Annotated in this window: 45 protein-coding genes (1 of these 45 cut by a window edge); 22 read left to right on the forward strand and 23 right to left on the reverse strand. The window is 72.8% G+C overall.

Going from position 1 to position 49,847, the window contains the following annotated elements:
• Window positions 1-1,104, forward strand: the 3' portion of a protein-coding gene (locus ACFQ11_RS10555; RefSeq protein ID WP_378297829.1) for an enolase C-terminal domain-like protein. Its footprint begins 129 nt before the window's first position; the window shows 1,104 of its 1,233 coding nt (coding positions 130-1,233); its start codon lies off the left edge, out of view; its stop codon occupies window positions 1,102-1,104.
• Window positions 1,105-1,129: 25 nt separating this feature from the next.
• Entirely contained in the window at window positions 1,130-1,612 is a 483-nt protein-coding gene (locus ACFQ11_RS10560) for a GNAT family N-acetyltransferase (protein ID WP_378297830.1), read from the forward strand.
• Window positions 1,613-1,831: 219 nt separating this feature from the next.
• Here ACFQ11_RS10560 and sodN read toward each other — a convergent pair whose 3' ends face one another.
• The gene (gene sodN, locus ACFQ11_RS10565) at window positions 1,832-2,233 is read right to left on the reverse strand and encodes a superoxide dismutase, Ni (RefSeq protein WP_378297831.1); all 402 of its coding nucleotides are present in this window, start codon (window positions 2,231-2,233) and stop codon (window positions 1,832-1,834) included.
• A gap of 196 nt (window positions 2,234-2,429) precedes the next feature.
• On the opposite strand from sodN, the gene ACFQ11_RS10570 reads away from it, so the two are divergent.
• A complete protein-coding gene (locus tag ACFQ11_RS10570) occupies window positions 2,430-2,867 on the forward strand; it encodes a S24 family peptidase (RefSeq protein WP_378297832.1) in 438 nt (145 codons plus the stop codon).
• Here ACFQ11_RS10570 and ACFQ11_RS10575 read toward each other — a convergent pair.
• Together ACFQ11_RS10575 and ACFQ11_RS10580 are read right to left on the reverse strand one after the other, a co-directional pair.
• The gene (locus ACFQ11_RS10575; RefSeq protein WP_378297833.1) at window positions 2,768-3,331 is read right to left on the reverse strand and encodes a CGNR zinc finger domain-containing protein; all 564 of its coding nucleotides are present in this window, start codon (window positions 3,329-3,331) and stop codon (window positions 2,768-2,770) included. The two genes, ACFQ11_RS10570 and ACFQ11_RS10575, sit on opposite strands and share 100 nt — an antisense overlap.
• A gap of 132 nt (window positions 3,332-3,463) precedes the next feature.
• Complete coding sequence (locus ACFQ11_RS10580; RefSeq protein WP_378297834.1) at window positions 3,464-4,570, reverse strand: NAD(P)-dependent malic enzyme; 1,107 nt, start codon at window positions 4,568-4,570, stop codon at window positions 3,464-3,466.
• 448 nt (window positions 4,571-5,018) lie between these two features.
• Here ACFQ11_RS10580 and ACFQ11_RS10585 point away from each other — a divergent pair, with 448 nt between their 5' ends.
• The 4 genes from ACFQ11_RS10585 (at window position 5,019) to ACFQ11_RS10600 (ending at window position 8,760) form a co-directional block, all read left to right on the forward strand.
• Window positions 5,019-5,930, forward strand: coding sequence for an ABC transporter substrate-binding protein (locus ACFQ11_RS10585; protein WP_378297835.1), 912 nt, complete (start codon window positions 5,019-5,021; stop codon window positions 5,928-5,930).
• A 4-nt stretch (window positions 5,931-5,934) separates the two neighbouring features.
• Window positions 5,935-6,846 (forward strand): amino acid ABC transporter permease, encoded by a 912-nt coding sequence (locus ACFQ11_RS10590; RefSeq protein WP_378297836.1) that lies wholly within the window; start codon window positions 5,935-5,937, stop codon window positions 6,844-6,846.
• Window positions 6,847-6,916: 70 nt separating this feature from the next.
• Window positions 6,917-7,669 carry an amino acid ABC transporter ATP-binding protein gene (locus tag ACFQ11_RS10595; RefSeq protein ID WP_378297874.1) on the forward strand — a complete coding sequence of 251 codons (753 nt, stop codon included), beginning with the start codon at window positions 6,917-6,919 and terminating at the stop codon, window positions 7,667-7,669.
• A gap of 122 nt (window positions 7,670-7,791) precedes the next feature.
• Window positions 7,792-8,760, forward strand: coding sequence for a zinc-binding dehydrogenase (locus ACFQ11_RS10600; RefSeq protein WP_378297837.1), 969 nt, complete (start codon window positions 7,792-7,794; stop codon window positions 8,758-8,760).
• Between the two features lie 24 nt (window positions 8,761-8,784).
• Here the strand turns inward: ACFQ11_RS10600 and ACFQ11_RS10605 are convergent, their stop codons facing one another.
• The 7 genes from ACFQ11_RS10605 to ACFQ11_RS10635 all read right to left on the reverse strand — a co-directional run bounded on the left by ACFQ11_RS10605 (window position 8,785) and on the right by ACFQ11_RS10635 (window position 17,837).
• The gene (locus ACFQ11_RS10605) at window positions 8,785-9,576 is read right to left on the reverse strand and encodes a PadR family transcriptional regulator (RefSeq protein ID WP_378297838.1); all 792 of its coding nucleotides are present in this window, start codon (window positions 9,574-9,576) and stop codon (window positions 8,785-8,787) included.
• A 1-nt stretch (window position 9,577) separates the two neighbouring features.
• A complete protein-coding gene (locus tag ACFQ11_RS10610; protein WP_378297839.1) occupies window positions 9,578-10,405 on the reverse strand; it encodes a DUF4097 family beta strand repeat-containing protein in 828 nt (275 codons plus the stop codon).
• A 263-nt stretch (window positions 10,406-10,668) separates the two neighbouring features.
• A complete protein-coding gene (locus ACFQ11_RS10615) occupies window positions 10,669-10,848 on the reverse strand; it encodes a DUF6104 family protein (RefSeq protein ID WP_378297840.1) in 180 nt (59 codons plus the stop codon).
• Window positions 10,849-10,922: 74 nt separating this feature from the next.
• Window positions 10,923-14,606, reverse strand: coding sequence for a multifunctional oxoglutarate decarboxylase/oxoglutarate dehydrogenase thiamine pyrophosphate-binding subunit/dihydrolipoyllysine-residue succinyltransferase subunit (locus ACFQ11_RS10620; protein ID WP_378297841.1), 3,684 nt, complete (start codon window positions 14,604-14,606; stop codon window positions 10,923-10,925).
• 509 nt (window positions 14,607-15,115) lie between these two features.
• Entirely contained in the window at window positions 15,116-15,787 is a 672-nt protein-coding gene (locus ACFQ11_RS10625) for an AIM24 family protein (protein ID WP_378297842.1), read from the reverse strand.
• Between the two features lie 80 nt (window positions 15,788-15,867).
• Window positions 15,868-16,758, reverse strand: coding sequence for a glutathione S-transferase family protein (locus ACFQ11_RS10630; protein ID WP_378297843.1), 891 nt, complete (start codon window positions 16,756-16,758; stop codon window positions 15,868-15,870).
• 38 nt (window positions 16,759-16,796) lie between these two features.
• Complete coding sequence (locus tag ACFQ11_RS10635) at window positions 16,797-17,837, reverse strand: NAD(P)H-dependent amine dehydrogenase family protein (protein WP_378297844.1); 1,041 nt, start codon at window positions 17,835-17,837, stop codon at window positions 16,797-16,799.
• A 247-nt stretch (window positions 17,838-18,084) separates the two neighbouring features.
• On the opposite strand from ACFQ11_RS10635, the gene ACFQ11_RS10640 reads away from it, so the two are divergent.
• Together ACFQ11_RS10640 and ACFQ11_RS10645 are read left to right on the forward strand one after the other, a co-directional pair.
• Window positions 18,085-18,987: an SDR family oxidoreductase gene (locus ACFQ11_RS10640; protein WP_378297845.1), complete on the forward strand. Its 903-nt coding sequence runs from the start codon at window positions 18,085-18,087 to the stop codon at window positions 18,985-18,987.
• A gap of 4 nt (window positions 18,988-18,991) precedes the next feature.
• Complete coding sequence (locus ACFQ11_RS10645) at window positions 18,992-19,795, forward strand: enoyl-CoA hydratase/isomerase family protein (RefSeq protein ID WP_378297846.1); 804 nt, start codon at window positions 18,992-18,994, stop codon at window positions 19,793-19,795.
• 87 nt (window positions 19,796-19,882) lie between these two features.
• On the opposite strand, the gene ACFQ11_RS10650 is transcribed toward ACFQ11_RS10645, so the two are convergent.
• Window positions 19,883-20,722 carry a sirohydrochlorin chelatase gene (locus tag ACFQ11_RS10650; protein ID WP_378297847.1) on the reverse strand — a complete coding sequence of 280 codons (840 nt, stop codon included), beginning with the start codon at window positions 20,720-20,722 and terminating at the stop codon, window positions 19,883-19,885.
• Between the two features lie 318 nt (window positions 20,723-21,040).
• Here ACFQ11_RS10650 and ACFQ11_RS10655 point away from each other — a divergent pair, with 318 nt between their 5' ends.
• The 10 genes from ACFQ11_RS10655 to ACFQ11_RS10700 all read left to right on the forward strand — a co-directional run bounded on the left by ACFQ11_RS10655 (window position 21,041) and on the right by ACFQ11_RS10700 (window position 32,824).
• Window positions 21,041-23,566, forward strand: coding sequence for a sensor histidine kinase (locus ACFQ11_RS10655; protein WP_378297848.1), 2,526 nt, complete (start codon window positions 21,041-21,043; stop codon window positions 23,564-23,566).
• A complete protein-coding gene (locus ACFQ11_RS10660; protein WP_378297849.1) occupies window positions 23,563-24,000 on the forward strand; it encodes a roadblock/LC7 domain-containing protein in 438 nt (145 codons plus the stop codon). Before ACFQ11_RS10655 ends, ACFQ11_RS10660 begins: the two co-directional genes overlap by 4 nt.
• Before the next feature lies 1 nt (window position 24,001).
• The gene (locus ACFQ11_RS10665) at window positions 24,002-24,409 is read left to right on the forward strand and encodes a DUF742 domain-containing protein (RefSeq protein ID WP_378297850.1); all 408 of its coding nucleotides are present in this window, start codon (window positions 24,002-24,004) and stop codon (window positions 24,407-24,409) included.
• Complete coding sequence (locus ACFQ11_RS10670) at window positions 24,390-24,995, forward strand: GTP-binding protein (RefSeq protein ID WP_378297851.1); 606 nt, start codon at window positions 24,390-24,392, stop codon at window positions 24,993-24,995. Before ACFQ11_RS10665 ends, ACFQ11_RS10670 begins: the two co-directional genes overlap by 20 nt.
• A 707-nt stretch (window positions 24,996-25,702) precedes the next feature.
• Entirely contained in the window at window positions 25,703-26,887 is a 1,185-nt protein-coding gene (locus ACFQ11_RS10675) for an ROK family transcriptional regulator (RefSeq protein WP_378297852.1), read from the forward strand.
• Window positions 26,888-26,895: 8 nt separating this feature from the next.
• Window positions 26,896-28,404 (forward strand): sugar ABC transporter ATP-binding protein, encoded by a 1,509-nt coding sequence (locus ACFQ11_RS10680; RefSeq protein WP_378297853.1) that lies wholly within the window; start codon window positions 26,896-26,898, stop codon window positions 28,402-28,404.
• Window positions 28,401-29,441 carry an ABC transporter permease gene (locus tag ACFQ11_RS10685; protein ID WP_378297854.1) on the forward strand — a complete coding sequence of 347 codons (1,041 nt, stop codon included), beginning with the start codon at window positions 28,401-28,403 and terminating at the stop codon, window positions 29,439-29,441. Before ACFQ11_RS10680 ends, ACFQ11_RS10685 begins: the two co-directional genes overlap by 4 nt.
• Before the next feature lie 51 nt (window positions 29,442-29,492).
• A complete protein-coding gene (locus tag ACFQ11_RS10690; RefSeq protein WP_378297855.1) occupies window positions 29,493-30,560 on the forward strand; it encodes an ABC transporter substrate-binding protein in 1,068 nt (355 codons plus the stop codon).
• 100 nt (window positions 30,561-30,660) lie between these two features.
• A complete protein-coding gene (locus tag ACFQ11_RS10695; RefSeq protein ID WP_378297856.1) occupies window positions 30,661-31,803 on the forward strand; it encodes a Gfo/Idh/MocA family protein in 1,143 nt (380 codons plus the stop codon).
• 1 nt (window position 31,804) lies between these two features.
• Entirely contained in the window at window positions 31,805-32,824 is a 1,020-nt protein-coding gene (locus ACFQ11_RS10700; protein WP_378297857.1) for a sugar phosphate isomerase/epimerase family protein, read from the forward strand.
• A gap of 64 nt (window positions 32,825-32,888) precedes the next feature.
• On the opposite strand, the gene ACFQ11_RS10705 is transcribed toward ACFQ11_RS10700, so the two are convergent.
• From ACFQ11_RS10705 to ACFQ11_RS10715, 3 genes are read right to left on the reverse strand one after another with little or no spacing between them, the layout of a single operon-like run.
• Window positions 32,889-33,578 (reverse strand): cupin domain-containing protein, encoded by a 690-nt coding sequence (locus ACFQ11_RS10705; protein ID WP_378297858.1) that lies wholly within the window; start codon window positions 33,576-33,578, stop codon window positions 32,889-32,891.
• A 3-nt stretch (window positions 33,579-33,581) separates the two neighbouring features.
• Window positions 33,582-34,529, reverse strand: a complete 948-nt coding sequence (locus ACFQ11_RS10710; protein WP_378297859.1) for an NADP-dependent oxidoreductase — start codon at window positions 34,527-34,529, stop codon at window positions 33,582-33,584.
• 27 nt (window positions 34,530-34,556) lie between these two features.
• A complete protein-coding gene (locus ACFQ11_RS10715; RefSeq protein WP_378297860.1) occupies window positions 34,557-35,156 on the reverse strand; it encodes a Uma2 family endonuclease in 600 nt (199 codons plus the stop codon).
• Window positions 35,157-35,288: 132 nt separating this feature from the next.
• Between ACFQ11_RS10715 and ACFQ11_RS10720 the strand changes: the two genes are divergently transcribed.
• On the forward strand, window positions 35,289-35,834 hold the full coding sequence (locus ACFQ11_RS10720) for a DUF1707 SHOCT-like domain-containing protein (RefSeq protein ID WP_378297861.1): 546 nt from the start codon (window positions 35,289-35,291) through the stop codon (window positions 35,832-35,834).
• A 736-nt stretch (window positions 35,835-36,570) separates the two neighbouring features.
• A complete protein-coding gene (locus tag ACFQ11_RS10725) occupies window positions 36,571-39,156 on the forward strand; it encodes a beta propeller repeat protein (protein WP_378297862.1) in 2,586 nt (861 codons plus the stop codon).
• A 169-nt stretch (window positions 39,157-39,325) separates the two neighbouring features.
• Here the strand turns inward: ACFQ11_RS10725 and ACFQ11_RS10730 are convergent, their stop codons facing one another.
• From ACFQ11_RS10730 to ACFQ11_RS10740, 3 genes are all read right to left on the reverse strand, one after another.
• Complete coding sequence (locus ACFQ11_RS10730) at window positions 39,326-39,514, reverse strand: hypothetical protein (RefSeq protein ID WP_378297863.1); 189 nt, start codon at window positions 39,512-39,514, stop codon at window positions 39,326-39,328.
• A 115-nt stretch (window positions 39,515-39,629) separates the two neighbouring features.
• Complete coding sequence (locus ACFQ11_RS10735) at window positions 39,630-41,615, reverse strand: endonuclease/exonuclease/phosphatase (RefSeq protein WP_378297864.1); 1,986 nt, start codon at window positions 41,613-41,615, stop codon at window positions 39,630-39,632.
• A 94-nt stretch (window positions 41,616-41,709) separates the two neighbouring features.
• Window positions 41,710-41,901, reverse strand: a complete 192-nt coding sequence (locus tag ACFQ11_RS10740; protein ID WP_378297865.1) for a ferredoxin — start codon at window positions 41,899-41,901, stop codon at window positions 41,710-41,712.
• Between the two features lie 225 nt (window positions 41,902-42,126).
• Between ACFQ11_RS10740 and ACFQ11_RS10745 the strand changes: the two genes are divergently transcribed.
• Window positions 42,127-42,825, forward strand: coding sequence for a class I SAM-dependent methyltransferase (locus tag ACFQ11_RS10745; RefSeq protein WP_378297866.1), 699 nt, complete (start codon window positions 42,127-42,129; stop codon window positions 42,823-42,825).
• 48 nt (window positions 42,826-42,873) lie between these two features.
• Here ACFQ11_RS10745 and ACFQ11_RS10750 read toward each other — a convergent pair whose 3' ends face one another.
• The 6 genes from ACFQ11_RS10750 to ACFQ11_RS10775 all read right to left on the reverse strand — a co-directional run.
• Window positions 42,874-43,995, reverse strand: a complete 1,122-nt coding sequence (locus ACFQ11_RS10750; protein WP_378297867.1) for a prenyltransferase — start codon at window positions 43,993-43,995, stop codon at window positions 42,874-42,876.
• Window positions 43,985-44,746, reverse strand: coding sequence for a class I SAM-dependent methyltransferase (locus ACFQ11_RS10755; RefSeq protein ID WP_378297875.1), 762 nt, complete (start codon window positions 44,744-44,746; stop codon window positions 43,985-43,987). The genes ACFQ11_RS10750 and ACFQ11_RS10755 overlap by 11 nt, the downstream gene beginning before the upstream one ends.
• Before the next feature lie 71 nt (window positions 44,747-44,817).
• Window positions 44,818-46,095 carry a glycosyltransferase family 4 protein gene (locus ACFQ11_RS10760; protein WP_378297868.1) on the reverse strand — a complete coding sequence of 426 codons (1,278 nt, stop codon included), beginning with the start codon at window positions 46,093-46,095 and terminating at the stop codon, window positions 44,818-44,820.
• Between the two features lie 28 nt (window positions 46,096-46,123).
• Window positions 46,124-47,359: a cytochrome P450 gene (locus ACFQ11_RS10765; protein ID WP_378297869.1), complete on the reverse strand. Its 1,236-nt coding sequence runs from the start codon at window positions 47,357-47,359 to the stop codon at window positions 46,124-46,126.
• 39 nt (window positions 47,360-47,398) lie between these two features.
• Window positions 47,399-48,655: a cytochrome P450 gene (locus ACFQ11_RS10770; RefSeq protein ID WP_378297870.1), complete on the reverse strand. Its 1,257-nt coding sequence runs from the start codon at window positions 48,653-48,655 to the stop codon at window positions 47,399-47,401.
• Between the two features lie 237 nt (window positions 48,656-48,892).
• A partial coding sequence (locus ACFQ11_RS10775; protein WP_378297871.1) for a hypothetical protein occupies window positions 48,893-49,847 on the reverse strand: 955 nt, incomplete at its 5' end.

Genomic DNA, 49,847 nt, shown 5'->3' on the forward strand with positions numbered 1-49,847 from the left:
GTCGGGCTCGGCGAGATGGGCGGCGGCGGGGAGAGCGCCGAACTCGCGTTCCGGGCGCTCGCCCCGCACCTGCTCGGGCACGACCCGTTCGAACTCGAAGCGCTCCGCTTCAAGATCGCCAATCCGACCGCCGGGCTCTACAACAACCGCACCCAGCTCCTCGCCGCGATCGAGTTCGCCTGCCTCGACCTCGTCGGCAAGCACCTCGGCGTCCCCGTGCACGACCTTCTCGGCGGCCGCATCCGCGACGCCGTCCAGTTCGCCTCGTACCTCTTCTTCCGGTACCCGGCCGGGGACGTGCCCGAGGTGCGCACGCCCGACCAGCTCGTGGAGCACGCCCGCGCGCTCAAGCACGAGCACGGCTTCACGGTCCACAAGCTCAAGGGCGGCGTCTTCCCGCCCGCCCACGAGCTGGAGTGTTACCGGTCGCTCGCCGAGGCCCTGCCGGGCGACCGCTTCCGGTACGACCCCAACTCCGTCCTCAGCCTCGACGAGGGCCTCCGCTTCGGCCGCGCCATCGAGGACCTCCCCAACGACTACCTCGAGGACCCGGTCCTCGGCCTCGAAGGACTCCGCCTCGTCCGCGAGCGCGTCCGCATCCCCCTCGCCACCAACACCGTCGTGGTCGACTTCGCGCAGCTCGCCGCGAACGTGCTGCGCCGCGCCGCCGACGTCGTCCTCCTCGACACCACCTTCTGGGGCGGCATCCGCGCCTGCGTGAAGGCCGCCGCCGTCTGCGAGACCTTCCAGCTCGGCGTCGCCGTCCACTCGTCCGGTGAACTCGGCGTCCAGCTCGCCACGATGCTGCACCTCGGCGCCGTCCTGCCCAACCTCACCTACGCCGCCGACGCCCACTACCACCACCTCGCCGACGACGTGATCAAGGGCGGCCCGTTCCGCTACGAGGACGGCCGCATCCGCGTCCCGTCCGGCCCCGGACTCGGCGTCGAACTCGACCGCGACAAGCTCGCCGAGTACGCCGAGCTCTACCGGGAGCTCGGCGGCTACCCCTACGACCGCGATCCCGGCCGCCCCGGCTGGTACCCGATCGTCCCGAACGACCGCTGGGCGGACCCGTCCCGTCCCCTCGCCCCCATCGCCTGACCTGCGGGCGGGTAGCCTGACCGCCGTGATCCGACCTGCGACGACCGACGACGTCCCCGACATCCTGCGGCTGGTCCGCGACCTCGCCGAGTACGAGCGCGCCCTCCACGAGGTGAAGGCCACCGAGGAGCAACTGCGCGAACGGCTCTTCGGCGACGAGCCCAAGGTGTTCGCGAACGTCGCCGAGCACGACGGGCGGGTCGTCGGGTTCGCGCTGTGGTTCCTCACCTTCTCCACGTGGAACGGCACGCACGGCATCTACCTCGAGGACCTGTACGTCGAACCGGACGTCCGCGGCCGCGGCTACGGCAGGCTCCTGCTCACGGAGCTGGCCCGCATCGCCGACGAGCGCGGCTACGAGCGCGTCGAGTGGTCCGTCCTCAACTGGAACGAACCGGCCATCGGCTTCTACGAGGCCCTCGGCGCGCGCCCTCAGGACGAGTGGACCGTCTACCGCCTGACCGGCGAGGCCCTTGCTCATTGCGCCGCCCTCGGCGTCAGGCCCTAGAGGGCCTTCCTTCAACGGGCGCCGCGTGCGATTGCTGCATCGCTCCGACTCGCCCAGGGGCTCGCTGCGCGATCAGGTTCTCGCTCCGCTCGAAACCTGGCTTCGCCGCAATCGCAGTGGTGCCCGTTCGTTCTGGCTGGGGCGGGCGCCGCTTGATCCCCGGTACGGCGCAGGCCCGGCCCCCCGTCGGGGGCCGGGCCGTGCCGGAGGAGCGGGGGCTCAGCCCTGCTTGGTCTCCCAGAAGATCTTGTCGATCTCCGCGATGTGGGACAGCAGCTCCTCGGCCACCTTGACGTCCATGGTGGCCTTGGTGCCGCCGCCACCGCCGGCCAGCTTCGTGGCCTTGTTGAACAGCTCGTGGAGCTGCGGGTACTTCTCGAAGTGCGGCGGCTTGAAGTAGTCCGTCCACAGCACCCAGAGGTGCTCCTTGACCAGCTCGGAGCGCTGCTCCTTGATCAGGATCGCCCGAGTGCGGAACTCCGGGTCCTCGTTGGCGGCGTACTTCTCGCAGATCGCCTTGACCGACTCGGCCTCGATCCGGGCCTGCGCCGGGTCGTAGACGCCACACGGCAGGTCGCAGTGCGCGGAGACCGTCGTCTGCGGGCGCAGAAACTTGAACACCTGCGATTCCCTTCCCTCGTTGCGGATCATGCTCAGGTCACCGACATTACCGTTGTGCTCCCGGCCGTGTGCGGCCAGGGACTCGGTATTTCGGCCTAAGACCCGGGCCGGTGGGCGGCCCGGAACCCTTCCTGGACGGGGATGTGACCGCTCGCCGTCCGGATATGCGCGTGGGCGGCGGAAGGTGAGGAGGAGCATGCGGATCTGGGGGCCCCTGCTGCTGGGCGGGGCGGCGCTGGCGGCCGGCTGGGCGCGGCGGCGGCTGCGGACGGCCGCGGTCGAGGGCGAGTCGATGCTGCCGGGGCTGCGGCCGGGGGACTGGCTCGTCGTCCGGACCGGCGCGCCCGCGGCGGGGGACGTCGTGGTGGCGCGGCACCCCGGGCGGCCGGACCTGCTGATCGTCAAGCGGGCGGTGCGGAGGGGGCCGGACGGCTGGTGGCTGGAGAGCGACAACCAGCGGGCGCCCGGACGGCGCGACAGCTGGGACTTCGGCGCCGTCCCGGACGGGCTCGTCCTCGGGCGGGCCGTCGCGCGCTACTGGCCCCCGTCGCGGTGGGGGACGGTCACGCGGGGCGGGCCCGACCGCGGCGCGGCGGACGCGCGGGCGCGCGCGGCGCAGCGGACCGAGCAGTAGCGGCGGTCGGCGCCGGGGGAGCGGACGTAGAAGGCGCGTCCGCACGGGCGGGACCGGCACAGGCCGAGGCGGGCGACGCCGTGCGCGTCGATCTCGGCGGCGAGGCCCATCGCGGCGCGGGCGGCGTACCGGTCGGGGACCGAGCCGTGCTCGTTGCAGTGCAGGTGCCAGGTCCCGTCGTCGTGCCGGACGATCTGGGGATGGATCGGCTGGCGGATCAGCAGCGTGTTGAGCCGTCGCACCGCGTCGTCGGTGCCGCCGTCCGCGGCGGCCTCGAAGATCGCGCGGAGCAGGCCGCGCAGTTCGCGCATCGCGTCGAGGTCGCGGCGCGCGACGCGTCCGGTGAAGTGCGGCCGGTCCGCCAGCAGGGCCCGCAGGGCATCGAGGTCGTGCAGCTCGTCGATGTGCGGGCGCCGCGTGTTCACGAGATCGACCGCCAGGTCCGCGTACGAGGCGAGATCCACAGTCGCTCCTGACGGCGTCGTCCGAATGCGGGGCGAGTGGCGAAGAACATTCCCTCGTGGCGGAAATTACACCTTTCGTGCGGGAGATGCGGCGGCCCGTGCTCCGCGGGAGCACGGGCCGTCCGGGAAGACTCAGACGCGGTTGACGCCCTCCTTGCGGGCCTGGGCGGCGACGGCGGCGGTGACCGCGGGCGCGACCCGGTCGTCGAACGGGCCGGGGATGACGTAGTCGGCGGTGAGGTCGTCGCCGACGATGTCGGCCAGCGCGTTCGCGGCGGCCAGCTTCATGCCCTCGGTGATGGAGTGGGCGCGGACGTCCAGGGCGCCGCGGAAGATGCCCGGGAACGCCAGCACGTTGTTGATCTGGTTCGGGAAGTCGCTGCGGCCGGTGGCGACGACCTTGGCGTGCCGGCGCGCGACGTCGGGGTGCACCTCGGGGGTCGGGTTGGACAGCGCGAACACGATGGCGTTGTCGGACATCGTGGCGACGCACGACTCGTGGACGGTGCTGCCGGACAGGCCGATGAACACGTCGGCGCCGTTGAGCGCCTCCTCGGTCGAGCCCTTGAGCCCGGTCCGGTTGGTGATCGCGGCGATCCGCTCCTTGATCGGGTTGAGCCCGTCGCGGCCCTCGTAGATGAGGCCCTTGCTGTCGGACAGGGCGATGTCGCCGATGCCGGCCTCGATGAGGATCTGCGAGACGGCGATGCCGGACGCGCCCGCGCCGGCCACGACGGCGCGCAGTTCCGAGAGGGGCTTGCCGACGAAGCGGGCCGCGTTGGTGAGCGCGGCGAGCGCGACGATCGCGGTGCCGTGCTGGTCGTCGTGGAAGACGGGGATGTCGAGGGCGTCGCGGAGCCGCTCCTCGATCTCGAAGCAGCGGGGAGCGCTGATGTCCTCGAGGTTGATGCCGCCGAAGCTCGGCGCCATCCGGATCACCGTGTCGACGATCTCGTCGACGCCCGTGCAGCTCAGCGCGATCGGCACCGAGTCGACGTCGGCGAACTCCTTGAACAGCAGCGACTTGCCCTCCATGACGGGCATGGAGGCGGCCGGGCCGATGTCGCCGAGGCCGAGGACGGCGGTGCCGTCGGTGACGACGGCGACGACCTTGGACGTCCACGTGTACTCGTACGCCAGCTCGGGACGGTCGGCGATGGCGGTGCAGACGCGCGCGACGCCGGGCGTGTAGGCGAGCGAGAGGTCTTCCTTGTTGCGCACCGGGATGGTCGAGCGCATTTCGAGCTTTCCGCCCCGGTGCAGCGGAAATGCCGGATCGTCGTCCAGTGTGCGCGGTTCGGTGGGAATGGGCTGAGCAGCCACAGCGACCCCTGTCTGTGAAAGTTGATCTGCTTTCGAGCGATGCCGCCGCGGTGGTGTGGTCTGGTGGCCGTCACCATGGTGGTCATCTCGCGACGTACGGGGGTCACCCGTTGTCCGATTGTGCCACACGGCCCGCCGCAGGTCCGGGGGCCGGGGCGGTGGCGACCGTCACGTGGGGAGAGCGAATCGTCGCCGTACGGTTACACCACGTGGCGATCATGGGCACGACCGAGACGGGACCGGAGCTGCCTCGTTGTCCGATTGTGTCGCACCCTTAACCGGGACCATGCCCGTTATACGCCAAAATGTGCTCCTGACCTCCGGATCCTCGCGGATCCGCAGACTTCTACTGGAGGGGGAACCCGTGATCACCGGTTCTCTGCGCCGTCGCGCCGTCGCGGCAGGCGCACTCGTCCTGACGGGGGCCCTCGCCCTCTCCGCGTGCGGCTCCGAGGACGACGGCGGCGGCGGTTCGGAGGCCGCGTCCGATGTGGCCGCCGACTCCAAGCTCGCCGGCATGGTCCCCGAGGGGATCAAGAGCGACGGCAAGATCATGATCGGCTCGGACGCGTCGTACCCGCCCAACGAGTCGGTGGACCCGGCCTCGCAGGAGATCGTCGGCTGGGACGTCGAGCTGTTCAAGGCCGTCGCCGCCAAGCTCGGCCTGAAGACCGAGTTCCAGAACGCGGGCTTCGACACGATCATCCCGGGCGTGCAGTCCGGCAAGTACGAGATCGGCGTCTCCTCCTTCACCGACACGAAGGAGCGCGAGCAGGCCGTCGACTTCGTCACGTACTACTCGGCGGGCACCGCGTGGGCCGCGCTGAAGGGCAACCCCAAGCAGGTCGACCCGGACGACGCGTGCGGCAAGAGCGTCGGCGTCCAGCAGGGCACGGTCCAGGTCGAGGACCTGGAGGCCCGCAGCAAGGAGTGCACCGACGCGGGCAAGCCGGCCATCAAGAGCGTCGTCCGCAAGCAGCAGACCGAGGTCAACAACGACCTGGTGGCGGGCAAGGTCGACGCGATGGCCGCCGACTCGCCGATCGTCGGCTACGCCGTCAAGCAGACCGGCGACAAGCTCGAGATCATCGGCGAGGCGTACGACACGGCCCCCTACGGCTACGCCCTCAACAAGCAGAGCGGCCAGTTCAAGGAGGCCGTGCAGGGCGCGCTGAAGGCCCTGATGGCCGACGGCACCTACAAGAAGATCCTGGAGGAGTACGGGGTCGAGAGCGGCGCGATCACCGAACCGGCGATCAACGCGGCGCAGAGCTGATCGCATGACGATCGGCGACGACGTGGAGAAGGGACGGCCCGACCCGATCAAGGCCGTCCCGGTCCGGCACCCCGGCCGCTGGGTCGGCGCGGCCGTCGTGCTGGTGCTGGTCGCGATGTTCGTCCACTTCCTGCTGACCAGCAAGGCCCTGGAGTGGTCGGAGCAGTGGGAGTACCTGTTCTCCGAACCGGTGCTGGAGGGCGTCCGCAACACGGTCTGGCTGACGCTCGCCGCGATGGTCGGCGGGACGGCGATCGGCATCGTGCTCGCCCTGATGCGGCTGTCGTCCAACCCGCTGCTCAGCGGCGCGGCCTGGGTCTACCTGTGGTTCTTCCGCGGCACCCCGCTCTACACCCAGTTGCTGATCTGGGGAGCGATCGGGACGCTGTTCCCCACGGTGGGGATCGGCGTCCCGTTCGGCCCCGAGTTCAAGACCTGGGAGACGCAGGCGCTGATCAACGCCGCCAGCGCCGCGGCGCTCGGGCTGATCCTCAACGAGGCCGGCTACATGGCCGAGATCGTCCGCGCCGGGATCCTGTCGGTGGACGAGGGGCAGCAGGAGGCCGCGAGCGCGCTCGGCATGTCGCGGGCGCAGACGATGCGCCGGATCGTGCTGCCGCAGGCGATGCGGGTGATCGTGCCGCCGACCGGCAACGAGTCGATCTCGATGCTGAAGAACACGTCGCTCGTCGCCGCCGTCCCGTACGCGGAACTGACGTTCACCGCGCAGACGATCTACGCGACCACGTACAAGATCATCCCGATGCTGGTGATGGCCTGCCTGTGGTACCTGCTGATCTCCTCGGTCATGATGATCGGCCAGCACTACCTGGAGCGGCACTACAGCAAGGGCACCAGCAAGGGCGAGACGGCCCGGACCGGGCTGCGGCTGCGCGGCGGCGGTGGCGGCCAGTGACCGGCGGGACGAGCGAGGTGAGGAATCCGTGAGCGACGCCCTCGGTAAGGGCCCCGCGTCCGGCGGCCCGATGGTGCGCGCCGAGCAGGTGCACAAGTCGTTCGGCCGCACGGAGGTCCTCAAGGGGATCGACCTGGAGGTCAAGCCGGGCGAGGTGATGTGCGTCATCGGCCCGTCCGGGTCCGGCAAGTCCACCTTCCTGCGCTGCATCAACCACCTCGAGAAGATCAACGCGGGCCGCCTGTACGTGAACGGGCACCTGGTCGGGTACCGGGAGAAGGGCGGCAAGCTGTACGAGCTGCGCGACAAGGAGGTCGCCGCGCAGCGCCGCGAGATCGGCATGGTCTTCCAGCGGTTCAACCTGTTCCCGCACATGACGGCGCTCGAGAACGTCATGGAGGCGCCTCTCCGGGTGAAGCGGCAGCCGAAGGGGGAGGTCCGCGAGCGGGCCACCGCGCTGCTGAACCGGGTCGGGCTCGGCGACAAGGCGAACAGCTACCCGGCGCAGCTGTCCGGCGGGCAGCAGCAGCGGGTGGCGATCGCGCGGGCGCTGGCCATGGAGCCCGCGCTGATGCTGTTCGACGAGCCCACGTCGGCGCTCGACCCCGAACTCGTCGGCGAGGTCCTCGAGGTGATGAAGCAGCTCGCCCTGGACGGCATGACGATGATCGTCGTCACGCACGAGATGGGGTTCGCCCGCGAGGTCGGCGACTCGCTCGTCTTCATGGACGAGGGCGTCGTCGTCGAGAAGGGCTCGCCCCGCGAGGTGCTGGCGAACCCGCGGCACCCGCGCACCCAGGACTTCCTGTCCAAGGTCCTCTGACGGCAGGTCCTCTGACGGCAGGTGCTCTGACGGCGGGGTGCTGCGGCGGAGGCCCCCGGACGGCCCGTCCCCGCGCGGGGGCGGGCCGTCCGGTGTTCCGGCCGGGCCGTTAGTGTGCGTTCATGTTCGCTGTCACCGCCACGAAGATCGACGCAGACGACCCGCTGTCCGGCCTGACGCTGGGGGAGCGCCCCGAACCCGAGGCGCCGGACGGCTGGACGACCGTCACCGTGAAGGCCGCCGCCCTCAACCACCACGACCTGTGGTCGCTCAGGGGCGTCGGGCTGCCCGCCGACCGGCTCCCGATGATCCTCGGCTGCGACGCGTCCGGCGTCGACGAGGACGGCAACGAGGTCATCGTCCACTCGGTGATCGGCGACCCGGACCGGGGCGGCGGCGACGAGACCCTCGACCCGAAGCGGTCCCTGCTCTCCGAGGCGCACCCCGGCACCTTCGCCGAGAAGGTCGCGGTGCCGCGCCGCAACCTCGTCCCCAAGCCCGCCGAGCTGTCGTTCGAGGAGGCCGCCTGCCTCCCCACCGCGTGGCTCACCGCGTACCGGATGCTGTTCGGCAAGGCCGGGCTCGAACCCGGCGGGAGCGTCCTGGTGCAGGGCGCGGGCGGCGGCGTCGCCTCGGCGGCGATCGCGCTGGCGTCCGCCGCCGGGTTCCGCGTCTACGCGACCAGCCGCAGCGAGGACAAGCGCCGCCGCGCGCTGGAGCTGGGCGCGGACGCGGCGCTGGAGACCGGCGCGCGGCTGCCCGAGCGGGTCGACGCGGTGATCGAGACGGTCGGGCAGGCCACCTGGTCGCACTCGCTGAAGTCGCTGCGGCCCGGCGGCCGCGTGGTGGTGTCCGGCGCGACGAGCGGGCAGGTGCCCCCGGCCGAGCTGAACCGGGTGTTCTTCCTGCAGCTCCAGGTGATCGGCTCCACGATGGGCACCCGCGGGCAGCTCGAACGGCTCGCGCGGTTCCTCGTCAAGACGGGCGTCCGCCCGGCCGTCGACCGGGTGATCCCGCTTCGCGACGCCCGCGACGGGTTCGCCGCGATGGCCGCGGGCGACCTCTTCGGCAAGATCGTCTTCACGCCCTGACGGGCCCGCGGGAGGCCGGGCGAGTCACGGCCTCCCGTCGCCGTCCCGGCCGTCCGGTCCGCCGGGGCCGCCGCCGAACACGTCCCGCCGCAGCCGCTCGCGCGTCTCGTCCAGCACGGCGCGGGCGGCGGCGAGGGCGTCGTCGTCGAGCCGCGCGTCCCCGGCGGCCGCGCGGACGTCCTCGACGAACCTCCGCAGGTGCCGCTCGAGCTTGAGGCGGGCGACGTCCTCCCTGGTGCCGGTCGCCGTCTTCCAGGCGTCCTCCCAGGTCTGCCGCCACTCCTCCTTCCACGCCTGCGTCTGGTCGCGCCAGAAGTCCTTCTGCCGCCGCCACTCGTCCTTCTGCCGCTCGGTGGTCTCCCGCCACGCGTCCTTCTGCCGCCCGGACGTCTCGCGCCACGCGTCCTTCGACGTCGTGCGGCCCTGGTCGCGCATCGTCTTCGCGGCCTGGCTGAGCTCCTCGCGCAGCGTCCGGACGGTCTGCCGCACGTCCTGCTGGACCCCGCGGGCGAACTCCTGCGCCGACGCGGAGATCTCCTCCTCCAGGTCGGCGAGCTCGTCCATCCGGTGCTCCAGCTCCTCGCGGCCCTTGTCGGTCAGCGAGTACACCTTCTTGCCCTTGATCACCTCGTGGGTGACCAGGCCCTCCGACTCCAGCCGGGCGAGCCGCGGGTAGATCGTGCCGGGGGACGGGGAGTAGACGCCGAGGAAGCGGTCCTGCAGCAGCCGGATCATCTCGTAGCCGTGCCGCGGGCTCTCCTGCAGCAGCTTCAGCAGGTAGAGGCGGAGGCGGCCGTGGCCGAAAACGGGGCTCAACTCACTTCTCCATTCCGGGGGCGTCGATCCCCGGCGCGTCGTCCTCGGCGCGCCCGAGGAGCGTGACGGCGCCGGACACGGTGTTCACCGCGAGCCGCCCGGAGCCGTCGCCGATCTTGCCGTTGACGCTGCGCGAGACCGTCCGGTCCTGATGCTCCAGCTCGGGGAACGACGTCTCGATGCGCCCGGCGGCCGAGTTCAGCGAGATCTGGGCGCCCGTGGACTCGGGGATCCGCAGCGCCACCTCCCCGGACACGCTGTTGACCTCGATGCGGCACTCGCCGGGCAGGTCCACGTCCGCGGCGATGCGCCCGCCGACCGTCCGCGCGGAGAGGCGCTCGATCGACGCGCCGGCCAGCGAGAGGTCCCCGGACACGGACGTGAACGAGACCGTGCCGTCCAGCCCCTGCGCCTCGATCGCCCCCGACACGGTGTTCGCGTCGATCGCGCCCGCGACCCCGTCGAGGGTCACGTCGCCCGACGCGCTCTTGATGGACGTCCGGACCGTCATCCCCGTGACGACCGCGTCCGCCGACACGAGGTTCAGGCTCACCGGGCAGTCGTGCGGGACGGTCACGGTGATCGTCGCCCGCGCCCGCTGGGTGCGCAGCCAGGTCAGTACGCCCTCCCACAGCTTCTCGTGGCTGACCGTGAGCATCCCGGCCTCGTGCGACACCGCCAGCGGCGGCCCGTCCACGTCACCGATGATGATCGCCGGCCGTTCGTCGGAGGCGAGCACCGAGACGCTCCCCGCGATCAGCGTCGCCCGCAGCGCCACCACGCCGTCGAAGTCGAGCGTGGTCGGTTCGTCGATCGTCCAGCGCGCCATGTCGTCCGCCCTTCCGCCGAGGACTCGTTCCCGTGAACACGATATGTCGCGTCACCGGAAAGTCAAGACATGTCGTGTCTATCCCGGTGGCGGCCCCTGAACCCCCGCCACGGCGACGGCGCTTCGCGTGTCCTCCGGCGCCGGGGCGCCTCCGGCCGCGCGCGCCGTCACCAACACTCGAACCCCGTGCGACACCCGTTACGCGCGCCCAGGTCGCCGTCACCGGCGCTACGCGCGCCCGGGCGCGGGCCGTCCGGGACGGATCAGTCCTCGTCCTCGTCGTCGAGGCGGGCGAGCCAGGTGGCGAGGCGCTCCACCGGGGTCTCGAACTCCGGGTTGAGGTCCACGAACTCGCGGAGGCGCTCGGCGAGCCACGCGAGCGACACCTCCTCCTCGCCGCGCCGGTCCGTCAGCTCCTCGATGCCGCGGTCGGTGAAATACATCCGGTAAGTCCTCTATGTCCAGGGACGCCGAGGGCTCCGGCGCACGCGCCGGAGCCCTCGGGTCTCGCGTTCCGCTACTTCTGCCCGCCGAACAGCCGCGCCATCAGCGCGTCCTGCTCCGCCTGGTGCAGCTTGGCCGAGCCGACCGCGGGGGACGACGACGCCGGGCGCGACACCCGCGACATCTTCAGCCCCTCGATGTGGTGCGGCAGCTTCAGCGCCATGAACGGCCAGGCGCCCATGTTCGCCGGCTCGTCCTGCACCCACACGACCTCGACGTCCGCCGGGTACTTCGCGAGCTCCGCCTTGATCTCGTCCACCGGCGGCGGGTACAGCCGCTCGATCCGCACGATCGCGGTGTCGGTGGCGCCGGCGGCCTCCCGCTCCTTCACCGTGTCGTAGTAGATCTTGCCGGTGGTCAGCAGCACCCGCCGGACGTTCTTCGGGTCGATCGCCGGGTCGCTCTCCGGGATGACCGGCTGGAACGCGCCCTCGGTGATGTCCGCGACCTTCGACGTCGCCGCCTTCAGCCGCAGCAGCGACTTCGGCGTGAACACCACCAGCGGCTTGCCGCGGCCCGACAGCACCTGCCAGCGCAGCAGGTGGAAGTAGTTCGCCGGCGTCGTCGGGTAGACCACCGTCATGTTGTCCTGCGCGCAAAGCTGCAGGTAGCGCTCGATGCGCGCGGACGAGTGGTCCGGCCCCTGGCCCTCGTAGCCGTGCGGCAGCAGCAGCACGACGCTGGAGTGCTGGCCCCACTTCTGCTCACCGGACGAGATGTACTCGTCGACGATGTTCTGGGCGCCGTTCGCGAAGTCGCCGAACTGCGCCTCCCACGCCACGAGCGCGTCCGGGCGGGTCATCGAGTAGCCGTACTCGAAGCCCATCGCCGCGTACTCGCTGAGCAGCGAGTCGTGCACGTAGAACTTCGACACGCCCTTGTCGAACCGCTTGAGCGGCGTGTACTCCTCGCCCGTCTTGCGGTCCACCAGCACCGCGTGCCGCTGGCCGAACGTGCCGCGCCGGGTGTCCTGCCCGACGAGCCGCACCGGGTGCCCGTCGATCAGCAGCGAGCCCATCGCGAGCAGCTCGCCGGTCGCCCAGTCGAACGCGTCGTCGTCGATGGACTGCACGCGGCGCTGCAGGATCGGCTGGAGCCGCGGGTGGACGGTGAAGCCCTCCGGCAGCGTGACCTGCGTCTCGATGATCCGCTTGACCGTCTCCACCGGGATCGCCGTCCCCGCCGACGCGTGGTCGATCGGGATGCTCTCCTCGACGTCCGGCTTGACCACCGAACCCGGCTCCAGCGGCTTCTTCACCGCCTCGCGGGTCTCGGTGAACGCCCGCTCCAGCTGCTCCTGGTAGTCGCGGAGCGCCTGCTCGGCCTCCTCGACCGTGATGTCGCCGCGGCCGATCAGCGCCTCGGTGTACAGCTTGCGCACCGACCGCTTCGCGTCGATCAGGTCGTACATCAGCGGCTGCGTGAACGACGGGTTCTCGCCCTCGTTGTGGCCCCGCCGCCGGTAGCAGACCATGTCGATGACGACGTCCTTCTTGAACGTCTGCCGGTACTCGAACGCCAGCCGCGCCACCCGCGCGCACGCCTCCGGGTCGTCCCCGTTGACGTGGAAGATCGGCGCCTGGATCATCCGCGCCACGTCCGTCGAGTACACGCTGGACCGCGAGTACTCGGGCGCCGTGGTGAACCCGACCTGGTTGTTGATGATCACGTGGACGGTGCCGCCCGTCCGGTAGCCGCGCAGCTGCGACAGGTTCAGCGTCTCGGCGACCACGCCCTGCCCCGCGAACGCCGCGTCCCCGTGCACGAGGATCGGCAGCACGCTGAAGCCCGCCTCGCCGACGTCCAGCAGGTCCTGCTTGGCGCGGACGACGCCCTCCAGCACCGGGTCGACCGTCTCCAGGTGGGACGGGTTCGCGACCAGCTCGCAGTGGATCTTGGAGCCGTCGTCGGCGACGAAGTCGCCGGACGCGCCCAGGTGGTACTTCACGTCGCCGGAGCCCTGCGCGCTGCGCGGGTCGAGGTTGCCCTCGAACTCGCCGAAGATCTGCCCGTAGGACTTCCCGACGATGTTCGCCAGCACGTTCAGCCGGCCGCGGTGCGCCATGCCGATGACGACCTCGTCCAGGCTGTCCTTCGCCGCCGCGGAGATCACCGAGTCCAGCAGCGGGATGACGGACTCGCCGCCCTCCAGCGAGAACCGCTTCTGCCCGACGAACTTCGTCTGCAGGAACGTCTCGAACGCCTCGGCGTTGTTGAGCCGCCGCAGCACGTGCAGCTGCTCCTCGCGCGACGGCTTGTCGTGCGGGACCTCCACGCGCTCCTGGATCCAGGCGCGCTCCTCGGGGTCCTGGATGTGCATGTACTCGATGCCGACGGTGCGGCAGTACGCCATCCGCAGCACGCCGAGGATGTCGCGCAGCTTCATCGTCGGCTTGCCGCCGAACCCGCCCGTCGCGAACTCCCGCTCCAGGTCCCACAGCGTGAGCCCGTGCTTGAGGATGTCGAGGTCGGGGTGGCGGCGCTGCTTGTACTCCAGCGGGTCGGTGTCGGCCATCAGGTGGCCCCGCACCCGGTACGCGTGGATCAGCTCGTGGACGCGCGCGACCTTGGCGACGTCGTCCTCGTGCGTCGCCGAGATGTCCTTGACCCAGCGCACCGGCTCGTACGGGATGCGCAGCGCCTCGAAGATCTCGTCGTAGAAGCCGTCCTCGCCGAGCAGCAGCTCGTGGATCCGGCGCAGGAAGTCGCCGGACTGCGCGCCCTGGATGATCCGGTGGTCGTACGTGGAGGTCAGCGTCATGACCTTGCTGATCCCCATGCGCGACAGCGTCTCGCCGGACGCGCCCGCGAACTCCGCCGGGTACTCCATCGCGCCCACGCCGATGATCGTCCCCTGGCCGGGCATCAGCCGCGGCACCGAGTGCACGGTGCCGATGGTGCCCGGGTTCGTCAGGCTGATCGTCGTCCCCTGGAAGTCGTCCAGGGTGAGCTTGTTGCCGCGGGCCTTGCGGACGATCTCCTCGTAGGCGGCCCAGAACTGGCGGAAGTCCAGCGTCTCGGCGGCCTTGATGCTCGGCACCACGAGCTGCCGCGACCCGTCCGGCTTCTGCAGGTCGATCGCGAGCCCGAAGTTGACGTGCTCGGGCCGGATCAGCACCGGCTTGCCGTCCACCTCGGTGAACGCCGCGTTCATCTCCGGCATCGCCACGAGCGCCTTGACGATCGCGTACCCGATCAGGTGGGTGAACGAGACCTTCCCGCCGCGCCCGCGCTTCAGGTGGTTGTTGATGACGATGCGGTTGTCGATCAGCAGCTTCGCCGGGACGGCGCGCACGCTCGTCGCCGTCGGCACCGCCAGGCTGGCCTCCATGTTGGTGGCCGTCCGGGCCGCGACGCCGCGGAGCTTGACCTCCTCCGCGCCCGCCGGCACCGGCGGCGGCGCCGGCTGCTTCTTCTCGGCCTTCGGCGCCGGCTTCGCGGGCGGCTGCTGCTTCGGTGTCGGCGGAGCCGCCGTGCCGTTCGCGCCCTTGGGGGCTTCGGCGCCCTGGGACGGGCCCGGGGTGGTCGCGGCCGGCCGGCTGTCCGGCTGGTAGTCCGCGAAGAAGTTCCACCAGGCTTCGTCAACCGAGTTCGGGTCTTCGAGGTACTTCTGGTACAGCTCGTCGACCAACCACTCGTTGGCACCGAAATCTGTCATCTTCGGGTCGGCACTAGGTTGCGACGACTCTGTCGACACGGCGGAGATCGCCCTCTTCCGCAGCTCGCAGGTAAGTGTTGAGACCAGTCAAGGCTATCGCGTGTTTATTGCGGCGTCCTCGGGCTCGGGCCACGGGCGGCCTTCCCGCGGCGGACGCCGCGTGCGATCGCCGCGTCGCTCGACTCGCCGGGGGGCTCGCCTCGCGATCGTGTCCGCGCATGCTCGAACCCGGCTTCGCTCGCAATCGCAGTGCCGCAGGTCCGCTCGTGCCCGGTCGGCCGGACGGGACGAGCGCCTCGCCCGTCCCGGCGGGATCGGCGCTCGCATCCCAGCACGAAGCCTCCCATAGTGTGGCCAAGGTCACGGTTTGAAACGCCGAAATCACGGCGGCTCAGGCCGGGCGGCCACGGCGCCGGGTACCACGTCCGCCGAACCGTCGTCAGGCCGGGAGAGGACCAGCGAGCCCTCTGGGCGAGCCGGAGCGATGCGGCGATCGCGCACACCCCCGTTGAAGGTAGGCGGCCTACCGCCTGACGCCGAGGGTGGTGTCAGTGCGTATGCGGCGCGACCGTGGGGCCCTCGCTGGCCTGGACGAGGACGAAGCCCTGGCCCTGGTAGGCGAGCTGCATGGCTTCGCCGCTGCCGCGGCCGATGAGGGCGCCGGCCTTGAAGGTCTTGTTGACCCCGACCTGGAGGGTGGTGCTCCAGGCGACGGCGGACTGGCCGTCGGCGAAGGTGGGGGCGCGGCCGCAGTCGAGCATGACGGGGGTGCCGTGGGTGGTGAGGGCGACCCAGCCGGTGCCCTGGAGGGTCGTGTTGAACAGGCCGCCCGCGGCGATGCCGGCGCCCTGGACGCGCTGGATGTCGGACTGCAGGTGGGAGTCGTAGGCGAGGATGTTCGAGCCGTTGACGGTGAGGCCCTCGTTCTCCAGGTAGAAGAGGTGGATGTCGTCGGCGTCGTTGGCGACGAACAGCAGGCCCTGGCCGCGGACGCGCATCAGCGGCACGCCTTCGCCGGTGAGGGCCTTCTTGAGGAACTTGCCCATGCCGCCGGAGCCCTCGTAGTCGAACTCCATCTGGCCCTGGAAGGCGACCATCGAGCCCTGGCGGGCCAGGACGTCGCCGTTCAGGTGGATCCGGAGCATCTTGGAGTTCTGGAGGGCGAAGTGGCCGGGGAGCTGCTGTCCCTGGTCCATGTTCCCGAAGAACTGGCTGCGCATGGTCGGGGCCTCTCGGTGCTGGTTATCTACCGGTTCCGCAGCATAACGATGGGCCGGGACGGTTGGTGACCAGGTCGTGATCATTCGTCCCAGTCGATCGCGGGCCCCTTGGGGACGACGCCGGACGGGTTGATGTTCCGCTGCGTCACGTAGTAGTGCCGCTTGATGTGGTCGAAGTTCGTCGTCTCGCCGAACGCGGGGAGCGCGTACAGCCTGCGCGCGTAGGCCCAGAGGTTCGGGTAGTCGGTGAGGCGGCGGAGGTTGCACTTGAAGTGCGAGTGGTAGACGGCGTCGAACCGCGCGAGCGTGGGGTACAGCCGGACGTCCGCCTCGGTGAGGTCGTCGCCGAACAGGAAGCGCCGGTCGGCGAGGCGTTCCTCCAGGGCGTCCAGGGTGGCGAAGAGGGCGTCGAACGCCTCCTCGTACGCGTCCTGGGAGGTCGCGAAGCCGGCCCTGTAGACGCCGTTGTTGACGGTCCGGTAGACGAGGTCGTTCAGCTCGTCGATCTCGGGGCGGAGGGCCTCCGGGTAGAGGTCGGGCGCGCCGGGGCGGTGGAACGCGGTGAACTCGGTCTCGAACGTCGTGGTGATGTTCGGGAAGTCGTTCGTGACGAGGCGTCCGGTGCGGGCGTCCCAGACGCAGGGCACCGTGTAGCGGCCTTCGAAGGACGGGTCGCGCGCCAGGTAGAGCTCGGAGAGGAACTCGGCGTTCGTGACCGGGTCGCGCTCGGGGAACCGCCAGCCGCGCTCGTCCCGGATGGGGTCGACGACCCCGACGCCGATGACGTCCTCGAGGCCGAGGAGGCGGCGGACGATCAGCGTGCGGTGGGCCCACGGGCACGCGTAGGACACGAACAGCCGGTAGCGGCCGGGTTCGGCGGCGTATCCGGACGAGCCGTCGGCGGTGATGCGGTCGGTGAACCGGTTCGGCTGCCGGACGAACCGGCCGCCTTCGACCTCCTGCACGGACATGCCGATTCCTCCTTCGGAGATTCTCCCCGCCACGATAGTCAGGTCTGCATGCGGCCCGAGAAGGCCGGAAGGTCCAGATAGGTCCGGACGCCGGGGGCGGCGCGGCAGACGGCGGGGATCGAGTTCAGCGCGTGCGCCGCGGCGGCCGAGACGTCGTCGGACACCCAGGCGTCGTCGGTGGTGAGCGCGAGCGAGGGGCGGCCGTCGACGCGGACGGAGTGTCCCGGGTCGCCCCAGTCGGGGACGCGCGCCGCGTCGGCCTTGTAGATGACCTCGACGGTGATCGCGGGCCGGGCGCCGGTGAGGCCGCTGAACGTCCAGCGGGCCGCCGCGACGGTGCCGCGCGGGATGCGGCCGGCCGCGATCTCCAGGTCGGTTCCGGCGAGCCGGTAGTCGACGTCCACGTCGATCTCGTCGAGGTCGGCGCCGAGCCCGGCGGCGACGAGGTGGAGGCATTCGGAGTAGAGGGAGCGCATGGCGGTGCGGGCCGGGCGGAGGGAGCGCAGGAAGGACTCCTCGTCGCGGCCGAACCCGAGCATGTGGTGGACCATTCCCCAGGACGGGTGCCGGGAGAGGTCCGAGCATTCGCGGGAGTACACGTGCGTGATCCGGCGGACCAGCCGGGCGAGGACGAGGGGCAGGACGTCGGCCATGAAGCCGCCGTTGAACCCGGTGCCGTGGACGGACGCGCCGCCCTGCTTGCACGCCTGTTCGAGTTCGCCGACGAGTTCGGGGCCGTGGGCCGCGGGGTAGACGAGCCCGTTGGTGCAGACGACGTTCTTGCCGGAGGCGAGGAGGGCGCAGACGGTGCCGATGTCGTCGAGCGGGGGCCGTCCGGGCGCGTAGACGACGCAGTCGGCGTCCAGGGCGAGGACGTCCTCCAGTTCCCGGGTCGCGAGGACGCCCGTCGGCGCGCGCCCGGCGAGCGTGCCGGCGTCGGAGCCCTCCTTGGCGAGGGTGTGCACCCACACGCCGGCCAGTTCCATGTCGGGGCGGTCGAGGACGCCGCGGATGACGCTCCGGCCGAGCGTGCCGGTGGCCCACTGCACGACGCGGAACGGACGGTCGGAAGTGCTCATGGGAGTGCTCCTCGCGGCGTCGAACGGGCGAGCCGATGGGGGAGGAGACTACGCCGCGCGTCCGGCGGAATACGGCAATTGACGCAACTTTCCCTCTTGTCCCACTGTACGCGGGACTGTGGTCCCGTCCAGGCGGGAAGGAACACGGGGGCCGCTCCCGAGCGGGATTCGGTCAGGTGGTACCACTTGGTAACCCCCGGGTGATTATCTGGGGGGCGTAGTCGGTGCTCGATGTGAGGAGACACAGATGGCGGAACTGCGCTACGACGGCCGGGTCGCGGTCGTGACCGGTGCGGGGCACGGGCTCGGCCGGCAGCACGCGCTGGAGCTGGCCTCCCGCGGCGCGAAGGTCGTCGTGAACGACCTCGGCGGCGACCGTTCCGGCGTCGGCGCCGACGCCGGCCCGGCGCAGCAGGTCGTCGACGAGATCAAGAAGAACGGCGGCGAGGCCGTCGCCAACCCCGACAACGTCGCCACCCCCGAGGGCGCGCAGGCGATCGTCCAGACCGCGCTGGACACGTTCGGCAAGGTCGACATCGTCATCAACAACGCGGGCATCCTCCGCGACAAGTCCTTCAAGAACATGACCCCGGAGGAGTTCGACGCGGTCATCGCCGTGCACCTGCGCGGCTCGTTCCTGGTCTCCAGCGCCGCCTGGGCGCACCTGCGCGAGCAGGGCTACGGGCGCATCGTCAACACCTCGTCCCCCGCGGGCCTGTTCGGCAACTTCGGCCAGGCCAACTACTCGACGGCCAAGATGGGCCTCGTCGGGTTCACCAAGACCCTCGCGCAGGAGGGCGCCAAGTACAACATCAAGGCCAACGCGATCGCCCCGGTCGCGTGGACCCGGATGACCGAGGACCTGCTGCCCGCCGACTTCGCCGACAAGCTCGGCGTCGACCAGGTCACCCCGCTGGTGGCCTTCCTCGTGCACGAGAGCGTCGAGGAGTCCGGCGAGGTCTACACGGTCGGCGGCGGCCGCATCGCCAAGATCTTCGTGGCGGAGGGCCCCGGCTACGGGCAGAAGTCGACGCTGTCGGTGGAGGACGTCCGGGACAACTGGGCGGCGATCAACTCCGACGACCCGCTGACGGTCTTCAAGAACGTGGGCGACCAGATGGGCCCCCTCATCAAGCAGCTCACCTCCTGAGACGTTGAGCGGGCTGAAGCTCGACCGGCGGGACGGGGTCCTCACGATCACCTTGTCCCGGCCGGACCGGCTCAACGCCGTCGACGGCGCGCTCACGGAGGAGATGCTCGACGTCCTCAACGGGCTGATGCGCGACCCCGAGACCCGGGTCGTCGTGCTCACCGGCGAGGGCCGCGGGTTCTGCTCCGGGATGGACATCCAGGGCGATCCGGGCACCGACGGCGACGCGGCCCGGGAGGGACGCGTCCAGCGGCTCTACCGGGGCATCGCGAACGGCGGCGAGGTCACCGCCCGGCTCCGGGAGATCCCGCAGCCGGTGATCGCGGCGCTGCGCGGCCCGGTCGCCGGGATGGGCGTGTCCTGGGCGCTGGCCTGCGATCTGCGCGTCGCCGACCCGACCACCCGGTTCGTCGTCCCGTTCACCGACCTCGGCCTGTCGGCCGGGGACTGCGGGCTGTCCTGGCTGCTGCCCCGGCTCGTCGGCCCCGCCCGGGCCGCCGAGATCTGCTACCGGGCGCAGCGGCTGGACGCGACGCGCGCGCTCGGCCTCGGGCTGCTGACCGAGATCGTCGAGGAGGGCGGCGACGTCGCGGGCGCGCACGCGCTCGCGGACGAGCTGCTCACCAAGTCGCCGTACGGGCTGCGGCGCACGAAGGAACTGCTCAACATGGCGCTGGACGCCCCCGGCCTGCGGCGCCAGCTCGCGGCGGAGACGGGCGTGCAGACCCTCGCGTTCTTCAGCGAGGACCTCGCCGAGGGGATGGCCGCGACGCTGCAGAAGCGCCGCCCCGAGTTCAGGAACCGCTGACAGGCCGCGAGGGCCGCGGCGGGACGTCGTCCCGCCGCGGCCCTCGCGCCGTTCGTGTCCGGGCCCGCCGCGGCCCCGTGCGCCGCGTCAGTCGGCGAGGGCCGTGGCGAGCGCCTCGACGTAGCGGAGCGCGGCGAGGCGCGCCAGCGCCGGGTGGGCGCCCAGCGGCGCCGCGTACCCGGCCCCGATGGCCTCGCCGGCCGCCGGGACGAACGCCGTCTCCGGCTCGATGCCGATCAGGTGCGGCGCGATCGCCACCGACGCGGCACCGGTCGCGCGCAGCTGCTCCGCGACGGCCTTCACCGCGGCCTCGTCGGCGAGCGACGCCGTGAACACCGGGGCGGCCAGCCGGGACGCCAGCAGCACGCCGGTCACCTCGGCCTGCCGCACGGCGTCCGCGCCGCCCGGCGTGGCGACGACGAACCCGGACGCGGCCGTCACCATCGTCATCATCCGGATCCGGTCGGCGCGCGCGAGGCCGGCGTCCGCGAGCCGGTCGTGCAGCGCCTCGGCGATCAGCGGGTGCGGGCCCAGCGGCTCCGCGGCGACGGCCGGCACCGGCGCGTTCGCGACGGCCGCGCGGACGGCGGCGTCCAGCGCCGGATCGGGGCCGGTGGACAGCGGGACCACCACCGCCGCCGGCTCCCCTTCCTGCCGCGGCAGCCCGGCGAGGACCCCGTGCAGGGACGCCTCGTTCCCCTCCAGGTGCCCGACGTGGGCGCGCTGGCCGGTGTGCTCGATCTCGACGAGCCGGGCGAGCTCGTCCGCGATCTCCGTGCCGGGGCGCCGGGCGCCGGGAACGGCCAGGACCAGCGCGGGGGATCCGGGGGGCAGCAGGAAGGACTCGTCGCCGCGATGGCGGCCGCCGCGGGGAGTGCGGCGGCGTCGCGACGGAAGTGCCTCGGATGCCTGGCTTTCGGGACTCACGGCGGGCATCGTAACGTCCCGCGCCGCGCCTGTCGGCGTCCCGGCCTTGATGAGGCGGTATCTGTGACCCGGTCGTGAGGGAGGGGAGACAGACGCGTAGTACCGGGTTGCGGGGGAAATAACCGGTTTTCTTCATCGTCGGGAACGCTCCGTGACGGTGCGCCGTCGCCCGCCCGATGACGCTCGGTCGCCGATCACCCCGAACCCGTGACGTAGTAGGCTCCGCAGACCCCCGTACACGACGCATCGGGAGGTTTCCCCCCGCATGTTCCACCCCCGAGTGCCGAGACCCGAACCCGTGAGCAGGGGCTGTCGACCGTGACGACCTCGCGTTTCTCCTCCATCCGGGCGCGGATCACGCTGCTGGTCCTCGCGCCGCTGCTGGCCGTCGCGTCGCTGTGGGCGTTCCTGACCGCCGTGACCTACGGTGACGCGAACCAGCTCCTGCAGGCGCGGGCGTTCCAGGACAAGGCGGTGCATCCCACGCAGCGGCTCATCGACGCGCTGCAGAAGGAGCGGCGGCTGTCGATGACCTCGATCGGCGACGGCGGGCCGGAGCTGCGCGACCAGCGGCTCGCCACCGACCGGGCCGCCGCGTCCGTCGCCGCGGGCGCCCGGGACGAGGGGCTGCGCGAGGACCTGCTGCCCCAGGTGGTCAGCCGGTGGGACGCCCTGGTGAGCGAGCTGCGGACGCTGGACTCGATCCGCGCGGGCGTCGACCAGGCGACCGACGACCGCGCGACCGTCCTGCGGGACTACACCTCCCTCATCGACGCGGGGTTCGCCGTCTACACCGCCACGACCCCCGGCAACGGCGAGATCACCGCCGACGCGCAGACGCTCGTGCTGATGGGCCGCGCCCGCGAGTTCCTCGCCCGGGAGGACGCGCTGCTGACCGCGGCGCTCGCCGACGGGCGCGTCAGCGCCACCGAGCGCGGCGAGTTCGCGCAGCTCGTCGGGGCGCAGCGGTACCTGTACGAGGACAACGTCAAGAACCTCCCGGAAAGCGGGCGGAAGCAGTACGAGCGGTTCGCCGGCTCCGCGGAGCTGCGCCGGTTCCGCGCGCTGGAGGACCGCGTCGTCCACGGCGAGGCCCGGACGACCCGCACGGGCGGGAACGCGGCGGGCGCCGGGAACGCGGCGGCCGGGCGGGCCGCGCCGCCCGTCGACCCCGCCGAGTGGCGGGCCGCCGCCGACGCGGCCAACGCGGGCCTGTTCCGGCTCGAGAACCGGGTCCTCGACGACCTCACCGGGCGGGCCCGCGGCATCGCCACGGACGTGTTCGTGCGGCTCGGCGCCGCCGCCGGGCTCGGGCTCCTCGCGGTCGCGCTGTCGGTGTTCGTCGCCGCCCGCGTCTCCCGGCGGCTGGTCCGCGAGTGCCGGACCCTCGCCGACACCGTCGTCGAGTTCACGCAGCGGCGGCTGCCGAAGCTCGCCGAGCAGATCCGCGCGGGCCGCCCCGCGGAGGCCCGCGCGCTCCGCGACGAGCACTTCCGCATCAACGAGGTCCGGCAGATCGCCGAGTCGTTCGACCGCGCCCACGAGGCCGTGATCGTCGCCGCCGAGGGCGAGATCGCGGCGCGGCGCGGCATCAGCGAGGTGTTCGTGAACCTCGCGCGCCGCAACCAGGCGCTGCTGCACCGGCAGCTCGGCCTCCTGGACACGATGGAGCGCCGCACCGAGGACCCGGCCGAACTGTCCGACCTGTTCCGCCTCGACCACCTCGCCACCCGCATGCGCCGGCACGCCGAGGGCCTGGTGATCCTCGCGGGCAAGACCGCGGGCCGCGGCTGGCGCCGTCCCGTCCCGCTCGTGGACGTCGTGCGCGGCGCGGTCGCCGAGGTGGAGGACTACCCGCGGGTCCGGGTGCAGCCGCTGCCGCGCGTCGCGCTGCTCGGCTCGGCCGTCGCGGACGTCGTCCACCTGCTGGCCGAGGTCGTCGAGAACGCCACCACGTTCTCGCCGCCGCAGTCGCCGGTGCGGGTCAGCGGGCACCCCGTCGCCAACGGGTTCGCGATCGAGGTCGAGGACCGCGGCCTCGGGATGACCGAGGAGGCCCTCCGCGCCGCCAACGCCCGGCTGGCCGACCCGCCCGAGTTCGACCCCACCGACAGCGCCCAGCTCGGCCTGTTCGTCGTCGCGCGGCTCGCCGCACGGCACGACGTCCGGGTCACGCTGCGCCCGTCCCCGTACGGCGGCACGACCGCGATCGCCCTCATCCCCGGCTCCCTACTGGTGGAGCCCGCCGAGCAGGAACGGCTCGCGCGCAGGAGCAGCGGGCCGATGCCCGCGGTCCAGCAGCCGGCCGCGGCGGCGGTGCCGGCCCCCGGCGCGCACTCCGCGGAGGACACGGGCGGCGTCGTCCGGCTCGTCGCCGAGGCGGAGCCCGTCCGGCAGGAGCCCGCGCCGGTGCCCGAACCCGAGCCCGCCCGTCCGGAACCCGCGCCGGAACCCGCGCGGCCGGAACCGGATCCGCCGCCGAAGGACGGCGAACTGCCCAAGCGCAGGCGGCAGACGCATCTCGCGCCGCAGCTCAAGGAAAGGGTCGACGCCCACCTCGCCGCCCAGGGCCGGACCCCGCCCGAACCCGCCGCGCCGCGGGACGAGCCGTCCCCCGCGCCCGCGTGGTCCGCGCCGCCGTCCGTCGGCAGGCACGCCGCACCGCCGCCGGACGTGCCGCTGTCCGCGCCCGTCCCCGGCGACGTCCCGCCGGACGGACGCACGCCCGAGGCGCTGCGGTCGATGATGTCGGCCATGCAGCAGGGCTGGCAGCGCGGCCGGGACGAGTCGGCCGGCGAACAGACTTCGCAGAACCGAGGCGACCAGGAGGACGACACCCCATGACAGAAGCCCAGCACTCCGGCGCGGAGCCCGCAGGCGGCGGCCTCAACTGGCTGCTCGACAGCCTCGTCGACCGCGTCGCGCCCGTGCAGAACGCCGTGGTGCTGTCCAGCGACGGCCTGCGCATGGCCGCGTCGCGCGGGCTGGCCGAGGAGGAGTCGGACCACCTGTCGGCCGTCGCGGCGAGCTTCCAGAGCCTCGCGCGCGGCGCCGGCGAGTCGTTCGGCGGCGGCCCGGTCCGGCAGACGATCGTGGAGATGGAGTCGTCCTTCCTGTTCGTCACCGCCGCCGGGCGCGGCGCGTGCCTGGCCGTGCTCGCCGACGCCGACGCCGACCTCGGGATCATCGCCTACGAGATGGCGATGCTCGTGACCCGCGTCGGGCAGCACCTGTCGGCCGACCCCCGCGTCGCCGCGGCAGAGCCGGGCGGCGGCTGACATGGAACGCTCGGAGGGGGCGGGCTGGTACGACGACGCGGCCGGGCCCGTCGTCCGCCCGTACGCGCTCACCGGCGGACGGACGTACCACGACGACGCCGACCAGTTCGACATGGTCGCCCTGATCGTCACCGCACCCCGCCCCGCGGACGATCAGGAGGACGCCCGCGGCCCCGCGTCCGGGTGGGCGCCGGAGCCGGAACATGACATGATCTTGGAGCTTTGCCGCACCCCGTTGTCGGTTGTCGAGATAGCGTCGGATCTGGAACTTCCCCTCGGAGTCGTCCGGGTCCTGCTCGGCGACCTGCTCGACCACTCGCTGATCGAGGTTCGACGCCCCGCGCCGGTGGCGCAGTTCCCCAGCGAGCGCGTACTCAAGGAAGTGATCGATGGAATCCGTGCGCTCTGACGCGGTCGCCTCGGCGGGCGATTCCGCGCTGACCGTCAAGATCCTGGTCGCCGGTGGTTTCGGCGTCGGCAAGACCACCCTGGTGAGCGCCGTCAGCGAGATCCGGCCGCTGCGCACCGAGGAGTCCCTGACCGAGAAGAGCATCGGGATCGACGACACCAGCGCCGTCGCCGAGAAGACGACGACGACCGTCGCGATGGACTTCGGCCGCATCACGCTGCCGAACGGCCTGGTGCTCTTCGTGTTCGGCACCCCCGGCCAGGACCGGTTCTGGTTCATGTGGGACGAACTGGCCAAGGGCGCCCTCGGCGCGGTCGTGCTGGTCGACACCCGCCGGCTGGCCGACTGCTTCGCGTCCGTGGACTACTTCGAGCGGCGCGGCGTCCCGTTCATCATCGGCGTCAACCGTTTCGACGGCACGGGGCACCACTCGCCGGAGCAGATCCGCGACGCCCTCGACCTGCCGCCGGACGTCCCGGTGATCTCCTGCGACGTCCGGGACCGCGAGGACGCCAAGCGCGTCCTCATCACGCTCGTCGAGCACATCATGCGGACCATGAGCACCCAGCGGGCGGGCGCGTACTAGCCCGCGCGGCGACGGTCCCGCGGGGCCCGTTCGTCCCACGGTAGGCGGCTCGCGGCGGCGGCCTCGGCTCCGGGCCCGAAGGGCCCTCCACCGAGGCCGCCGCCGCCATGCGTTCACCCCCTCGCGGCCATCGAGCCGCCGCGCGCCCGGCCGACGCCGCGCGCCGCCGTGCGTTTCGCCGCCCCTCCCCGTACCACCGCGCCCGCCCCCGGCAAGACCACCGCGCCCTCACGGCGGCCCTCGTGCCGTTGCGCACGCGGCCGATGACGGACGTCCGTCATGGCCCGTGGCTCGTTCCCGTATCGCCGCACGACGCCCGGCTCCACCGCCGCGGCCCTGCGGCGCCTAATGGGCGTCGGCCTGGCGAGTATGCGGCTGACGCCGCGCGCCGCCATGCGTTTCGTCGCCCCTCCCAGCGCCACCGCGCCCGCCCCCGGCACGACCACCGCGCCCTCACGGCGCCCGGCGGCTATCGACCGTCACCGTGCGCAGTCTGTCGCGCGGCCGCCGTTCGGTCCCGCGCGGTCGCGGGCGTGACGGCTACTTTGTCCTCTGAGTGGAAAAAGTCTGAACGATCTCGCGAAAAGGTCTTCTCAACGCGGCGAAAGCCGGTTACGTTCTCGGCACGACCGGCGCGGCCGGCCCGTTCGGGGGCCGGGGTCCGCGAGTCCGGTGCCGCGTGGACCCGGAGGGACGGCGAGATGCGCATGACCGCTCGTCCGCAGAACGTGCACCAAGCGCGTCTGCTGCGGCTGCTGCGCGACGAGGGGCCGCGTTCGCGGGCCGAGCTGGGCGACGTCGTCAAGCTGTCGCGGTCCAAGCTCGCGGTCGAGCTGGACCGGCTCGTCGAGCTCGGGCTCGTCGAGGGGGCGGGCCTGGCGGCGTCGCGGGGCGGGCGGCGGTCGGGGATCGTGCGGCTGTCGCCGCGGCTGCGGTTCGTCGCGTTCGACATCGGCGCGACGTCGATCGACGTCGCGGTCACCGACGGGGAGCTCGAGGTGCTCGGGCACGTCAACGAGCCGTGCGACGTGCGGCAGGGGGCGACGGTCGTCCTGGAACGGGCGCTCGACCTGCTCGGCAAGCTCCGGGACCAGGGGCTGATCGACGGCCAGGTGCACGGCACGGGCATCGGCGTCCCGGGGCCGGTCAGCTTCCGCGACGGCATGCCGGTCGTGCCGCCGATCATGCCCGGCTGGGACCGGTTCCCGGTGCGGGACGCGATCGGGCAGGAGCTCGGCTGCCCGGTGCTCGTGGACAACGACGTGAACCTGATGGCGCTCGGCGAGCTGACGTCCGGGGTGGCGCGGTCGGTGGACGACTTCCTGCTCGTCAAGATCGGGACGGGCATCGGCTGCGGCATCGTGGTGGACGGCTCCATCTACCGGGGCGTCTCGGGCAGCGCCGGCGACATCGGGCACATCCGTGTCGACGACGACGGGCCGGTGTGCGCGTGCGGCAACGCGGGATGCCTCGAGGCGTACTTCGGGGGCGCGGCGCTGGCGCGGGACGCGGCGGCGGCCGCGGCCTCGGGCGAGTCCGCCCATCTCGCGGCGCTGCTGGAGACGCACGGCGAGCTGACGGGCGAGCACGTGTCGATCGCGGCGGCGGCGGGCGACGCCGCGTCGGTGCGGATCATCCGCGAGGGCGGGCGCCACGTCGGCCAGGTGCTCGCCGGGCTCGTCAGCTTCTTCAACCCCGGACTCGTGATCATCGCGGGCGGCGTCGCGGGGCTCGGCCACACGCTGCTGGCCGAGATCCGCAGCGTCGTCTACCGCCGGTCGGCGCCGCTCGCCACCGGCAACCTGCCCATCGTGCTGTCCGAGCTCGCCGGCGCCGCCGGCGTGGTCGGCGGCGCCCGGCTCATCAGCGACCACGTCTTCTCCACCGCCTAGGAGTCCCGATGGGCGAACCCCTGCTGCGGATGCGCGGCATCGTCAAGCAGTTCCCCGGCGTCCGCGCCCTGGACGGCGTCGACCTCGACGTCCTCCCGGGCGAGGTGCACTGCCTGCTCGGGCAGAACGGCGCCGGCAAGTCCACGTTGATCAAGGTCCTCGCGGGCGCGCACCAGCCGGACGAGGGCGAGATCGTCCTCGCCGGGCGGACGGTGCGGCTCGCCGGGCCCACGGCGGCCATGCGCGCCGGAATCGCCACCATCTACCAGGAACTGGATCTGGTGGACGGCCTGTCGGTCGCCGACAACATCTTCCTCGGCCACGAGAAGGCGTCGTTCGGGTTCACCCGGCGGGGCGACGCCGAGCGGGCGGCGCGCGAGCTGCTGGGGCGGCTCGGGCACGGCGAGATCCCGCCGCGGCGGGAGGCCGGTCGCCTGCCGGCGGCGGGCAAGCAGGTCGTCAGCATGGCGCGGGCGCTGTCCCACGAGGCGAAGCTGATCGTGATGGACGAGCCGTCGGCGGCGCTCGCGCACGACGAGGTCGGCAACCTGTTCCGCATCATCCGCGAGCTGACGGCCGCGGGCGTCGCGGTCGTGTACATCTCGCACCGGCTGGAGGAGATCCGCGAGATCGGCGACCGGGTCACCGTGCTGAAGGACGGACGGTCGGTCGCGAACGGGCTCCCGGCGAAGACGACGTCGACCGACAGGGTCGTGTCGCTGATGACCGGACGGGACGTCGAGTACGTCTTCCCCGAGCGCCCGGAGGCGCCCGACGGGCCGGAGGTGCTGCGCGTCGAGGACCTGACCGTCCCGGGGGCCTTCGCGGACGTGTCGCTGACGGTGCGGGCCGGCGAGATCGTCGGCCTCGCGGGGCTCGTCGGGGCGGGGCGCTCCGAGATCCTCGAGACGATCTACGGGATGCGGCGTCCCGCGAAGGGCCGGGTCCTCGTGGACGGGCGCCGGGTGCGGCCGGGCGACACGGGCGCGGCCGTCCGGCGCGGCATGGGCATGGCGCCGGAGGAGCGCAAGAGCCAGGCGCTGCTGCCGAACGAGACCGTCGCGGCGAACGTGACCGTCGCCGGGCTCGGGCGGTACTCGCGGCTCGGCTGGTTCGACCGGCGGCGCGAGCTGGACGACGTGCGCCGCCAGATCGCGTCGCTCGACATCCGCCCGCCCGACCCGAGACGGCCCGTGGTGACCCTGTCGGGCGGCAACCAGCAGAAGGTCGTGCTGGCCCGCTGGCTGCTGGGGTCCGACACCCTGCGGCTGCTGATCCTGGACGAGCCCACCCGCGGGGTCGACGTCGGTGCGCGCGCGGAGCTGTACGCGGTGATCCGGGAGCTGGCCGGGCGCGGCATCGCGGTGCTGCTGGTGTCCAGCGAGGTGCCCGAGGTGCTGGGGCTGGCCGACCGGGTCCTGGTCGTCCGCGAGGGACGGGTCGTGCACACCGGCGACGCCCGCGACCTCGACGAGGCCGCCGTACTCAACATGATCATGGAAGGGAGCGCGCTGTGAGCGACGCGGGCGTGGACGAGCGCGGCGAGGCGCGCGTCTCGGTGAGCAAGGAGGGACCCGGCGCCGGGGCGGCGGCCGTCCCGTGGTGGCGGCGCCCGCCGCTGGACGACACCCGGCACCTCGGGCTCGTCCTGGCGCTGCTGCTGCTGTGCGCCGTCGGGGGGATCACGCAGCCGGACAACTTCCTCACCACCGGGAACACGGTCGGCATCCTGGTGCTCGCCGCCACCATCGGCGTGATCACCGTCGGCCAGACCTTCGTGATCATCGGCGGCGGCATCGACCTGTCGGTCGGGTCGGTGATGGCGCTGGCGTCGGTGTGGGCGACGACCGTCGCGACGCAGTCGTACGGGCCGTGGGTCATGGCGATGTGCGCGATCCTCGTCGGGACCGGCGCGGGCGTCGTCAGCGGGCTGCTGATCTCCTACGGGCGGCTGGTCCCGTTCATCGCGACGCTCGCGATGCTCGTCGCCGCGCGCGGTCTGGCGCAGCGGCTGTCGGACCGCAGGACCCAGCTGGTGCAGCAGGAGAACAACGCGATCGTGGAGCTGTCCACGACGAAGGTGCTCGGGCTGCCGCTGGTCGTCTACATCTTCCTGGCCGTGGGCGTCGCCGGCTGGGTGCTGCTCAACCGCACCACGTTCGGCCGCCGGACGTTCGCGGTCGGCGGCAACCCGGAGGCGGCGCGGCTCGCGGGCATCGACGTCCGCCGCCACACGCTGCTGCTGTACGCGCTGTCCGGGTTCTGCTGCGGCGTCGCGGCGATCATCATCATGGCCCGGACGACGACCGGGTCGAGCACGCACGGCGACCTGTACGAGCTGGACGCCATCGCCGCCGTGATCATCGGCGGGACGCTGCTGACCGGCGGGCGCGGCACGGTCATCGGCTCGATCCTCGGCGTGCTGGTGTTCACGCTCATCACGAACCTGTTCATCCTCAACGGCCTGCAGACCAGCGACCAGCTCATCGCGAAGGGCGCGATCATCGTGGTCGCCGTGCTGCTGCAGCGCCGGGCGCTCCGTTCGCCCACCTGACGTCCCCCGCCTCGGTCCCGCGTACCCCCACCCCCCGATCAGGAGCACGACATGCGCGATCAGAGCAGCCCGTCCCGTCCCAGCCGCAGAGGCGTCCTGTTCGGCGGCGCCGTCGTCGCCGCCGGCGGCCTCGCCGCGGCCTGCACCAGCAACGCCGAGCCGGACGACGGCGGCACCGCCGCGCGGGGCGGCACGCTGGCCGGCGACAACGACAAGCCCGGCAAGAAGGTCACGATCGGGTTCTCCGCCCCGGCCGCCGACCACGGCTGGATGGCGGCGATCGCCAAGGACGCCGAGGCGCAGGCCAAGCAGTACACCGACGTGAACTGGAAGCCGGTCGAGCCGACCAACGACATCAACCAGCAGATCTCCGCCGTCGAGTCGCTGATCCAGGCGAAGGTGAACGCGCTGGTGATCCTGCCGAACGACGGCGAGCAGCTGAACCAGGTCGCCCGCAAGGCGATGGACGCCGGCATCCCGGTGATCAACCTGGACCGGGTCTTCCCCGACAAGCTGTCCTACCGGACGTGGCTCGGCGGCGACAACTACGGCATGGGCGTGTCCGCGGGCCACTACATCGGCAAGAAGCTGAAGGACGAGGGCGTCTCGAACCCGGTGATCGTCGAGGTGCAGGGCATCGCGACGCTGCCGCTCACCCAGGAGCGCAGCAAGGGCTTCGAGGACACGCTGAAGACCTACGGGTTCTCGGTCACCGACAAGCAGGCCGCGGAGTTCACCGTGGAGTCCGGCAACGAGGTCACCAGCAACCTGCTGTCGGCCCACAAGAAGATCGACGCGCTGTGGAACCACGACGACGACCAGGGCGTCGGCGTCCTCGCCGCGATCACGCAGTCCGGACGGAACGAGTTCTTCATGGTCGGCGGCGCCGGTTCCGCCAACGCCATGCGGGAGATCAAGAAGGGCGGGGTGCTGGAGGCGACCGTCACCTACCCGCCGACGATGGCGGGTTCGGCGGTCAAGCTGGCGCGGCTGATCGCGCAGGGCAAGGGCATGGCCGACCTCGTCGAGCTGCAGGTCCCGCAGTCGATCACGCTGGCGTCCGAGACGATCACGAAGGCGAACGTCGACACGTACCTGCCGCTCGGCTTCGAGTCGTAGGCGGCCCCGCCCGCGTCCCGAACCCGTCCGAGCCGTCCCGGGACGCGCCCGCCGAGACCCGGCGGGCGCGTCCCGGGCGATACAGAGAGGTGAGCAGTAAATGACGACCGTCGGAGTCGGGATGGTCGGGCATGCGTTCATGGGGCGCGCCCACTCCCAGGCGTGGCGCAGCGTCGGGCCGTTCTTCGATCCGCCGCTGACCCCCGTGATGACCGCCCTGGCCGGCCGTGACGCCGCCCGCACCGGCGCCGCGGCGCGCGCGCTGGGGTGGGCGTCGGCCGAGACCGACTGGAAGGAGTTGCTGCGCCGCGACGACGTCCAGCTCGTCGACGTGTGCACGCCGGGCGACAGCCACGCCGAGATCGCGGTCGCCGCGCTGGACGCGGGCAAGCACGTGCTGTGCGAGAAGCCGCTGGCCAACACGGTCGCCGAGGCCGAGACGATGGTCGCGGCCGCCGAGCGGGCCCGCGCGCGGGGGATCCGCTCGATGGTGGGGTTCAACTACCGGCGCGTCCCCGCGGTGACGCTGGCCCGGCGGCTGGTGGCCGAGGGGCGCATCGGGACCGTCCGGCAGGTCCGCGCGCAGTACCTGCAGGATTGGCTGACCGACCCCGCGTCCCCGCACACCTGGCGGTTGGACCGTGACAGGGCCGGGTCGGGCGCGCTGGGCGACATCGGCGCGCACATCATCGACACCGCCCAGTTCGTCACCGGGCAGCTCCTGACCGGCGTCACCGCGCTGACCGAGACCTTCACCCACGAGCGTCCCCTGCCCGGCGGCGGGACGGCCCCGGTCACCGTGGACGACGCCGCGCTGTTCCTCGGACGCACCGACGGCGGGGCGATCGCGACGTTCGAGGCGACGCGGGTGGCCGCGGGCCGCAAGAACGCGCTGCGGATCGAGGTGAGCGGCTCCGCCGGCGCCCTGTCGTTCGACCTGGAGTCGCTGAACGAGCTGTGGTTCCACGACGCGACCGAGGACGCGGCGACCGCCGGGTTCCGGCGGATCGTGGTGACCGAGGACGCGCACCCCTACGCCGGGCGGTGGTGGCCGCCCGGTCACATGCTCGGTTACGAGCACACCTTCACCCACCAGATGGCCGATCTGCTCACCGCGATCGCCGAGGGCACCGACCCCAGCCCCTCGTTCGCCGACGGGCTGCGGGTGCAGCGGGTGCTGGCGGCCGTCGAGCGCAGCGCCGCCGAGGGCGGCGGCTGGAGCACCGTCGAAGGGAACGTGTGACATGCCGGAGAAAGCGGCACGACCGATCACCCTGTTCACCGGCCAGTGGGCGGACCTGCCGTTCGAGGAGGTCTGCCGGCTGGCGTCCGGCTGGGGTTACGAGGGCCTGGAGATCGCCTGCTGGGGCGACCACTTCGAGGTCGACAGGGCCCTCGCCGACGACTCCTACATCCCCCGCAGGCTGGAGACGCTCGCCGAGCACGGGCTGAAGGTGTGGGCGATCTCCAACCACCTGGTCGGGCAGGCCGTCTGCGACATCCCCGACGAGCGCCACCGGGCGATCCTGCCCGAGCGGATCTGGGGCGACGGGGAGGCCGAGGGGATCCGGACGCGGGCCGCCGAGGAGATCAAGGACACCGCGCGGGCCGCCGCGAGACTCGGCGTCGACACCGTCGTCGGGTTCACCGGCTCGTCCATCTGGCACACCGTCGCGATGTTCCCGCCCACCCCCGAGGCGATGATCGAGCGGGGCTTCGCCGACTTCGCCGACCGGTGGAACCCGATCCTGGACGTCTTCGACGAGGTCGGCGTCCGGTTCGCGCACGAGGTCCACCCGAGCGAGATCGCCTACGACTACCACTCGACCGTCCGGACGCTCGAGGCGATCGGCCACCGGCCCGCGTTCGGGCTCAACTTCGACCCGTCGCACTTCGTGTGGCAGGAACTCGACGTCGTGGGGTTCCTGTTCGACTTCCGCGACCGGATCTACCACGTCGACTGCAAGGACACCAAGGTCCGCACCGGCGACGGCCGCCGCGGGCGGCTGTCGTCGCACCTGCCGTGGGGCGACCTGCGGCGCGGCTGGGACTTCATCTCCACCGGCCGCGGCGACGTCCCGTGGGAGGACGTGTTCCGCGCCCTCAACGCCATCGGCTACGACGGCCCCGTCTCGATCGAGTGGGAGGACGCGGGCATGGACCGCCTGCAGGGCGCGCCCGAGGCGCTCGAGTTCGTCCGCGCCCTCAACGCGATGGAACCGCCGACGGCGTCGTTCGACAGCGCCTTCGCGAAGGACGACTAGGCACGGGGGACGATCAGGCAGGGAGGACGGTCAGGCGGGGAGGACGGTCAGGCGGGGAGGACGGTCAGGCGCGGAAGTCGGCGAAGTCGAAGCCGGGGGAGACCACGCAGCTGACGAGGACCTCCTCCGGCCCCGCCGGCCGCGCCGCCTGCCACGTCCCGGCGGGGACGACCGCCTGCGGGGCCTGCCCGTTCGCGACGTCCCCGCCGACGACGATCGTCTCGTCTTCCCGCGGACCCTCGCCGGTGCCGCCCAGCACGAGGTTCAGCGGTCCGCCGCGATGCCACAGCCACATCTCGGCGGACCGCACCACATGCCACATCGACTCCTCGCCGGGCGGCAGCAGGAAGTAGATGCCGGTCGCGCTCGCCCGCTCGCCCGGATACCCGTCCGGGACGAACCGGACGTCCGAGCGCCACGTCTCCCGGTACCAGCCGCCTTCCGGGTGCGGCAGCAGGTCGAGCGCCCCGGCGGTCGCGGGACGGTCGAGCACCGCCGCGTGCCGCCCGTCCGGGCCGCGCCGCAGGTACCGGACGCGCGTGGCGGCCGTCCGGTCGATCACGGCCTGCCGCGGCCGAATCCCGGGCGCCGGATCGAGGGTGATCGCGAGGACCTGGCCGTCCGGGAACACGTCGTCGGCGACTGCCAGGGCGTCCTGTTCCTCATCGGGCGCCCACACACCCCCCGCCTCGGACAGGACGAACCGTGGCCCCGGCTGCGCGCGCCAGCCGTCCAACGTCGTCAGGAGCAGCACGGGTCAGTCCACCATGGTCAGGACGAGCTTGCCGGTGACGTGACCCGTCTCGCCCCGCTCGTGCGCGCGCGCCGCCTCCTCCAGCGGGAACACCTCCTCGATCTCGGCGTGCAGCCTCCCGGCCTCCGCCAGCGCCGCGATCTGCCGCAGCGCGTGGTGGTCCGGTTCGACGAGGAGCCGCTCCCAGCGCACCCCCGCCTCCTCGGCCGCGTCCGCGAAGCCCTCTTCCGCGTTGCGCAGCAGCGACACCAGGACGCCGCCGGGCCGCAGCACGCGCAGCGACCGCGTCCCGTACTCGCCGCCGATCGGGTCGAGCACCACGTCGACGTCCTTCGCGACGTCGGCGAAGTCCACCGCCGTGTAATCGATCGGCTCGTCCACCCCGATCCGGCGCAGGAACCCCTGCTTGCCCGTGCCGGCCGTCCCGAGCACCTCCGCCCCGCGCGCCTTCGCGATCTGCACGGCCAGGTGCCCGACCCCGCCGGCCGCCGCGTGCACCAGGACCCGCCGTCCCTCCCGGACCCCGGCGGTGTCGACGAGCGACTGCCACGCGGTCAGCGCCGCCAGCGGCAGCGCGCCCGCCTGCACGTGGTCGATGCCCTCCGGCTTGCGGACGAACGTCCGCGACGGCGCCGTCACGTAGTCGGCGTGCGAGCCGACCCCGAACGGGTACCGCAGCATCCCGAACACCTCGTCGCCCGGCTTGTGGATCGTCACCCCGACGCCGACCGCCTCGACCACGCCCGACACGTCCCAGCCCAGCGTGAACGGCGGGTCCCCGAGGAACCCCTTACCGGCCCGGTGCTTCCAGTCGGTCGGGTTCAGCCCGGCCGCGTGCACCCTGACCAGGACCTCCGTGGGGCCCGGCACCGGCCGGTCGACCTCCACCAGCTTCAGCACGTCCGGCCCGCCCGTCACGTCCTGCCGGACCGCTCGCATCTTCTCGCTCATCGTCCCCTCGTTCCCTCGACGGGGCGATCATTCCATCTCCGACAGCCGGGCCGGATCGAACGCGATCGGGAACGGGCGCGCCACCTCGACCGCCTCCCCGGCCCGGACCCGGCGGACGATCTCGTACCGTCCGTCCGCGAGCTCCAGCAGCGTCACCGCCGGGCGCGGCTCCAGATCGACGAGCCAGTAGTGCGGGATCCCCGTCGCCGCGTACTCCTCGACCTTGCGGACCCGGTCCGTCTGCTCGTTGCCGGTGCGCGGCGTCACGACCTCCGCAACGAAGATCAGGTCGGGGCCGTAGTACGTGCGGGTGCGGCGTTCGAGAGCCAGCCGCGCCACGTCCCTCGCGACCGCGAACACGTCCGGTTTGCGGACGCCCGCGCCGGTCGTCACGTCCTGCGGCGCCCCCGCCACATGGACGTCCGCGTCGGCCTGCCGCGCCGCGTCCTTGAGGATCTCCTTCAGCCGCTCGGCGGCGTGGTCGTGCCAGACGTCGCCCGGCAGCTCGGTCAGCCATCCGTCGGCGAGCTCGTAACGCCGCCCGTCCTCGGGCAGCGCGTCCAGGTCGTACAGCGTGTAAGGGCCGTGCGCGCGGCCGAGCGTCCTCCCCGTGGCGGCTACGTGCATGTCCGAAACCTAGCGCGGCGGACGTCCGCAGAGCATGATCACGCGGCGGGGTGGCCGGATTTGGCGATATGTCTCGATGATCAGAGGTCGCCCGGGTTAAGATACATCTCGTCTTCTCGAAGGAGAGATGCGATGAGCGTCGAGCACCAGCCCCTCCGCGCCTCCGACCGCGACCGCGACGAGGTCCTCGTCCGGCTCCACACCGCCTACGCCGAAGGCCGGCTCACCGAGACGGAACTGGACGAGCGCATCGACCTGACCCTCGCCGCGCGCACCCACGACGACCTCGGCCGCGTGTCGGCCGACCTCCCCGGGCACCGCCCGCTCCCGGGCGAGCCCGCCGGCCGCCTCCAGGTGGCGTACAAGGACACCGTCACGCGCGCCGGCCGCTGGCGCGTCCCCGACACGTTCACGTCCGTCGTCTACAAGGGCCGCGCCCTGCTCGACCTGCGCGTCGCCGAACTCACCGAACCCGTCACGACCCTCCGCGTGGTCGCGTACAAGTCGGCCGTCGAGATCGTCGTCCCGGCGACCGTCCGCGTCGAGGTCTCCGGCATGGGCGTCTCCACGGACGTGCACGGCGCCCCGTCCGCCGGAGCCCCGATCGTCCGCGTGCGGGGGATCGCGTACAAGGGCAGCATCGAGGCGCGCGGGACCCGCGAACCCGCGATCGCCTGACCCCTCCGCCCCCGCCCGGCCGGGATCGACCGTCCATCGGGGCGTCGGCTCGTTAGGGCTCGGCTGATGGGCGGATGCCCGGCGGCCCGGCCTTGCAGGGTGCGCTCGGGCGACTACGGATTCGCCGGCGGCGTATGTCCATTCGCGAATGCTTCCGGCGGTTACGGTGAGTCCTTTCGGGTGGACTCTTCGGCATATTTCGGCTGTTGCCCGTGAAAGGTGATAGAACCCTCACGCGGCCCGATCGGCCGCCGTTCACCTCAATGTCCGAACAGGCCGCCATGTGGCGCGGTTTGATGGTGTGCCATCACCAATGGCCCGAAAAGGAGCGCGTGTGACGGCGAGGAGCCCGCAGCAGGGCGAGGCCCGCTCCGACGACCCGGCCGCGAGGTCCGAGGGATGGACGAGCGGGGGCGAGGCGCACGGTCTCGTCGCAGAGGCGGGCGTCGCGGGAGCCGTCGAGGTGGACGGGGCTGCGGCGGCGGGTTCCGCGTCGGGTGCGGGCGTTGCGGGTGCGCCCGAACCGGTCGTGAAGGCCGGGCGCGAGGGCGGTGCCGCCTCCTCGGGGGTTTCCGCCGGGCCGGATGCGGGTGCCGAGACGATGGCCGCGGAAGCGGACGTAGAGGTTCGTCCCGCGAAGCCCCGATCGGGTGGTGCGTCAGGCATGCCACGGACGCCGGCCACGGCGGGCGGGACGCGGCGTGCCGCAACGTCCGCCGGTCCGGGGGTCGTCGCGATGGCGGCCAAGCGGACGAAGGCCGACGAACCGCGCGCCGCCGCTCTCGCGCCCGCCGAGCCAGCGTCCCCGAAGTCCACGTCCGCCGGGTCCACGTCCGCCAAGCCTGCGCCGACCAAGCCCGCGTCCGCCAAACCCGCGTCGACCAACTCCGGGTCTCCGAAGTCCGCGTCGTCCAAGTCCGCGTCGTCCAAGTCCGCGTCGACCGAGCCCGCGTCGACCGAGCCCGCGTCCGCCGGGTCCGCGTCGACCAAGTCTGCGTCGACGGAGCCCGCGTCGGCCCAAACCGGGTCGACCAAGTCCGGGTCTCCGAAGTCCGCGTCGTCCAAGTCCGCGTCCGCCAAGTCCGCGTCCGCCGGGTCCGCGTCCGCCGGGTCCGCGTCCGCCGGGTCCGCGTCCACCGAGCTCGCGCATGGGGAGGCGGCGTCCTCCGAGTCGGCGCCCGGGGAGGCCGGAGGCGTGGCGGGCGGGGGTGGGGCGGCCGGTGACGTGCGGGCCGCTCGGTCGCGGGGGCCGCGCCGGGCGCGGCGGGTGCTCGCGGGAGGCGCGGTCGCGGTGGCCGTCGCGCTGGTCGCGGGCGGCGCGGTGGTCGTCGCGGGGCGCGGGGACGACCGGCCCGCGCGGCCGTCCGTCCCGGGGCCCGTGGCGGCGGACGCGCAGTTCGCGCTCGACCCGGCGGCGGCGGACGACGGGCTGGTGCAGGAGGCCGCGGCGATCGAGCCGGCGGGCGGGACGGTCGGCGCGGTGGGCGGCGCGGACGGCGGCGGCGCCGAGTTCGTGGTGTCGGCCGACGGGGGACGGACGTGGTCGGCGGGCACGGCGCGGACGGAGTCCGGGACGGTGCCGGCGCGCGGGGACCGGCCGCGCCTGGTCGCGGGCGGCGCGGGCCGCTGGGCGGCGCTGGGCCTGGCGGCGGACGGCGGCCGGGTGGCGTGGACGAGCGAGGACGGGCGGGCGTGGACGCGCCGCGCGCTCGGGCCCGGGTTCCGTGCGTCCGACGAGGTGAACGACCTGGTGCGGACGTCCGCGGGGTTCGTTGCCGTGGGGGCGGCGGACGGACGGGGCGTCGTGTGGAGTTCGGCCGACGGGCGCGCGTGGCGGCGGGTCGACGGCATCCGGGGGATCATCGGCCTGTACGGGGTGGCGGCGTCGGGGGGTGTGCTCGTGACGCAGGGCACGTACCCGAAGAAGGTCGTGCAGCGGAAGGGCCGCCGGAAGGTCGAGCGGACGGTCGCGGCGCAGGGCCTGTGGCGTTCGGCGGACGGGGGCCGGACGTGGAATCCCGTCCATGTGCGGCAGTCCCACGGGTCCTATGGGGCGACGAAGGGGCTGGTGGCGGGGCCGGGCGGCTTCTACACCGTGCGGGACGCGAAGGACGGGAAGAAGCGGTTCGCGATCGTGTTCGGTTCGACGGACGGCGCGCGGTGGAGCGCGATCGGGAAGTTCGGCGTCGCCGGGCACCGGGGCGTCGAGGCGTTCGGCGGGTCGCGGGCGGGGCTCGTCGCGGTGGTGCGGGGGAAGCGGCGGGAGGTCGTGCGGAGCGGCGACGGGCGCCGGTGGCGGGGGGACGGGACGGTCGGCCGCGCGGAGGTCGCCGGCCTGACGGTCGTGGACGGCGGCCGGCTCGCGATCGCAGGGCGACTCGACGGCGACGCGTACCTGTCCGGCGTCGATCTCGGGAAGGTGCCGGGCGCGGTGCGGGAGCAGCGCGCGGTGGACGCGGTCGCCGCGGCGGGCGGCCGGGCGGTCGCGGTCGGCGGGGGCAACGGGAACGCGGCGGTGTGGAGTTCGCCGGACGGCGCCGCGTGGGCCCGCGCGAAGGTTCCGGCGCTCCCGGGGAGGCTGACGGACGTCGCGCACGGTGCGCGCGGCTGGCTGGCCGTGGGCCGGACGGGCGAGGCGGCGCTCGCGCTGCGGTCGTCCGACGGCGTGACGTGGCGGCGGGCCGGGTTCCCGGCGGGGGTTCCGGCGGCGGTCGCGGCGGGACCGGCCGGGTACGTCGCGGTCGGGGAGGGCGCGGCGTGGATTTCGTCCGATCTCGAGCGGTGGCGGGGTGCCCGCCTCGACGGCGCCGCGGCGGATGTGGCGGCGACCGCGAACGGGTACGTGGCGGTCGGTGCGCGCGCGAAGGCGCCGGCCGTGTGGACGTCCGCGGACGGGGCGGCGTGGCGGCCGGTGCGGCTGCCTTCCGGGCTGAACGGGCCGCTGACGGGCGTCGCCGCGGCCGGCGGCGCGGTCGTCGCGGTGGGGCCGGGCGTTCCGCCGCTGGTGTCGGCGGACGGCGGCGCGACGTGGACGCCGCGGGACATCGGGGCCGTGTCGCCCACCGCGGTCACCGCGACGCCGGACGGGTTCGTCGTCGCGGGCGTCACGAAGCGCCTGGACGGCGTCGTGTTCGCGTCCCCGGACGGCGGCGGGTGGCGCCGGGTGCCCGTGCCGGGGCTCGGCGGCCCGGCGGACCGGAGGCTCACCGCGCTCGCGCCGTTCGGCGGCGGCGTGCTGGGCACCGGGAGCAGCGACGACGGCGCGGCGGTGACGCCGCTGCTGTGGCGCGCGGACGTCCCCGGAGGGTCCCCGGCGGCATGACGGCGCCGCTCGATCAGCCGTTACAGCCGCAGGAGCAGCCCTTCGGGCATGAGCATCCGCCGCCGTGTCCGCAACTGCAGTTCTTCTGAGTCATGCCCGGAACGTAACCTCTATGCCGATTTGGGGTCTATGGCCGGGGCGGCGAGGTGCATGTGTCCCCGCGGGGAACCTAGGCGTCGATGGTCAGGTCGACGCCGAGCAGCACCAGGAACCACAGGAGCACGGCGAGCACGGCGCTGAGCACCTTGCCGAGCAGATCGGGGGTGATGTAGCCGCGGTCCCACGCCACGAACAGGCCGATGACGAGGTAAACGATGCCGACGAGCCCGATGTGGGTGCGGCGGTAACGGTAGGCCATGGGGGTCGTCTCCTCCCGGAGGAATCTGACGATCCACCGTTGCCCCCGCCGGTCCGGGGATAACTCCGGACGGCTGCCGGGACGTCCGTTGACGATTTTCTGGTGCGTCCCAAATTCAGCGGGCGGGCCCCGACCCCCGCGGCGCTCCGTTCTTCGTCATGTCGATCCGGACGACGGTGGGGTCGTGCTCTCCCGGCCGGTCGGCGAACTCGGCGGTGCGGTGCACGATGTCGTACTCGTGCTTGCGCCGCTTCAGGGACTCGCTCAGCAGGATGTGGTCGAGCGCCTGCGCGTTGCCGTTCGTCACGGCGGTGTAGCGGTCCTTCGGCGGCAGCCCGGCGGGCAGGTCGGTCAGGCCCGTCTCCGCCAGCGCCCGCACCGGCAGCGACTCCGGGGTGTCGTTGAGCCGGGCCGCGACGACGACGTTGGCGTTCCGGTCGACCTTCTGCACCGACCGGACGAACCCGGCCACCACCTTCGCCTGGGCGTCGCGGCGCCAGCGGGTCGGCTGCTGCGGCGGTTGGTTCCGGCCGAACAGCGGCTCGTCGTCGGCGGTGCTCGGGTACCACTCGCCGGTCACGACGATGATCCGCTCGCCCTGCCAGGTGACCTCGCCCGCGAGCGGCTTGCGGGTGCCCGCCCACACGGCGTTCGTGGGCGCGATGCGGCCCGGGCTGCGGGAGAGCCCGGCCGCCCGGCCCTGGGCGACGGCCCGGACGGCGGTCACCGCGGGATCCGGTTCCGCCGCGGGCGTCTCGTCCGGGAACGTCCCGGTCTCGGCGGGACGGTCGACGAACGCGAGGCCGCGGTCGGTGCGGAACAGGAACCCGACGCGGGGGTTGCTCCCCTTGCCTCCGCCGTCGGCGTTGTCCTCGGGCTCGACCGAGCGCCACTCGTAGGCGGGGCCGCCCGCGGCGCTGATCGCGGTGATCAGCTCGGCGACGGTCTGGTCGGCGGCGACCGTCCCGTCGTTCGCGGCGCCGCTGTTGTCCTGGAGGTCGTCGACCGCGATCAGGTCGGGGGAGGCGAGGCCCGTGACGATGTCGTCGGCGACGGCGCGGAACCGGTCGCGGGGCGTGTTCGGGCTGAGGCCGCCGAGGCCGATGGTGGCGATGGCCATCTCGCCGGGCCGCTGCGGGCGGGTCGCCTCGCGCGGCAGCCCCCCGGCGGCGCGGCGCGGGGTCGCGGCCGGCAGCACCTTGAAGTGGCCGAGCGAGTAGTCGACGACGCCGACGCTGTCGCCGGGCAGCCGGTCGCCGACGTTCATCGCCGGCAGCGGGGCGAGCGCGTCGTCGAGGATGATCCGCTCGGGGTTGGCGTCGCCGTCGCGCTGCAGGATGCCGCCGCGTCCGGTGCGCGTCCCGGCGCCCGCGCCGCCCGCCGGCAGGACCGGCAGCTCGCCGAAGCGGGTGGGGCCCACCGCCACGGCGTCCTGCAGCCGCACCCGCATGCCCTCGAGCGCCTCGTAGAAGTCGAGGCCGTTGCGGCCGGGATCGAACGTCCCGCCGCGCTCGACGTTCCCGTGCCCGCTCTTGACGACGCTCGTCGGCGCGGCGACCCCCTTCGGCCCGAGCAGGACCGGGGGCGGGACGTCCGCGCGCCCGGTGACGGCGACCTTCGTCGCGCCGATCTCCGTCCGGGTGAGGCCCCCGGACTCCGCGCCGCCCGGCCGGAACTCGCCGACCCGGCCGTCCACCCGGACGGCCGCGCCGGGTGCGACGGTCGGCGCCGTGCGGGTGAAGACGAAGATCCCCTCGGACGTCGCGGCGCGCCGGTCGGGCTTGGGGTCCTGCATCCAGAAGCCGGTGCCGGTGACCGCCGTCACGACGCCGGGGACGCCGGCGACCGCGGCGCCGTTGAGCGGCGAGACGTGCGCGGCGCCCTGGACGTCGTGGATGCGGGCGGGACGCGGCGCGGCGTGCGCGACGGACGGGGCGAACCCGAGCGGGACGGCGAGGATCGCCGCGGCCGCCAGCCGGGGGATCCCGCCGAACGCCCGGACCGCGCGGGGGCGGCGCGGCCGCCCCGATCCACCCGTGTAGGCCACCCCGAACTCCATGATCGTCTCGTGGTCCGCGCCGAACACGGAGAAGGATGACACGCGCCGGGTTCCGGTGACCAACCGCGCCGCGAAATCCGTCCGAATCCGCCTGCGGCGGCACGGGAGACGCCCGGCGGGCGGGGCCGCGCGCCGGCTACTCCTCGAGCGTGAGCGCGGCCTTCGGGCACGACCGGACCGCGTGCCGCACGCGGTCGGCCTCGCTCTCGGGCACGTCCGGCAGCAGGATCTCGAGCTCGTCGTCGTCGCCGAGGTCGAAGACCTCGGGGGCGAGCCCGACGCACACGCCGTTCGCCTCGCACACCAGCGGGTCGACTCCTACTCTCATCGCCTTCTCCGTTCGCGGGATCCCGGTGAGCGTTCGATGGCCGGAGCGTACGCGCGGGACGCGCGCGACCCCGGGCCGTCCTCGGCGGCCAACCTACCGAACATGGTTCGGAGAGGTGCGCTCGAACAAAAGTAGAACACGTTCCAGTCTGGATCGGCAAGGGAGGGCGGCGGACCGGTGCGGGGGTGGGGCATGTCGGATAAAGTGCCCGGCGGAGGAGAGCGAATGACTCACACCGAGGCGTCCACCGGCCCGGGGACGACCGAGATGCCCGCGGCGCTGCTGCGGGCGGCGCGCGCGGCCAAGGGCTTCATGCCCGACGCCGAGGGGGCGGCCCTGTACGAGACGGCCCTGGCGTACGGGGCGCGGCTCGCGGCGGCCGGCCCGTTGCTGGAGGTCGGCACGTACTGCGGCAAGTCGGCGATCTACCTGGGCGCCGCCGCCCGGGCGGCGGGGACGGTCGCGGTGACCGTCGACCACCACCACGGCTCGGAGGAGAACCAGGCGGGCTGGGAGCACCACGACCCGTCCCTGGTCGATCCGAGCACGGGGCGGATGGACACCCTGCCGACGTTCCGCAAGACGATCGGCGCGGCGGAGCTCGAGGACCACGTCGTGGCGATCGTCGGGCAGTCCCGCACCGTGTCGGCGTTCTGGCGCACCCCGCTGGCGATGCTGTTCATCGACGGCGGGCACGCCGAGGAGCACGCGCGGGCCGACTACGAGGGATGGGCGCCGCACGTGGCCGTGGGCGGCGCGCTGGTGATCCACGACGTGTTCCCCGACCCCGCGGACGGCGGGCAGGCGCCGTACCGCCTGTACCTGCGCGCCCTGCGCAGCGGCGCGTTCGAGGAGCGCCGGGTCGAAGGGTCGCTGCGCGTACTGGAACGCGTTTCAGACGCGGACCCGCTCGCCGAGGCCTGAGCGCGCGGGGACGTACCGGACGGGCGTCCGGTACGTCCCCGCGGCGTCTCAGCGGCGCGTGCGGACCCGGTCGGCGACGGGCACGAGGGCGCAGCCGCACGCCGCCGGGTCGGACGCCTCGGACGGCCCCAGCGGCCGCCCGGCGATCTCCTTGAAGATGCGGGCGCCGGGGGACGAGCCGTCCAGCGCGTCCGCGGCGAGGACCACGGCGGCCGCCGTGTAGGTGGACCGGTCCCCGGGGAAGTGCCGCCGGTTCTCGAACTGCCAGCCCGTCCAGTACGAGCCGTCCTCGTGGCGGAGGTGCTGGATCGTCGCGAACAGGTCGAGGGCGCGGTCGCGGTCCCCGGACGCGTCGAGGGCCAGCACCAGCTCGCAGCTCTCGGCGGCCGTCACCCACGGCTGGTCGGACACGCACCGGCAGCCGAGGCCCGGCACGACGAAGACGTCCCACCGCCCGGCCAGCCGCCGCGCGGCGTCCTCGCCGCGGACCGGGCCGCCGAGGACGGGGTAGTACCAGTCCATCGACCAGCGGCTCTTGTCGGCGAACGCCTCGGGGTGCGCGGCGACGACGTGGCCGAGCTGGTCGGCGGCGAGCTCCCACTCGGGCTGCGGCTCGCCGAGCCGCTCGGCGAGCGCCACGGCGCAGCGCAGCGACTGGTAGATCGACGAGCACCCGGTGAGGAGGGCGTGGTCGGACGCGCGGCCGTCCTCGCCCCGCATCCAGATGATCTCGCCGCGGCGGGTCTGCAGGCCGAGGACGAAGTCGATCGCGCGGCGCACCGTCGGCCACATGGCGCGGGCGAAGTCCTCGTCGCCGGTCATCAGCAGCTCGTGCCACACGCCGACCGCGACGTAGGCGGCCTGGTTGGACTCGCCGCCGGGCTCGGTGACCTCGCCCAGCACCCACTTGGCGGGCCACGACCCGTCCGCGCGCTGGACGCCGGCGAGCCACGCGTAGGCGCGGCGGGCCGCGTCGCCCATCCCGGCGACGGTGAGCGCCATCGCCGCCTCGACGTGGTTCCAGGCGTCCACGTGCCCGGCGATGCCGTCGATCGGCGCGAACCAGGGGATCGCGCCGGACGGTTCCTGCTGGCGGGCGATGCTGCGGGCGGTCTCCAGGACGTCGCCGCGGGTCAGGACTCCGGGGACCGCGGGGATGTCAGACCGCATCGGCGGTCTCCTCCGCCGGGGTCTCGGACGTGCCGGTCTTGACGGGCTTGGTGCCGTACACCACGACGCTCTTGCCGATCACCGGGTTCAGGACCGCCTCGGCGACCCGGGTCGCGAGGGGCCGCTTCATGATGTCCCACACCAGGAGCCGGTGGTACGCCTTCGCGAGCGGGTTGCCGTCGTTCTCCACGCCGACCGCGCACTTGATCCACCAGTAGGGCGCGTGCAGGCCGTGCGCGTGGTGGTGCCCGCCGACCGTGAACCCGGTCGACTTCAGCTTGGCCTCCAGCTCGGCGCGGGTGTAGATCCGCACGTGCCCGCCGGGGGCGGTGTGGTAGTCCTCCGACAGGGCCCAGCAGACCCGCTCCGGCAGCCAGGACGGGACGGTCGCGGCGAGCCGCCCGCCGGGCCGCAGGACGCGCAGCAGCTCGCGCATCGCCCGCATGTCGTCGGGGATGTGCTCGAGCACCTCGGAGGCGATGATCGCGTCGAAGTGGTCGTCGGGGAACGGCAGCTCCAGCGCGTCGCCCCGGACGGTCTCGGCGGCGGCGTCCTCGGGGACCTCGCCCGCGAGCCGCATCGCGCCGAACATCTTCTCGACGCCGGCGAGCTCGTCGGCGTCCTGGTCGAAGGCCACGACGTGCGCGCCCCTGCGGTACAGCTCGAACGCGTGCCGTCCCGCTCCGCAGCCCATGTCCAGGATGCGGTCTCCGGGTGCGACGCGGAACCGCTGGAAATCCACGGTCAGCAGGGTCGTGCTCCTTCCATACGGGGAACGCCCGGCGGGCGTTCCCACGGGCCTTGCTGTTCGGGGTGGGGTCTTCAGCCGCGCCGGGCCAGCCGCAGGTAGTTCTGCTGGGCGACGGCCTCCCGGTAGTGCCGCACGGTGGCCTGCGCGACGGCGGGCCACGCGAAGCGCTCCTGGACGCGTGCCAGACCGGACGCGCCGACGCGCGCGCGCTCGTCCGCCGAGTCGTGCAGGCCGCGCAGGGTGGCGGCGAGCTCCTCGACGTCGCCCGGCTCGACGAGGACGGCCGCGTCCCCGACCACCTCGGGCAGCGCCCCGGCGCGGGACGCGACCAGCGGCGTGCCGGACGCCATGTGCTCGACCGCGGGCAGCGAGAAACCCTCGTACCGGGACGGGACGACCGCGATCTCCGCGGAGGCGAGCAGTTCGCCCAGCTCGCCGTCGCTGATGCCGCTGACGAACTGGACGCGGTCGCCGAGCGCGAGGTCGCGGACGAGCTTCGCGGTCGGGCCGTCCTTCTGGGGGCGGCTCACGACGACGACGTGCACGTCCCGCTCGGTGGCGAGCTTGGCGACCGCCCGCAGCAGCACGTCCACGCCCTTGATCGGCGCGTCCGCGCTGGCCATGGCCACGATCCGGCCGGGGACGCGCTCGCCGCGCGGATGGAAGACGCGGGTGTCGACGCCCAGCGGCAGGATCTCGATGTCGCGCGGGTCGACCTTGAAGTCCTTGACGATGTCGACCTTCGACGACTCCGACACGGTCAGGACGGGCCCGATCCGCCGCGACACCTGCGACTGCATGGTCACGAACCCGTACCAGCGGCGCTTGCCGAACTTCTGCCGGACGCCCTGCGCCGCCTCGAGCTCGATCCGCCGGTCCACGCTGATCGGGTGGTGGATGCTGGTGACCAGCGGCAGCCCCAGCTTGGGGATGCCGAGGTTGCCGACGCCGAGCACCTGGTTGTCGTGCACGACGTCGAAGTCGCGGCGGCGGCGCCGCAGCTCCCGCAGCGCGCGGATGCTGAACGTCAGCGGCTCCGGGAACCCGCCCGTGCGCATGTGCGCGAACTCCAGGACGTCCACCCAGTCGCGGAACTCGCCGAGGGCCGGGGTGCGGAACGGGTCCTCGTCCCGGTACAGGTCCAGGCTCGGGAGCTTGGTCAGCTCGATCTCGTCGCGGTCCAGTTCGGGGTAGGGCTGCCCGGAGAACACCTCCACGGTGTGCCCGAGATCGACCAGCTCCCTGCTGAGATGCCGCAGGTAGACGCCCTGCCCCCCGCAATGCGGCTTGCTCCGGTACGAGAGCAGGGCCACCCGCAGTGGACCGCCCGGCTCGTCTGCCTCACCCACGCCAGCCCCTGCCCACGCACCACTCCCGTCAGTCCCGGGACACCGGTCGCACACGCACCGGCATCTCCTTTATGCCGTTGATGAAACTAGACCTTAGCCTCCGTACGTTACCGCTGAGTTCGATATTGGGCATAGCGTCCAAGAGTGTTTCGAAGAGCACACTCAGCTCGAGTCGGGCGAGGTGAGCGCCGAGGCAGAAGTGGGGGCCGCCTCCGCCGAAGCCGAGGTGCGGGTTGGGGTCGCGGCCGACGTCGAACCGGAACGGGTCGTCGAAGACGGCCTCGTCCCGGTTCGCGGACGCGTAGAACACCACGACCTTGTCGCCCGCCGCGATCTGCTTCCCGCCGAGCTCGACGTCGCGCACGGCCGTCCGCTTGAACAGGTTGACGGGCGTCACCCACCGGACGATCTCGTCCGCGGCCGTCCGGACGAGCGACGGGTCGTCCCGCAGGCGCGCCCACTGCTCGGGATGCTCCAGCAGCGCGAGCATCCCGCCGGACGCGGCGTTGCGGGTCGTCTCGTTGCCCGCGACCGACAGCAGCATCACGAACAGCTCGAACTCGTCGCCGTCCAGTACCTCCCCGTCCGCGTCCGGCTGCAGCAGCCTCGTGACGATGTCGTCGCGCGGATTCTGCCGCCGCTCCGCCGCCAGCTCCGCCGCGTACGCGTACAGCTCCGTCGCCGCCCGCTCCCCTTCCTCCGGGCCGCGCTGGAAATCGGCATCGTCCGCGCCGATCAGCGTGTTCGACCAGTGGAAGATCTTCTCGCGGTCCTCCGGCGGGGCGCCGAGCAGCTCGCAGATCACGTAGAGCGGCAGCGGCGCCGCCAGGTCGCGGACGAACTCCGCCTCGTCGCCGCGCTCCACCGTCTCCGCGACGAGCCGCCGGCAGATGTCGCGGATGTGCTCCTCCAGGGCGCCGATCGCGCGCGGCGTGAACCCGCGGTTCACGATGCTCCGCTTGCGCGAGTGGTCCGGCGGGTCCTGGTTGAGCATCATGAGCCGCTGCAGGGCCAGGTGCTCCTCGTCCGGCTCCTCGAACAGCGCGAGCCGCTCGTAGGAGGAGAACACCTCGGGGTGGCGCGACACGTGGACGACGTCCGCGTGCCGCGTCACCGCCCAGAACGGCGGGCCGCCCCGCTCCGGGTCGCCCTTGTGCCGGTGGACGGGATCGTGCTCGCGCAACCACGCGAGCTGCTCGTGCGGGATGCCGCCGTGCTCGTACGAGCCCGGGTCGACCAGGTCGATGTCGGGGGTGACCGTCATCGTCGCGCCTCCAGGTCACATGGGCGGATCGGGGTGGGATCAGGCGCTCGGAGCCGACGGCGTGAACCGGACCGGCAGCTCCTTCAGGCCGTTGACGAAGTTGGAGCGCAGCCGACGGGGCTCGCCGGCGGGCCGGATGTCGGGCATCCGGTCCAGGATCGTGTCGAACACGATCTTCAGGTTCATCCGGGCGAGGTGGGTGCCCAGGCAGAAGTGGGGGCCGCCGCCGCCGAAGCCGATGTGCGGGTTGGGGTCGCGGGCGATGTCGAACGTGAACGGGTCGTCGAAGACCGTCTCGTCCATGTTGGCGGAGCTGTAGAACAGCACCACCTTGTCCCCGGCCTTGATCGTCTTGCCGCCCATCTCGATGTCCGCCGTCGCCGTCCGGCGGAACTGGTTGATCGGGCTCACCCAGCGGACGATCTCCTCGACGGCCGTCGGCAGCAGGCTCCGGTCCGCGCGCAGCCGCTCCCACAGCTCCGGACGTTCGAAGAACGCCTGCATCCCGCCCGCCGTCGCCGTCCGGGTCGTCTCGTTCCCGGCGATCGACAGCATGATCACGAACATCGCGAACTGGTCCTCGCTGATCCGCTCGCCGTTCTCGTCCGGCGTCAGCAGCTTCGTCGCGATGTCGTCCCGCGGCGCGGCCGCCCGCTCCCGCGCCAGCTCGCCCGCCCATCCGGCGAACTCGGCCGCGTACATCTGCGACTCGGACCGGTCGCCGATGAACTCGGGGTCGTTGAACGCCACGAGCTGGTTCGACCAGTGGAAGATCTGCTGCCGCTGGTCCAGCGGCGCGCCCAGCAGCTCGCAGATCGTGTAGAGCGGCAGCGGCGCCGCGAAGTGCTCGACGAAGTCGCACTCGCCGAGCGGCGCCGCCTCGTCGATCAGCTTGTTGCAGATGTCGCGGATGTGCTGTTCGAGCCTGCCGATCATCCGGGGCGTGAACCCCTTGTTGACCATGCTGCGCAGCTTCGTGTGGTCCGGCGGGTCCTGGAACAGCATGATCTGCCCGTACAGGGCGATGTCGTCGTCGGTGAACTCCTCGAACATCGCCGTCCGGGTCTGCGAGGACAGCAGGTCGGGACGGCGGGACGCGCGCACGACGTCCTCGTGGCGGGTGATCGCCCAGAACCCGGGGACGCCGTCGTTCGGGTCGGCGTGCCAGTGCACCGGATCGTTCTCGCGCAGCCACTTGAACTGCTCGTGCGGGATGCCGCCCCGCTCGTACACGCCGGGATCGATGACGTCTATCTCCCGGCCGGTGGAGGCGAGGGCCACGTCCTGTTGCGTCACGGTCGTCCCTTCGTGAAGAGCCGGCCCCGCGTCGCGCCGCACGGGACTCTGACTGAGCGCTTGCTCGGTCGAAGATCTAGAACACGTTCTAGCATGAGACTCGAGTCTCATCAAGGGTCTCAGCCACGGAATCGTCTCCCGCGCACGCACCTCTCACCCCGCCGCCACCACGCAAAACGCCCGCGAGCGCACAACGCGCTCACGGGCGTTCGGCGAAGCCGGGACGGCCGGACGGGGTCAGGCGGCGCGGGGCCAGTCCTGGTGGCGGCCCTCGCGGTCCCACCACTCGGCGGCGCGGTCGACGGCGAGGCCGTCGAGCCACAGGTCCTCGGGCTCGTCCGGCATCAGGACCTCGCGCAGCGCGTCGTCGAGCTGCCACGACTCGTGCTTCGCGAGTTCGCCCGTCTCCGGGTCGCGGTAGAGCGCGGCGACCTCGGCCGGCAGCCGCGACGACTCGTCCTCCCGGCCGAGCGTGTACGGGAACCCGTAGGCCGCGGACGCCGCCGTGTGGAGGCGCAGGCCGGTCGCGTCGGCCAGCCGGCGGACCGACCGCACGTCGTAGGGGGCCGGGCCGCGCTCGTCCAGCAGCCGCAGGAACCGGGCGACGCGGTCGGCGCCGCCCCAGCCCTGCGGCCGCGGCTCGTACTTGTTCGTCCAGCCGGGGAAGACGAAGTCGCGGAAGGACGCGTCGGGGGAGTACTCGATCGCCACCGAGTCCTTGTGCGGGTGGTTCTGGAAGGACAGGATCACCATCGCCCCGTTCGGGGTCCGCCAGATCTGCCCGACCGGGTCCTGCGTGGCCTTCGCCTGGAACCACAGGCGGCGCCACCGGCCGCTGCCGTCGCCCCACGGCGTGTCGCCCAGCGCGCCCAGCAGGTCCCGGGCCCGCGCGCGCTCGTACTCCGGCGTCCACGGACGGGACGCCCGCAGCGCCTCGCCGCCGAGGGCGCCGAACCGCAGGTAGTTCGGGACGGGGAGGTCGACGCGGCCGAGCGGGTGCGGGGTGTCGTAGGCGGGGCCGGACCCGGCCGCCTCGGCCAGCACCTCCGCGAGGTACCGGACGGCCGGGACCTCCCCGACGTACCGTCCGTGCCGCAGCCCGCTCACGCTCGCGACCCGGCCCGGCGCGCCCGCCGGGCGCGGCAGGCCGAGCGCGTCCCGCAGCAGCAGCGTGCGGCGCAGGGCCGCGGCG

Origin of the sequence: Actinomadura sediminis, from assembly GCF_042675525.1 — a bacterium.
Taxonomy (GTDB): domain Bacteria; phylum Actinomycetota; class Actinomycetes; order Streptosporangiales; family Streptosporangiaceae; genus Spirillospora; species Spirillospora sediminis.

Coding starts and splice junctions, on each gene's coding strand:
- ACFQ11_RS10570 (WP_378297832.1), top strand. CDS start 2,430: ATGCGGATCTGGGGGCCCCTGCTGCTGGGCGGGGCGGCGCTGGCGGCC.
- ACFQ11_RS10580 (WP_378297834.1), bottom strand. CDS start 4,570: ATGCGCTCGACCATCCCGGTGCGCAACAAGGAAGACCTCTCGCTCGCC.
- ACFQ11_RS10590 (WP_378297836.1), top strand. CDS start 5,935: ATGACGATCGGCGACGACGTGGAGAAGGGACGGCCCGACCCGATCAAG.
- ACFQ11_RS10595 (WP_378297874.1), top strand. CDS start 6,917: ATGGTGCGCGCCGAGCAGGTGCACAAGTCGTTCGGCCGCACGGAGGTC.
- ACFQ11_RS10600 (WP_378297837.1), top strand. CDS start 7,792: ATGTTCGCTGTCACCGCCACGAAGATCGACGCAGACGACCCGCTGTCC.
- ACFQ11_RS10610 (WP_378297839.1), bottom strand. CDS start 10,405: ATGGCGCGCTGGACGATCGACGAACCGACCACGCTCGACTTCGACGGC.
- ACFQ11_RS10615 (WP_378297840.1), bottom strand. CDS start 10,848: ATGTATTTCACCGACCGCGGCATCGAGGAGCTGACGGACCGGCGCGGC.
- ACFQ11_RS10625 (WP_378297842.1), bottom strand. CDS start 15,787: ATGCGCAGCCAGTTCTTCGGGAACATGGACCAGGGACAGCAGCTCCCC.
- ACFQ11_RS10630 (WP_378297843.1), bottom strand. CDS start 16,758: ATGTCCGTGCAGGAGGTCGAAGGCGGCCGGTTCGTCCGGCAGCCGAAC.
- ACFQ11_RS10635 (WP_378297844.1), bottom strand. CDS start 17,837: ATGAGCACTTCCGACCGTCCGTTCCGCGTCGTGCAGTGGGCCACCGGC.
- ACFQ11_RS10640 (WP_378297845.1), top strand. CDS start 18,085: ATGGCGGAACTGCGCTACGACGGCCGGGTCGCGGTCGTGACCGGTGCG.
- ACFQ11_RS10660 (WP_378297849.1), top strand. CDS start 23,563: ATGACAGAAGCCCAGCACTCCGGCGCGGAGCCCGCAGGCGGCGGCCTC.
- ACFQ11_RS10665 (WP_378297850.1), top strand. CDS start 24,002: ATGGAACGCTCGGAGGGGGCGGGCTGGTACGACGACGCGGCCGGGCCC.
- ACFQ11_RS10670 (WP_378297851.1), top strand. CDS start 24,390: ATGGAATCCGTGCGCTCTGACGCGGTCGCCTCGGCGGGCGATTCCGCG.
- ACFQ11_RS10675 (WP_378297852.1), top strand. CDS start 25,703: ATGACCGCTCGTCCGCAGAACGTGCACCAAGCGCGTCTGCTGCGGCTG.
- ACFQ11_RS10680 (WP_378297853.1), top strand. CDS start 26,896: ATGGGCGAACCCCTGCTGCGGATGCGCGGCATCGTCAAGCAGTTCCCC.
- ACFQ11_RS10690 (WP_378297855.1), top strand. CDS start 29,493: ATGCGCGATCAGAGCAGCCCGTCCCGTCCCAGCCGCAGAGGCGTCCTG.
- ACFQ11_RS10695 (WP_378297856.1), top strand. CDS start 30,661: ATGACGACCGTCGGAGTCGGGATGGTCGGGCATGCGTTCATGGGGCGC.
- ACFQ11_RS10700 (WP_378297857.1), top strand. CDS start 31,805: ATGCCGGAGAAAGCGGCACGACCGATCACCCTGTTCACCGGCCAGTGG.
- ACFQ11_RS10710 (WP_378297859.1), bottom strand. CDS start 34,529: ATGAGCGAGAAGATGCGAGCGGTCCGGCAGGACGTGACGGGCGGGCCG.
- ACFQ11_RS10715 (WP_378297860.1), bottom strand. CDS start 35,156: ATGCACGTAGCCGCCACGGGGAGGACGCTCGGCCGCGCGCACGGCCCT.
- ACFQ11_RS10720 (WP_378297861.1), top strand. CDS start 35,289: ATGAGCGTCGAGCACCAGCCCCTCCGCGCCTCCGACCGCGACCGCGAC.
- ACFQ11_RS10725 (WP_378297862.1), top strand. CDS start 36,571: ATGGCGGCCAAGCGGACGAAGGCCGACGAACCGCGCGCCGCCGCTCTC.
- ACFQ11_RS10730 (WP_378297863.1), bottom strand. CDS start 39,514: ATGGCCTACCGTTACCGCCGCACCCACATCGGGCTCGTCGGCATCGTT.
- ACFQ11_RS10740 (WP_378297865.1), bottom strand. CDS start 41,901: ATGAGAGTAGGAGTCGACCCGCTGGTGTGCGAGGCGAACGGCGTGTGC.
- ACFQ11_RS10745 (WP_378297866.1), top strand. CDS start 42,127: ATGACTCACACCGAGGCGTCCACCGGCCCGGGGACGACCGAGATGCCC.
- ACFQ11_RS10750 (WP_378297867.1), bottom strand. CDS start 43,995: ATGCGGTCTGACATCCCCGCGGTCCCCGGAGTCCTGACCCGCGGCGAC.
- ACFQ11_RS10765 (WP_378297869.1), bottom strand. CDS start 47,359: ATGACGGTCACCCCCGACATCGACCTGGTCGACCCGGGCTCGTACGAG.